Below are 54,919 nucleotides of genomic sequence, written 5' to 3'. Positions count from 1 at the left end.
ATGCTGGCCGCCTTCCAGCAGTACGGCATGCAGCCCGGCCCGCTGCTGTTCGAACGCAGCGGGGACCTGGTCTGGGCGCTGCTGGCTTCGCTGTTCATCGGCCTGGTGATGCTGCTGATCATCAACCTGCCGTTCGCCAGCGTGTGGGCCAAGCTGCTGAGCATTCCCCGGCACTACCTCTACGCCGGCATCACCGTGTTTTCGGTGCTGGGCGTCTACGCGGTGAGTTCCTCCCTGATCGACCTCTGGCTGCTCATCGGCATCGGCCTGGTCGGCTTCATGATGCGCCGCTACGGCATTCCGTTGGCACCGTTGCTAATCGCCGTCATCCTGGGTCCGATGGCGGAAACGGAACTGCGGCGCGCCCTGGCTGTATCCGAGGGGGACCTCGGCATCCTGGTGGGCAGTCCCATCACCGTCACGCTCTACCTGGTGCTGGTCGCGGCACTGGTAGTCAGCGCCCTGCAGCACCTGCGCCACCGCCGCAATGACCGTCGGGTTCCCGACGCCGAGCCGGAGCACGAAACGGTGTAGCGCCGGCACGAAAAGACGTCATCCGACCAGCCGGCTTCACCGGACAGGGCCGGCCGCGGAATCCACCCGCGGCCGGCCCTGTTGTGTGACTGGCGTCGCAAGATGGAACAATCACCTATGCGACTCATGGGGAGAAGCGACAAGGGGGTCACTTTGATGGACGCACGCGAGAACCAGGCGCTGGACGCGGTCAAGCTCTACTACGAAGCGGGGCTGTCCCAGAGCGAGGTGGCCGAGCGCCTGGGCCTGTCCAGGCCCACGGTGTCCAAGCTCATCCAGTACGGCAAGGACCGCGGATACGTCAGCATCCGCATCCACGACCCGCGGGAAGCGGAGTCCTCCCTCGCCGCAGAGCTGCGCGAGGTGTTCGGGCTCCGGGACGTCCGCCTCGCCGTCGTGCCCGAAAACGGAACGGACCTGGTGGGCCAGCTCGGGAAGGTGGGCGCCGCCGTGCTGGCCGAAAACGTGAACGACGGCGACACGGTGGGCGTGACTTGGGGGCAGACCATGTATTCGGTGGCCCGGAACCTCAGCCGGCAGGAGCGCAGCGGCGTGGAAATCATCCAGCTCAAGGGCGGGGTGTCCTACACCACCCGGGTGACCAACGACTTTGAAACCATCACGCTCTTCTGCAATGCCTTCGGTGCTTTTGCCCGTACCCTGCCGCTGCCGGTGATTTTCGACAGCGTGGAGGTCAAACGGCTGGTGGAGGCGGAGAAACACATTCAACGCGTCATCGAAATGGGCCGGGATGCCGACGTCGCCGTCTTCACCGTGGGCGCCATCCGCGCCGACGCCATGCTGTTCAACCTGGGCTACCTCAGCGAGACCGAGAAGGCCGGCATCGCAGCCCGCGCCGTTGGGGATATCTGCTCCCGGTTTATCGACGACGACGGCAACGCCTGCGTGCCGCAACTGGACGAGCGGACGGTCGGGATCACGCTGGGGGACCTGCGCGGAATCCGCACCCGGCTGCTGGTGGCCGGGGGAGAGGACAAGGTGGCCGCCATCGAGGCCGCGCTGCGGTCCGGCTACGCCACGCACCTGGTGATCGACGCCGCAACGGCAGGGCAGGTGCTGCGCGCCACCCGGCAACGGGCGGCTTCCTAGCGGACCGTTTCGACGGCTGCACACATGTAAAACAGCAATTTGACATGTGTTCCGAGCCACTTCTACAGTGAGTGAACACCCTCAATGAGGAGGCTCACATGTCGAAGATTTCGCAGCTCATCGATCACACCCTGCTTGCCCCGACGGCAACCGCAACGCAGATCGAAACCCTTGTCCAGGAAGCCGTTGAACACGAGTTCAAGACGGTGTGCGTCAACCCGGCATGGGTTGGCCTGGCCAGCCGCGCCGCCCAAGGCACACCGGTAGGCATCTGCACCGTGGTCGGTTTCCCGCTGGGGGCATCCACCACCGCCGTCAAGGTTTTCGAAACCACCGACGCCATCGCCAACGGCGCGGACGAAGTGGACATGGTCATCAACATCGGCTGGGCACTCGCCGGTGCCTGGGACGACGTCGAAGCGGAGATCCGCGCCGTCGTCGAGGCCGCACGGGGCAAGGCCCTGGTCAAGGTCATCCTGGAAACCTGCCTGCTCGACGCCGAGCAGACCGAGGAAGCATCCCGCTGCAGCGTTGCCGCGGGTGCAGACTTCGTGAAGACTTCCACCGGCTTCTCCAAGCACGGCGCCACCGTGGAAGCGGTCCGCATCATGCGCGAAACGGTTGGCCCGGACCTTGGCGTGAAGGCTTCCGGCGGCGTCCGCACCGCCGAGGACCTGGCCCGCATGGTGGAGGCTGGCGCCACCCGCATCGGTGCTTCCGCCGGCGCAAGCATCCTCGCAGGCAGCACCATCTGATGCTCTTCAAGACCTCCGCCGTCCAGCAGCCGGACGGCTACCTCAGCCGTATCCCGTGGTTCCAGTTCCTGCTCATTTCGCTCTGCTTTCCGATGTGGGGCGCCGCTGCCAGCCTGAACGACATCCTCATTACGCAGTTCAAGTCCGTGTTCACCCTCTCGGACCTGGCCACCGCGTTTGTCCAGTCGGCGTTCTACGGCGGCTACTTCATCATCGCCATTCCGGCCTCACGGATCATCCGCCGTTTCACCTACAAGACCGGCATCCTGATCGGCCTGGGCGTTTACATCCTGGGCTGCGCGGCGTTTTTCCCGGCCTCGCACATGGCCACCTACAGCATGTTCCTGGTGGCGCTGTTCGCCATTGCCATTGGCCTCAGCTTCCTGGAGACGGCCTGCAACACGTACTCCACCCTGCTTGGTCCCAAGCCCACCTCCACATGGCGCCTGAACGTCTCCCAGACCTTCACCCCCATCGGCTCCATCCTGGGCATCCTGCTGGGCAAGTACCTGGTCTTCACCGACGGGGACAAGCTGGAAAGCCAGATGGCCACCATGTCGGCGGACGAGAAGGTTGCCTTCAGCGCGGACATGCTGCAGCGCACCCTGATGCCGTACAAATACATCATCATGATCCTCGTGGTCGTGTTCATTGTGGTGGCCCTGACTAAGTTCCCGCACTGCAAGCCGCTGCGCGACAAGACCCATGAAGCAACCGCGCGGATCGGCGAGACGCTGGCCTACCTGGCCCGGAACAAGGAATTCCTGCGTGGCATCTTCGCCCAGTTCATGTACGTGGGCATGCAGACCGCCGTTTGGTCCTTCACCATCCGGCTGGCCCTGAACCTGGACGATTCGCTCAACGAACGCAGCGCGACCAACTACATGTTCTTCGCCTTCATCGCGTTCTTCCTGGGGAAGGTTGTTGCCAACTTCCTGATTACCCGCTTCGACGTCAATGCGGTCCTGATGGGCTTCGCCGTCCTCGGCAGCCTGGCCCTCGTCTACGTGATCCTGGTTCCGAACATCACCGCCGTCTGGGCCGCCATCCTGGTCTCCGGCCTCTTCGGACCCTGCTGGGCCACCATCTTCGGCCGCACCCTGGACACCATCACGGACAAACGGCACACCGAAACCGGCGGCGCCGTGCTGGTCATGGCCATTGTCGGCGGCGCGGTCATCCCCGTCGTCCAGGGCCTGGCCTCGGACCTGACCGACTCGCTGCAGATCTCCTTCGTGGTCTCCCTGGTCTGCTTCCTGGTGGTCTTTATGCACTTCCGCCACCTGCGCCGCAGCGAAGCCCGCACCGGCGTCGCCGGCACCCCGGAAAGGAATCCCGAGCATGTATCGCATTAACCTGGACCGGAGTTCCTTCTCCGCCGTCAAGGCAACCCTGGTGGAGTCCGCGGAGTTCACGGTCACCGCGTTCCGCTATCCCAGCGGCGTCGAATCCGTCACCGTGGCAAACTCCCGCGGCCGGGTCGAGGTCCTGCCGTTCCTGGGCCAGATGGTCTGGGACGCGGAGTTCGACGGCGTGAGCCTGCGGATGGACTCGCCCTTCCGGCAGCCCTATCCCGCCACGCTCGTCGAGGACACCTACGGCTGCTTCGCTTTCCACTCCGGACTGCTTGCCGCCGGCTGCCCCGCACCCGAAGACACCCACCCGCTGCACGGGGAGTTCCCATGCGCGGAGTTTGACGAAGCGTGGCTGGAAATCACCGGCGATTCCGTGGCCGTCTCCGGACACTACGAATACGTCAAGGGATTTGGTGACCATTACGAGGCCGTTCCCGCTGTCCGGCTGACCGCCGGTTCGGCCATGTTCGACATCGACCTGTCCGTGACCAACCTGTCCGCGGCCCGCACCATGCCGCTGCAGTACATGTGCCACATGAACTACGCCTACTCGGACGGGGCGCGCATGACGCAGTCCCTGCCCGACGGCGCGTTCCGGCTGCGGGAAACCGTCCCGGCACACGTATTCCCGACGCCGGAATGGACGGTCCTGAATGAGGCCATCCGCACCGGGAAGGTTCCCGCCGACGTGGTGGACGCTTCACAGGGCTACGACCCGGAAATCGTGTTCCTCGCGGATAACCTGCCCGGAGGGGATGAGCTGGAATTCCGGCTGGAGCGCACCGACGGCGTCACGTTCTGCACCCGGTTCTCCGGCGCCGAGTTCCCGGTGGCTACCCGCTGGCTGCTGCACAACCCGGACCAGAAAGTGGCCTCGTTTGTCCTGCCCGGCACCTCGCGGCCAGAAGGCTTCCTGGCAGCCAAGGCCGCAGGGACACTAATTGAACTGGCGCCCGGAGCCACCCGCTCCTTCCACGTCAGCACCGGCATCAAAGAGAAGGCATAGCCCCATGGATATTGCAGTAATCGGTTCCAACATGGTGGACCTGGTGTCCTACCTCAGCCGGATGCCGGACGAAGGGGAAACCGTTGAGGCCCGGGACTTCGCCATGGGTTGCGGCGGCAAGGGAGCCAACCAGGCGATGGCCGCCGCCCGCATGGGTTCCTCGGTGCTGATGCTGACCCGGGTGGGCAACGACGCCTTCGCCGAAACCACCCGGCGCAACTTCGAGGCCAACGGGATCGACACCACCTACGTGCTGGACACGGACGCCACCAGCGGCGTCGCGCCCATCTTCGTGGATGACAACTCCCGCAACTCGATTGTCATTGCCAAGGGCGCCAACGCCTTCCTGACGGCGGCGGACATTGAGGACGCCGCCGAGGCCATTGCGCAGTGCAAACTGATGGTGCTGCAGCTGGAAGTGAACCTGGAGACCGTCTACGCAGCCATCGACTTCGGGAACCGGCACGGCATCCCCGTGCTGCTCAACCCGGCACCGGCCAGCCCGGACCTGGACTTCGCCCAGGTAGCCCGGTGCGACTACTTCGTGCCGAATGAAACCGAACTGGCACTGCTCACCGGCATGCCGGTGCAGACGCTGGAAGAAGTGCAGGCTGCAGCGCAGACCATCCTGGACCGCGGGGTGAAGAACGTTATTGTCACCATGGGCTCGCGCGGAGTGCTGTGGCTCTCCGCCGCCGGTTCCACCTTGGTGGAAGGCCGCACCGTGGCCGCGTTGGACACCACGGGGGCAGGGGATGCGTTCATCGGCTGCTTCAGCCACTGCCTGGTGGAAACGGGAGACGTTCCGGGTTCCCTGTCCACAGCGAATGCCTACGCTGCGGATTCGGTCACCCGCCGCGGGACGCAGACTTCCTACGCCACGCGCGAGCAGTTCGAGCAGGGCCTGAAGCAGGGCCGGGCGGACACCGCGGCCTGAGCCGACCCAACAGCTTGGCCGCAGCGGTCCCCCCACCGCAGCGGTCCGGAAGAGGCTGCTGCGGGCCGGAACCGATCCCCTTCGGTGCCGGCCGCGGCAGCCTTTTGCGTAGGGGCTAAGAGCCTCAGGGGCGCCGGACGGTTCGAGAAGGCAAAAATTACCGCCGTGGCCCGCGAAAAGGCAAAATTTACCAATTTCCCGCCCAAAACCCGTAAATCTTGCCTTCTCGTTTGGCCCGGGCGGGGCCGCTGCCGCTCACCGCGACAAGCAGCGGCAGGCCGGGGAGCCGCGGCCACCAGTTCCGCCCTGACCGATGCTGAAGACTAACGGCGCCGAAGAGTAAGGGTGCCGGAGACTAAGGTCGAGGTGTGAACCGCACCGACCGTCTTTACGCCCTTGTCGAGGAACTGCGGGCCGTGGCGCCGCGGCCGAGAAGCGCGCGCTGGCTGGCAGAGAAATTCAGTGTCAGTTCCCGGACCATCGAACGGGACCTCTCGGCGCTGCAGCAAAGCGGGGTGCCCATCTGGGCTGAACCGGGCCGCACCGGAGGCTACTGCCTGGACCCGGTACACACTCTGGCGCCCCTGGGCCTCAACGTGGACGAGGCCCTGGCCGTGATGATTTCACTGGGAATGCTGGCCACCAGTCCGTTCCACGCTGCAGCGACGTCGGCCCTTCGCAAGGTGGTTGCCGTTATGGACGGCGGCACGCTGAGGGAATCTACGGACCTCGCCACCCGGATCCACCTGCTGAACGAGCGTCCCGTCGCCGGCCCGCCCAACAAGGCACCGGAATCGATTGCCGGCGTGCTGCGGACCGGAGAGGTCCTGCAGATTACCTACGTTGACCGCAACGGGACACCCACTGAGCGCGAGGTGGAACCCATGGGATGTGTCGGCAAAGGCAGCCACTGGTACCTGATCGGATGGTGCCGGCTACGCGACGGCCTTCGCGCCTTCCGCGGCGACCGCATCAGCGCAGCGGAGCCCACCGGGGAGCGGCCCCCGCGCCGGATTTTGCGTCCGGAGGACCTGGGCATTGTCTACGGGGAGCTCCGCACGGTGGGCCCGGACGGAAAACAGCCGTAAAAACCGACAGGACGGTGTCGCAAGGGAAGGGGACGCTGGATGCTTCGGGCCGGACGGCCCGGCTGAAAGGAAACCATGGACCTCGCATCAATCCGCATCATCACGCACGACGTCGACCGGCTCACCCGCTTCTACGAGAACGTGACGGGAACCTCCGCTGTCCGGCCGGCACCGGTCTTCGCCGAGCTCCGAACCGCCACAGGCACGCTGGCGATCGCAGGCACGGCCACCGTTGCCATGCTGGGCGGCAGCGCCCCGGTGCCGCGCAGCAACAACACCGCAATCATCGAGTTCCTCGTCACGGACGTGGATTGCCGAGTTCGCCCGGCTCCGGAGCACGCTGGAGGACGTTGTGCTTGAACCGGCCACTATGCCATGGGGGAACAGATCCACGCTGTTTCGCGACCCGGACGGGAATCTCGTCAACCTCTTCTCCCGCCCCACCCGCTAACCGGCGCCGTCGTGATTGCTGTCCCAAAGCCGGCAGGGGATTCGCCGCGCGCAGGGCCATGCTGACATACTGTTGGTAAATCTCAGCAGAAGGTGGATCCCGCATGACCCCCCGCAAACTTTTCCGGACCGTGGCGCTCGCCGAGGCCGTGACCTGGACACTGCTCCTGATCGGCATGTTCGCCAAATACGTCTTGGACTTTGAAGCCCTCACGCCCATCTTCGGCGGCCTGCACGGCTTCGTGTTCCTGTCCTACGGTGTGGTCACCCTGTTTGTCTGGGCTAACCAGAAGTGGCCGGTCCGCACCGGCATCCTCGGCCTGGTGACCACCGTGATTCCGTGGGCCACCATTCCGTTCGAGAAGTCGGTGGACCGGCGCGGCCTGCTGGACGGCGGCTGGCGGATGGCCCCGGGCGGCGAAGAACCCACCAACGCCGTGGACAAGGTGGCAGCCCTGGTGCTGCGCCGCCCGGTAGTGGGCGGCGTCGTCGCCCTGGTGGCAGTAGCCGCGGTCTTCACCGTGCTGCTCTACCTGGGCCCGCCCGTTCCCATGGGCTGATCCAGTCGCACCGCTGCCGTGCCGGGACCTAGGCGTTCATCCGGGCCGCTAGGACGCGGGCGGGATGGAAGCGCCCGCACTCACGGCAGCTCCGGGACGCAGCCGGCGCCGGTTCGGCCGGTTCGAGCCGCCCCCGCGGTAGGCCGTCGTCGCCGTGGCCAGAATGAGCACAATCAGCACGGCGCAGCCAATGATCACCGACACCATGGCCAGGGCGCTGCCGCCCAGGATGCCGACCAGCGGGCTGACAATGCCGGCCAGGCCCACCTGCAGGGCGCCGATCATGGCTGCGGCGCTGCCGGCCATGTGCCCGTAGTCGCTGAGGGCAAGGATCGAAGAGTTCGAAGCGATGAAGCCGTTCATGGCGAGCACCAGCCACAACCCTGCGGTAAGGCCCGCAGCCCCGCCGAATCCGGTCAGCACGATCACCGGCAGCAGTGCGGCCAGTCCCAGCAGCAGGATTACGGCCGCCCGCAGGATGCCCATGGGGGAGTAGCGGGTGACCAGCCAGGCATTAAGCTGCGCGGAAATGACCATGCCCACCCCGTTGATGGCGAACACCAGCGCGTACTGGCCCGGGCTCAGTCCGTAGCCCTCCTGGAAGACAAACGGTGAGCCCACCACGTAGCTCATGATGACGGCCATGCCCAGGCCGGGGATTGCGGCCAGGGCCAGGAACTGCCGGTCGCGCAGCAGGACCCGGAAACCGCTGAACGTACTGGCGCCGCCCTTGGTCCGGCGGCGTGCCGGCGGCAGCGTCTCGGGCATCCAGCGCAGCACAATGACACCGAGCACGACGCCGATCAGGGCCAGAGCGAGGAACACTGCCCGCCAGTTGAACAGCCCGGAAACAGCACCTCCGATGGAGGGCGCCAGCAGCGGGGCCAGGCCGATGATCAGCATCAGCCGGGACAGCATGGCCGCCGCGGTGGAACCGGTGAACCGGTCACGCACCACGGCAAGGGACACCACGCCTGCGGCGGCGTTAAAGAAGCCCTGCAGGAGGCGGAGCACAATCAGGGCGCCGATGTTCGGGGCCACAAAGCACAGCAGTGAAACCACCACGTGCATGCTGATGCCGATGATCAGCGGCAGCCGCCGTCCGAAGCGGTCCGAGAAGGGGCCGATAACGAGCTGGCCCACCGCTGCGCCCAGCAGTGTGCCGGAGAGGGTGAACTGGGCCGCCGCTGCGCTGGTGTGCAGGTCTTCGGCAACCTGCGGCAGCGCCGGCAGGTACATGTCCGTGGTCACTGCGGGCAGGGCGGCCAAGGCACCGAGCATCAGGATGTATTTGATGCTGGTGCGGGTACTGACGCGGGAACTGTTTCCGGAAACAGCGGGTGCCGGGCTTCCGGTTTTGGGCGGGGTATCGCTCATAGACACTCCTGGTGCGGTTGCGGTGGAACGAAAAAACTACGGGTGCCGGGTGCCCTCGCCTGCCAGGACCGCGCGGTAGCCGTCCCGAAAGGACGGGTAGGCGAAGTCGAATCCGGTGCTGCTCAGCAGCTCGCTGCTCAGCCTGCGGTTTCCTCCGCGGCTGCTGGAAGCCGGTGCCGCGGCGGGCAGCGCGTGGCCCAGCTCGTCGGCGAGGAAGTGCAGCACGTCGGACATTTCGACGGGCTCCTTATCCACTCCAACATAAATGGGCGCCGGATGTGAAACCCGGGTGGTGAGATGCACTATGGCCGCTGCCGCATCGTCCCGGTGGATGCGGTTGGTCAGCTGGCTGCCGGCGGGTACGACGGCGGTGCCGGCGGTGACGGCGTCGATCAGCCGCGTGCGTCCCGGCCCGTAGATCCCGGCGAGGCGCAGCACCACGGCATCCGGACGCCGGTCATGCAGCAGCTGCTCGGCCTCGAGGATCACGGCTCCGGTGGCCGAGCCGGGTGCGGGCGGGGTGTCCTCGTCCACTTGGCCGCCGTCGGCGTCGCCGTACACCGCGGTGGAGGATACAAACAGGATGCGGGCCGGGCGGACGCCGTCGCGCTCCAGTGCGTCCATTACATTTGCAGTCCCGTCCACATAGGCGGCGCGGTAGGCGGCTTCGGTGCGTTCCCCGGCTGCAACGGCAATCACGACGACGTCGGTGCCGGCGGGGATGCGCGGCAGTTCGCCCGTGAGGTCAGCAGCCTGGCCGGTGATGGCCGCCGGCAGCTTGCCGGGGGAACGGCGCCAGCCAAGCACGGAGAAGCCGGCCGCGGCGAACCGCAGGCCGGCTTCCGTGCCCAGATCGCCGCAGCCGGCGATCAGGACTCTCATATGGTTACTCGGCCAGGGCGGAGATGACGGCCTTGGCCACATCTTCGCTGGACTGGGGGTTCTGACCGGAGATGAGGTTGCGGTCGCGGACCACGTAGCTGGTCCAGGCCGGGCCGGTCTCCACTACGGCGCCCTTGTTGCGCAGCACGTCCTCCACGAACCAGGGGGTGTTCTCGCCGGTTCCGCCGTTCAGCTCTTCCTCGTCGGTGAAGACGGTGAGCTTGCGGCCGGAGAAAATGAAGCCGTCCTCGGTTTCGGCGGCCAGCAGGCCTGCCGGGCCGTGGCAGAACGGGGCAATGATCTTGCCGGCCGCGTCAGCTTCCCGAAGGATCCGGCCCATGTCCTTATCGAACGCGAGGTCTGCCATGGGGCCGTGACCGCCGGGCATCACCACGGCGTCGTATTCCGACACATCGGCGTCGGCGAGCACCAGCGGGGAGGACAGCTCCGCGTCGATGAAGGCGATGTACTGGGTGAACGCGGCAGCCTTTTCGGCGCTGCCTGCGGACTCGGGGGCCAGGGACACCTGGTCAACGGTGGGCTTAACGCCGCCCGGGGTGGCGATGCGGACGGTGTGTCCGGCTTCGCGCAGCACCCGGTGGGACTCGGCGAGCTCTTCGGCCCAGTAACCGGTGGGGTGTTCGCTGCCGTCCTTCATGGTGAGGGAATCGGCGGCGGATACGACCATCAGGATGTTAGCCATGCGTTGTTTCTCCTTTGCTTGGCGGAAATGTTGCTTGTGGGGGGATGCCGGAGGCTTACTTGGCCGGCGCTGCGGCAGCGCCGGCGGCGTCGAGTTCGGCGAACGTCGCGTCATCGAGTGAGATATTGGCGGCGCCCAGGTTGTCTTCGAGGTGTGCAATGGAGCCGGTGCCCGGGATCGGCATCATCACGGGGGAGCGGCGCAGCAGCCAGGCCAGGGCCACCTGGGAGGTGCTGGCGTTCAGGCGCTTGGCTGCCTCATCCACGGGACCGCCCTGCTTCGCCAGCTCGCCGGCGGAGATGGGTGCCCACGGGATGAAGCCGATGCCGTTGTCCTCGGAGTACTTCAGCACGTCCTCGGAGGAACGGTCGGTGAGGTTGTAGCGGTTCTGCACCGTGGACACGGTGAAGAACTTGGCGGCGGCTTCCAGGTCCTCAACGGAGACCTGGGACAGGCCGAGGGCCTTCACCTTGCCCTCCTGCTGGAGGTCGCGCAGCACGGCGAACTGCTCGTCGCGGTCCACCTTGGGGTCAATGCGGTGCAGCTGCAGCAGGTCCAGGGACTCGACCTTCAGTTTGCGCAGCGACAGTTCGGTCTGCTGGCGCAGGTACTCCGGGCGGCCCACCGGAACCCAGACGTCCGGGCCGGTGCGGACAAAGCCCACCTTGGTGGCAATCCGGACGCCGTCCGGGTAGGGGTAGAGTGCTTCGGCAATGATCTCTTCGCTGATGTTCGGACCGTAGGAGTCGGCCGTGTCGATGAAGTCGACGCCCAGCTCGACGGCGCGGCGCACCACGTCGACGGCGGTGCCGCGGCTCTCAGGTTCACCCCATACACCGGGTCCCACAATCCGCATGGCTCCGAAGCCCAGGCGGTGTACGGTGCCGAGGTTCTTGAGGTCGATGGTGGGGGACAGGGCGGGTGAATTTTCCGTCGTATCAGTCATGTAAGGCCCAACACGGCGCGCCCCCGGGTTTATTCCTCAGCAGCCTTATAAGGCACGCGGACACGTCCTGTCCGCAAGGAGGGTTCCGGTGCGGCACCGGCCGGTTTAGCTTTGCCCGATGGACTGGAAAATTGAGCTCGTGCCGGTACCCGTGTCCGACGTCGACGCCTCCAAGGCCTTCTACGTGGACCAGGTGGGTTTCACTCCCGACTTTGACGAACGGGTCGACGAAAGCCTGCGCTTTGTGCAGCTCACCCCGCCCGGTTCGGCCTGCTCAGTGGTGATTGGCCCTGGTACCACGGACATGGTCCCCGGTACCCAGCGGATCCAGGTGGTGGTGCCCAGTGCCGCCGACGCCCGCCAGCACCTGGTGGACCACGGCGTGGCAACCAGTGACATCACACCGCTGGACTGGGGCACGTTTGTGTACTTCAGCGATCCGGACGGCAATCAGTGGTCGCTGCAGGAACTGCCGGCCATTCCGCCCACCCTGCCGTCGGAGTCCTAGCTGGACCCGCTGGTACCGGACTACGCGGCCGGGAGGGCGGCAACAGTTCCTCGCTGCAGCTCAAGAGCAGTTCGTCCTATAGCTGGGCGGCTACCGCCTGCAGTACGTCGGTGACGTCGGACTTGCCCTGGCCGTAGTCGAGCAGTGTGGTGGGGACCTGCGGCGTGCTGGTGGCCAGGACCCGTGTGTTGCCGGCGTCCAGCGGTTCGAAGGTGAGCACAATGTTGGCCCCGAAGGACTTCCAGTTGGTTGCGGCGGACATTTCCGCGCGGTCGGCCCAGATTCCGGTGACGGTCATCCGCGGCAACTGGAAGGCGGCCCGTTCGACGGCGGGAGGCAGTGCGGCAGCTGGTGCGGCAACCACCATTTCACCGCGTGCCCGTGCCCGTTTGGAGGTCACGTTGAGACTGATCGTTTTTGAATTCCCCATATTCTTCATGCGAGAGAGAATAGCGCAAACATAAAAAGGGAGTTGTTCTAGTTGTAGTAGAATAACTTCATGCTGATGAAAGTGGACGCCTCCAGCGACCAGCCGCTCTTTGAGCAGCTGGCCGCCTCGATCCGTGCGGACGCTGCAGCCGGACGCCTGCAGCCGGGCGAACGGCTGCCCACCGCGCGGGACGTCGCGGAGTCGCTCGGCGTCAACGTGCACACCGTCCTGCACGCCTATCAGGAGCTGCGGGCGGAGGGCCTGATCGAGCTGCGCCGCGGGCGCGGCGCAGTGGTGACTGAAGCTGCCGCGCCGCTCGCCGCCCTGCACGCCGATGTCCTGGCCCTGGTGGCCAAAGCCCGGGATCTGGGCCTGTCGCCGGAAACCCTGTCCGCCTACGTAAAGGAAATTGCCCATGAACGCTAGTGCCTCTGCCCGACGCCGTTTCCTGCTGGTGGCCCTGGGAGTTCCCGCCGTCGTGGTGGTCATTGCCCTGGCCCTGCAGCTTGCAACCTTGCCGTCCCTGCCGGACCCCGTGGCTATCCACTGGGGCATGCAGGGGCCGGACGGTTTTGGCTCACCGTGGTCCACTGTGCTGTTCACCGTGCTGCTGGGAGCGGGTATTCCGGCCCTGATGGCAGGCACCAGCATGCCGGGCTATACGGACAACGGACCGAGCTACCGGTTCCTCGGCGCCGCGGTCCCTGCCATCACCACCATGCTCTGCACCCTGCTTACCTGGACCCAGCTGATGCAGGCCGGGCTCTCCGATGCCCGGCAGGCCCCGGGGGTGGGACTGCCGCTGCTGTACTCCGTGCTTGCCGGACTGGCCGTGGGAGCGGTCTGCTGGCTCGTGCAGCCCAAAGCACAGCAGCGGCCCGCCGCCAGCCCGTCCGAGCCACTGCCGCTGGCTGCCGGTGAACGCGCCGTGTGGTTCCGCGAGACCAGCCTGTCAAAGCCCGCCCTGCTGCTGATCCTGGGTGCGGTCACTGCGGCCGGCGCCGGGGCGGTCATCGGGTGGCTGTGGGCGGAGCCGGAGCTGGCCTGGACAATGACCGGCCTGACCGTAGTGCTCCTCGCCGCCGCGGCCACCGCCACAGCCTTCCGGGTGCGGGTGGACGGCAGCGGCCTCACAGCGGTCTCCGTGGCCGGTTTTCCCCGCTTCCATGTTCCGCTGGCGGAGATTCGGGATGCCGAGGCAGTTACCGTTTCCCCCGTTGCCGAGTTCGGCGGCTGGGGCCTGCGGTGGGTGCCCGGACGGTTTGGCGTGGTGCTGCGCAGTGGTCCGGCCCTGCAGGTGAACCGCGTCACCGGCCGCCAGTTTGTGGTCACGGTTGATGACGCCGGCACCGCCGCCGCGCTGCTGCAGGCCCTCACCGCCCGCACTTAACGCAGCAAGCAGGGCAGGGACTACCCGGTTTCGCGCACGACAAACAGGCGTGAAACCGGCGTCAGGCATACCAATGCGGGGGAGTATGTTTGAAGATGGGCAGAACGCGAAGGACCGGCTCGGCCGAAAGGCAACCAATGAAGATTGCACTCTTTGCCACCTGCATTGTGGACGCCATGTATCCGTCCACTGCCCGCGCCACGGTGTCCATCCTCGAGCGGCTCGGACACCAGGTGGTGTTCCCTGCAGGCCAGGGCTGCTGCGGGCAGATGCACCTGAACTCGGGGTACTTCCCCGAGGCGGTACCGGTCATCCGGAACCACGTGGAGGCGTTTGAGGCGGAGGACTACGACGTCGCCGTGGCACCTTCCGGTTCCTGCGTCGCCTCCGTGAAACACCAGCACGCCATGCTCGCCCGCGCTATCGGCGACAAGGACCTGGAAGCCCGCGCCACCGCCGTCGGCGCCCGCACCTATGAACTGTCCGCCCTGCTCACCGATGTCCTGGGCGTGACGGATGCGGCCGCGCAAATGGGGTCCTGGTATCCGCACCGGATCACCTACCACCCCAGCTGCCATGGAATGCGGCTGCTGCGGCTCGGTGACCGGCAGTCGAACCTGCTGCGCACCGTCGAAGGCCTGGAACTGGAACCCCTGCCGCAGGCGGACCAGTGCTGCGGCTTCGGCGGAACCTTTTCCCTCAAGAACGCCGATGTGTCCTCGGCCATGCTGGCGGACAAAGACGCGAATATCTCCGCCACCGGCGCGCAGCTGTGCACCGGCGGCGACGCATCCTGCCTGATGCACATCGGCGGCGGGCTATCCCGGGAGGGCAGCAGCATCGCCACCCTGCACTTCGCCGAGATCCTTGCCAGCACCCGCGAGGACCCGGCACCGGCACCGGACGCGCTCCGGAAGCCGGCCGGGAGCACCGCCGGCAGCATCGCGGAAAGGGCCCGGAGATGAGTTCCACCTATCTGGGCATGCCTGCCCTGCCGGCCTACGGGCAGGGCAACCTGCACGCCACGGAGGCGTTCCCGGCCGCGGCCCAACGGGAACTGGGCAACACCCAGCTGCGCGCCAACCTGGGCCACGCCACGCACACCATCCGGGACAAGCGGCTGCGTGTGGTGGCCGAACTGCCGGACTGGGAAGAACTGCGCAATGCCGGCGCCGCCACCAAGGCCTCGGTCATGGCGCGCCTGCCCGAACTGCTGGAGCAGTTCGAAGCGAACTTCACCGCGCGCGGCGGGACCATCCACTGGGCCCGGGACGCTGCCGAAGCCAACCGGATTGTGCGGGACCTGATCCGCGACGCCGGCGCCGACGAAGTGGTCAAGGTCAAGTCCATGGCCACCCAGGAAATCGGCCTGAACGAATACCTCGAAGAGCAGGGCATTGCAGCCTTCGAAACCGATCTGGCTGAACTGATTGTCCAGCTGGACCACGACAAGCCCAGCCACATCCTGGTGCCGGCCATCCACAAGAACCGCAGCCAGGTGCGTGATATTTTCCTGCGCGAGATGCCCGGCGTGGACCCGGACCTCACCGACAACCCGGCCCGGCTGGCAGAAGCCTCCCGTATGCACCTGCGCCGCAAGTTCCTCTCCGCCAAAGTGGCCATCTCCGGCGCGAACTTCGCCATAGCCGATTCGGGGACGCTCGGCGTCGTCGAATCCGAAGGCAACGGGCGGATGTGCCTGACGCTGCCCGAAACCCTGATCACCGTGATGGGGGTGGAAAAGCTGCTGCCGTCCTTCCAGGACCTGGAAGTGTTTATGCAGCTGCTGCCGCGATCCTCCACGGGGGAGCGGATGAACCCGTACACCTCGTTCTGGACCGGAGTCACCAAGGGGGACGGACCGCAGGACGTGCACCTGGTGCTGCTGGACAACGGCCGCAGCGCCGCGCTCGCCGATGAGATGGGGCGGTCTGCCCTGCACTGCATCCGCTGCAGCGCCTGCATGAACGTCTGCCCGGTTTACGAACGGACCGGCGGACACGCCTACGGGTCCACCTACCCGGGGCCCATCGGCGCCATCCTGTCTCCGCTGCTGACCGGCATCACCTCGGAGGAAAACGCTTCGCTTCCGTACGCGTCGTCCCTGTGCGGTGCCTGCTACGACGCGTGCCCGGTGAAGATCAACATTCCGGAGATCCTGGTCCACCTGCGGTCCGTGGACGTGGAGAGCCGCCGCGGGAAAGCGGCCGGGAAGAAGAAACTGCCCGGGCAGATGGACGTGGCCATGAAGGCCGCCTCCTGGGCCATGGGGTCCGGGCGCCGGATGGCACTGGTGGAAAAGGCGCTGCCGCTGGGACAACTGGCGGCGGGGCCGGACAAGAAGATCAAGAAACTTCCCGGCATTGCCGCCGGGTGGACACAGAGCAGGGACCTCCCGGCGCCGCCTGCCCGGTCCTTCCGGGACTGGTGGGCTAAGGAACGCGGGAACACATCGTCGAAAGAGAAGGCATGAGCGCCCGTACGGAGATTCTGGACCGGCTGCGGTCGGCCCTTCATGATGCGCCGGCAGCTGGGGACATCCCGCGGAACTACCGGCACGAGTCCGGTAAGGCTGAGGACGAACTCATTGAACTGCTCAGCGACCGGCTGGTTGACTACAAGGCGGGAGTCAGCGTGGTGGACGAGGCCGGGGTGCCCGTCCGTGTGGCGGAGCTGCTGGGGGGAGCTCCCTCCTACGTGGTTCCGGACGGGCTGGATGAACGCTGGACGGCGTTGGCGCCCGGGCGAATGGTGGACTCCGCGGAGGACCCGCTTTCCGTGGCGCAACTGGATGCTGCCGGTGCCGTGGTGACCGGTAGCGCCGCCGCCGTGGCGGAGACCGGCACCATCATCCTGGACGGCAGTCCGGACCAGGGCCGCCGTGCTATTTCCCTGATCCCGGACCACCACATCTGCCTGGTCCGGGCCCGGGACATCACCGGAGTGCTGCCCGAGGCATTGCGCCGGCTGGACGCCACCCACCCCCTGACCTGGATCAGCGGGCCCAGCGCCACGAGCGACATTGAGCTGGAACGGGTGGAAGGCGTACACGGGCCGCGGACCCTGGACGTGGTGATTATCCGCTGAGCGCCGCGGCAGCAGCCTAGGCGCTGATTTTCTCCCTCGCCGGCTGCCGGTATAGCCGGCTGGGGGACTGCGCCTGCGCCGTCGGCCGGGTGACGGTGTCCAGGAACCGGACCGTTTCCTGCAGCGTCTGGCGGGCCTCCGGCCGGTCCAGCCGGAACTGGTATTCGTGGCCCAGCGCCGGGCGGTAGTCCCTGGGCCAGAAGCGGCGGGTCACTGGGACCCCAAGTTCTTCCAGCCGGTCGGCCAGCGGCAGGGACTGGTTCTCGGTCAGCGGATCACTGTTGCCGGCGGCTATGTAGGCGGGCGGGAACTTCCCGTTGGCGTGCTCGAAGATGGACATGTGCCCTGCTGCCTCGGTGGCAGCCCAGTCCTTTGACCCGGTATAGGACCAGAGGGCCTTCTTCAGGCCCCACCCGAAAGTGCCGGTGAGCCGGGCCACGGATTTGAAGTCGTACAGGCCGCAGTTCAGCACGATCCCACGCAGGTGTTCCGGGGCGGCGGCGGGGACTATGCCAGTGAGTCGCGCGTAGTCCGGACTGGTGATGCCCAGGGCCAGCTGGGCTGCGAGCTGGGCTCCGGCTGAGTCGCCTGCCAGGACAATCCGGTCCGGGTCCAGGCCGTACTTCTGCGCATGTTCGCGCAAATAGCCGAGGGCGGAGTTCAGTTCCCGCACGGCTGTGGGATAACAGGCCTTGGGGGAAATGGTGTAGCCAAGCCCGACGACGGCGTACCCGTAGCCTGCCAGAACCCGCAGGTAGGGCTCCACGTCTTTCTTGGAACCGGAGATCCAGGCACCTCCGTGGACCCAGACCACTACGGGCAGCGGCGCGCTCGCCGACGCGGGCAGGAAAAGGTCCAGGGAGGGGTTCACGGCGGAGCCGAGGTACCGCAGTCCCATGTGGCTGGTGACGCTGCCCCGCGGAAGGTGCAGGACCGGCCGTGAGGGCTGCATTTTGCCGGCGCCGGAGAAGACTCCGCGGATCAGCATGGCAGAGGTTCGGGGATCCCAGTGCAGGGCAGCGGCGGCAGCTGTTCCAGCAGCGGCGGCCGCCCCGGCCAACACCACCGCTGCCTTCAGCGACAGGAACTTCACGCTTTTTAAGTTAGGACCTGCCGAAGTACCGTTTTTTCGAAGTTCGCCGCCAGCGATGGCTTCCAGCCGGGCAACGTGCCGGATCTCATACGAAGGTGTAGCCCCGGCCACGGGAAGGGGGAAGGCGGGCAGGGCTCAGCAGTGAAGAGCTCGCAGCAGTGAAGAGCCTAGGGCAGCATCCACTCCAGGACCGGCGTGGACTGGAGATAGACCAGGATGCACATGGCCAGGAGCAACAGTGCGCTCCACCCCACCACCTTGCGCAGCAGTACGGATTCCTGGCCGCTCATGTTCACCGCGGCGGCACCGATGGCAAGGTTCTGCGGACTGATCAGTTTGCCCATCACGCCGCCGCCAGTATTGGCGGCGACCAGCAGCTGGGGATTCAGGCCCGCTTCGATGCCTGCCGTCTGCTGCAGCTTGGCGAACAGGGCGTTGGCGGACGTGTCGGACCCGGTCACTGCCGTGCCGATCCAGCCCAGCACGGGGGACAGGAAGGCAAAGAAGGAACCGGTGGCCGCCAGCCAGGTGCCGATTGAGACGGTTTGGCCGGAAAAGTTCATCACGTAGGCCAGGGCCAGGACCGCCAGGATGGTCAGCGCGGCCGAACGCATCCGCACCGCTGTTGTGCCGATTTCCCGCAGGGCCGCCCCGATGGACAGCGGATACCGCCCGTCCTCGTTGAACCGCGAATAAACCAGGGTGACAATCAGCCCGGTGATCAGCAGGAGCGTGCCGGGGCTGATCAGCCACTCGAAGGAGTAGATGGTGGAGGACTGGCGCTGCCCGCTGCTGTCCAGCAGGGCGTCATGCAGCACCGGCCAGGGGATCTTGATGATGGTCTTCGCCAGGGCCTCGGGCACGTTGATGCCCCAGGTCCACAGGTTCACGAAGCCGAACACCACAATCACGGCAACGTATGGAAACAACGCCATCCAGGCGCGGGACGGGGTCAACCGGTCCGCTGCGGTGTCATGGGCCGAGGTCTGCACAGCGGCCGCCGCGCCGGACCCGGCCGCAGTCCAGCCGCTGGCCCGCGCCTCCTGAAGTTCCGCGTTCATCCGCCGGCCCGCCTCGGCACCGTTGCGGGGATGCCAAAAGCGCAGGAACCCCACCGCTGCGAGCATCGCCACCAGAGAAGACACAATGTCGGTGAGCTCGTAGGAGAAGTAGTTGGAGCACAGGAACTGGAAAATCGAGAACACGACGCCGGTAAACAGTGCCACCGGCCAGCAGTCCCGCAGGCCCCGCCGCCCGTCCAGGATAAAGAGCAGGATCAGCGGCACAAACAGGGCAAGGACAGGTGTCTGCCGTCCCACAATGGAGCCCAAATCTTCGCCGGTGTAGCCGGTCAGGTTCGCCGCCGTGGTGATGGGAATGGCCAGGGCGCCGAAAGCCACCGGCGCGGTGTTGGCCACCAGCACCGCCGACGCCGCCCGGATGGGGGCAATCCCCAGCGCCAGCAGCATGGTCACCGTGATGGCCACCGGAGCGCCGAAACCGGCCAGGGCCTCCAGCAAACCGCCGAAGCAGAACGCCACCAGGATGGCCTGGACCCGCAGGTCCCCGCCGCCTATCGCATCGAATACCCGCCGCAGGTCCTCGAAGCGGCCGCTGAGCACGGTCACCTGGTACAGCCACACGGCCATCACGATGATCCAGACCACCGGGAACAGGCCGAAGGCGGCGCCCTGCGTGGCCGAGAGCAGCGCCAGTCCCAGCGGCATGCCGAACCCGAACACTCCGACGGCGAGGGCCACCAGCAGCGCCCAGGCCCCGGCCACGTAGGCCCGGGTTTTGGCAAAGGCCAGGAGCAGGAAAAACGTCAGCAGGGGCAGCAAGGCCACAAGGGCTGAGAGGGCTACGCTGTTGGCTACCGGATCCGTGCTGGGAGTGAAGCTCTCCATGGACACCTCGCGTCAGTCCGCTGGGTGGAGAAAGCATGCAAGCGTCCATTAAGCGTACGGCGGTGCCTCCGGCAGGTAACCCCCGGGAAGGGTGCAGTAGTGCTCCCAGGCCGGAATGCGCCCACGCGTCCGGTGTCAGCCCGCAGGCAGTTCCTCGCCCGCGCCGCTGCGCTCGCGGTGGTGCCGAACGTAGCCGGCGGCTGCCACGCTGATGGAAATCAGCGCCGAGATGACCAGCCCCAGCCAGACGCCCACGTTCAGGGCCGCCGCTCCCGCCACGGCGCCCAGCATGATCAGCGCGATGGCCAGCATGCGACGGACCCAGTACTGGCTGTTGCCCCCGGCCAGCCGGGAATCGGAGGCGAGGCCCGTGATGGTGGACGTGACCACCACCGTGGTGATCTCGGCGACCTTCAGGCGCTTGGCCGTGGCGGCCTGGACGCCCATGGCGGCGGCGAGGGCCGACGTCGTAATGCTGCCCAGGACCCGGTCGCCCTGGACGTCGAATACCAGGGTAAAGACGGCGAGGACGGTAATGAAGCCGGCCACCACTACGAGCGAGACGGACGTACGGCGGGACCAGCCCTCCGGGCCCCCGCGCAGCATGCGCCCGGCCAGGGCGGCCCCGAGCATAAAGAACACCAGCGCCAGGGCCGGGCGCAGGATGGGCAGGTCCGCGCCCCCGGCGAAGGCCATGCCCAGCAGCACCACGTTGCCGGTCATGTTGCCGGTGAAAACCCGGTCCAGCCCCAGGTAGCCGACGGCGTCCACCACCCCGGTGGAGAACGTCAGGGCCAGCATCAGCCATAGGTGCACGCGTTCGGTGGGCACGTCGTTCAGGCGCTTCACTGGCGGGCTGTCTCCTTAGGCAGGGACCGGCACATAGACAGAACCGGGGGCTGAAACTCCGATTGTATTCAAAAGCCGGCGGTGCAAGGATGCCACTACCCATCCCCGGCTGAAAGTGACATCCGTGAGCTATACGGCGCCTGCATCCTTTACCACCCGTCCAACGCTGCGGGGCCGTTTTGGCATGAGCGCCTCCACGCACTGGCTGGCCACCGGTTCGGCGCAGGCCGTCCTGGAGCGCGGCGGCAACGCCTTTGACGCCGCGGTGGCGGCGGGGTTTGTGCTGCATGTTGTGGAGCCCCACCTCAATGGCCCCGGCGGTGACCTGACCGGTATTTTCGCGACTGCCGGGAATCCGGGCGAGCCGGTGGTGCTGATGGGGCAGGGGCCGGCCCCTGCGGCAGCCACCAGGGAGCACTACCTTGCCGAAGGCCTGGAACTGGTCCCGGGGGCAGGCGGGCTGGCCGCTGCGGTTCCGGCCGCCGTCGACGCCTGGCTGCTGCTGCTGCGTGACCACGGCACCTGGGAGCTGGCCGACGTCCTGGCATTCGCGGTGGATTACGCCCGCAACGGGCATCCTGTCCTGGGCCGGGTTGGGGCCACCATTGAGGCGGTGGCGGAGCTGTTCACCGACCATTGGCCTACCTCCGCCGCACAGTGGATGCCGGAAGGCCGGCCACCCCGGGAGGGGGAAACCATCCGCAACGAAACCTACGCAGCGGTGCTGGACCGGCTCGTGGCGGCCGGGTCCGGTAACGCCACCCGTGCGGGCAGGATTGACGCTGCCCGGAGGGAATGGCGCGAAGGCTTCGTGGCCCGCGCCGCCGCGGACTTCCTCTCAACACCGCACCGGCATTCCTCCGGAATCGACCACGCCGCGGTCATTACACCCGGGGACTTCGCCGCGTTCAGCGCCGGCTACGAACCTGCCGTCACCTTCGAATTCCGCGGCTGCACCATCGCCAAGACCGGCGCCTGGGGCCAGGGCCCGGCATTGCTGCAAACCCTGGCTATCCTGGCCGGCTTTGAGGATGAACGGCTGGACCCCTCAACCGAGCTGGGCGCCCACACCATCTTGGAAGCGCAGAAGCTGGCCATTGCGGACCGGGAAGCGTACTACGGGGATGTAGACGTTCCTTTGGATTTCCTCCTAAGCGAGGACTACGCAGCCGCGCGCCGGATCCTGATCACTGACACGGCTTCCGGCGAGTTCCGGCCGGGCACGGTGCCCGGGCACAGCCCCTTTGTCCCCCCGCTGCGTACTGAGTACCGTCCGCCGGCCGACGGCGGCCGGGAGTTCGCCGGCGTCGGCGAACCAACGGTGGCGCCCACCGGCGAGACGTGCGGGGATACCTGCCACATCGACGTCGCCGACCAGTGGGGGAACATGGTGTCCGTGACCCCGTCCGGCGGCTGGCTGCAGTCCTCACCCACCATCCCGGAGCTGGGGTTCTGCCTGGGCTCGCGGCTGCAGATGACGTGGCTGGAAGAAGGGGCGCCGTCCACCCTGACACCGGGCAAACGGCCGCGCACCACTCTGACCCCTACCCTGGTGCTACGGGACGGGCAGCCGGTGGCCGCCCTGGGATCCCCGGGCGGGGACCAGCAGGACCAGTGGCAGCTGCTGTACCTGCTGCGGACCATAGTGGGCGGTTACACGCCGCAGCAGGCCATTGACGCACCGGCCCTGCACACCACGTCCATTCCCGGTTCGTTCTGGCCGAGGACCTGGACTCCCGGCGGAGCGGTGGTGGAGGACCGCCTGGGCGAGGACGTCATTGCCGGGCTCGAAGCCCGCGGCCATGTGGTCACCCGGGCGGGGGACTGGGCGCTGGGACGGCTGTCCGCGGTGACCCGCGCCCCCGGAACCGGCCTGCTGCAGGCTGCGGCCAATCCGCGCGGAATGCAGGGATATGCAGCCGGGCGCTGACCTTGCCGTGCACGCCGTTCCGTTCGGCGGTGCGCCCGCCTAATGTGGGGGCATTCCTTCCTATTGTGAGCGAGGCGTGAGAATGGCAAACATCACCACCCGACCCGTCACAAAACTCGGCATTGTGGGTGCCGGAAGCGTGGGCACCTCCCTGGCCTACGCGGCGATCATCCGGGACACCGCTCGCGAGATCGCCATTTACGACATTGACGCAGCCAAGGCCGAAGCCGAAGCCCTGGACCTCGCCCACGGTACGCAGTTCACCGGAGCCAGTACCGTCACCGGCGGCGGCAACATCGAGGCCCTGGCCGGTGCCGACGTCATCGTTATTACTGCCGGAGCACGCCAGCAACCGGGCCAGAGCAGGCTGGACCTTGCCGGCACCAACGTCCGGATCCTGGAGAAACTGATCCCGCAGCTGATGGCCCAGGCCCCGGCCGCCGTCTACATCCAGGTGACCAACCCGGCCGACGTGCTGGCCGTCGCAGCACAGAAGATCGGCGGGCTGCCGCGCAACCGGATCTTCTCTTCCGGCACCGTGCTGGACACCTCGCGGCTGCGCCTGCTGCTGGCACGTGAGGCGCACGTGCTGATGACCAGCGTGCACGCCACCATCATCGGCGAGCACGGCGACTCGGAATTCCCGGTCTGGTCCAACGCGACCATCGGCCCGGTCCCCATCCGGGAATGGAAAGTCAGCGGACGGCAGGTCTTCACGGAGGAATTCCTGGCAGCCGCGACCAACGAGGTCGTCAACGCCGCCTACAAAGTGATCGAGGGCAAGGGCGCCACCAACTACGCCATCGGCCTGGCCGGCGTGCGGATTGTGGAAGCTGTGCTGAACGCCGAGAACGCCGTGCTGCCGGTGGCGGCCATGCTGGACGGGGAGTACGGAATTAGCGGCGTAGCGCTGTCCCTGCCGTCCGTCGTGGGCCACAACGGCGTTTACAAAATGCTGGAAATGCCGCTTGACGGAGCCGAAACCAAGAAACTGATGGACTCGGCAGAAACCCTGCGCAACACGCTGGCCTCGCTGGGCATCTAGCCCTCCGGCGTCCAAGGATGTCGGAAATCACATTTGGATGAGTTCGCGCAGCCGCCAGGCGTTGCGCACGGCGTGCCCCTCGCCGTCGTTGTTGAAGTAGGCATAAACATCCTTGCCCATGGCATCCCATTCCCGGATCCGCTCGGCCCACCACCGCAGGTCTGCCTCGGAGTAGGAACCGGCGTACAGGTGTTCCGGGTCGGGTCCGTGCAGGCGCACGTAAACGAAATCTGCGGTGGCGCGCAGGGTGCAGGGCAGGTGGGCTCCGCTCATCACCGTGTAGGCCGCTCCATGCCGCTCGAGTAGCCCGAAGACGTCCTCGGTGTTCCAGCTCTCGTGCCGGAACTCCACCGCCACCCGGATGTCCTGCGGCAGGTGGGCCAGGACGTAGTCCAGCCGCTCGTCGTCGCGCTCCATGTCGGGGGACAGCTGGAACAGCAGCACACCGGCACGGTTCCCCAGCGCCTGGAAGCAGCGGTCAATGCGTCCCAGCCATTCATCCGGATCCCGCAGCTTGCGGGCGTGGGTGAGTCCGCGCGGGGCCTTCACGGAAAACACGTAGCCCTCCGGCAGCCGGTCCCGGTAGGCAGCAAAGGCTTCTTCGCGCGGCCAGCGGTAGAAGCTGCCGTTCAGTTCCACGGTGTCGAATTCCTCCGCGTACTTTTCCAGCCAGACGCGTGCCGGTACGCCCTTCGGATACAGCACGTTCCGCCAGTGGTTGTAGGCCCAGCCCGAAGTTCCGATATGGATGCTCACATCATCCAACCTAACGGCTGGCTCCGGACCCCGGCGGGATTGTGCCCGCCGGGCCGGGGTTCCACACTGGAGGAAGACCCACTCGCGCCGCTTACCGTCCCCGTGCCGCTAGGAGCGCCCCATGGATGACGAGCTTCCCGACGACGGGGTGGACTTCCTGCACATGGTGCGGGATCTGCCTTCCGCCCCCGCTGCCATCTACTCAGCCTGGCTGGACCTTTCCCGGATTACGTCCTGGTGGGGAGCCGAGGGTTTTGTGGTTCCACCGAACCGTATCTCGGCCCAGCAGCGGGTGGGCGGCGATTACCAGGCCTGCATGGTCAATGCCGTCACCGGGGACGAGCTCTGGTGGAGCGGCCAGTACCGGATCCTGGATCCGCCGCACAGTTTGGAGGTCACCCAGCAGTGGCGGCAGCCGGACGGGGTGCCGGCCGGTCCCCTGCGGGTGATCAATGTTCAGCTGCAACCCCTGGCAGCAGGTGAGGACCATGCGCTTACCCGCATGACGTTCCGCGAAGGTCCCTTCGAGCCAGGCTCGGAGTTGGTCGGACACGAGAGCGCATGGAGTGAAGCCTTCCACCGGCTGGCCGGTTACCTGGCCCGGCAACAGGAACCAGCGGAATAGGCATCAGCCGGTGGTGGCAGCACGGACAGCCTCCACGGCGCCCGCTGTCATCTCATCGGCCAGCGAGAGTACGTCGAACATGCCGGTCCGTTGTTCATCCCGGCTCAAGGCATGGACCTGGGTTCCGGTGCCGTCCGGTCCGGGAACGGCGAACACCAGAACAACTGGCCGGAACTTCAGGTGCACGACGGCGTCCTGATGCCGCCATGCATGCCCGGTGGCCGGGCGGTACGCACGGCCCAGTTCCACCAGCACGCTCTCACCTATTCGGGAAGCCGTAGCGCCGGAGGAGGGGAAGGCCCGGACCACGGCGTCCAGCACCTGTTCCGGATGTTTGGGCGACGGCCAGCTTTCCTCCTGCCCGTAGCGTTCCCGGGCGAGGGCAAGCATATGCTGTTGCGGCAGAGCCAGCGGCCGGCGCAGCCGATTGGCGAGCACTACGGTCGCGAAGGTCCACGTGCCCCACCAGATCACGGACTGCAGCACCCTGACCGGATGCCATGGGTCATCTTCCGGAAGAAGGCCCAGCAGCAGCCAGGTGGCCGCCGCACCGAGAAAGCCGAGGGCCTTCCGCCTGAACGGTGTGAAGAACAACACCAGGCGGGACAGCAACGGCAGGTCCCGCACCGGTTTGGCCGGCCCGGCAGGGGACAGGGGGTGCTTCTGAGACTGGGACATGGCGGGAGTGTGCCACGGTTCACGGCGGCGGAGAACCGTGGTCCGTCCCGGATGAAATAAGCCGGAGGCCCGCGCGGTTGCATCTACCGTGCCCGGACAAACAGCCGGACACGCACGCAACTGAAAGGCAAGCCCCCATGACTGTCCCGCTCTCCATTCTCGATCTCGCCATCATCGATGAGGGCGAGAGCGCGCGTGATTCCTTCGCTTCCTCGCTGGCACTGGCCCGGGAAGCGGAAAAGCTGGGTTACACCCGCATCTGGTACGCCGAGCACCACAACATGCCCACTATCGCCTCGTCGGCCACCAGCGTGCTGATCGGCTACATCGCTGCGCACACCGAAAGCATCCGGCTCGGCGCCGGCGGCGTGATGCTGCCCAACCATGCGCCGCTGACCATCGCCGAGCAGTTCGGCACCCTGGAAACCCTGTTCCCGGGCCGCATCGACCTGGGTCTGGGCCGCGCCCCGGGCAGTGACCAGAAGACCATGCGCGCCCTGCGCCGGGACCCCATGTCTTCGGACAGCTTCCCGCAGGACGTCCAGGAACTGCAGGGGTACCTGACCGGCAACACCCTCATCCCGGGCATCCACGCCACGCCGGGCACCGGCACCAACGTGCCGCTGTACATCCTCGGGTCCTCCCTCTTCGGCGCCAAGCTGGCCGCCGCCCTGGGCCTGCCGTACTCCTTCGCCTCGCACTTCGCTCCGCAGGCGCTGCAGGACGCCGTCACCATTTACCGGCGCGACTTCAAGCCCTCGGCCCAGCTGGCCGAGCCGTACGTGATTGCCGGCGTGAACGTGGTGGCCGCGGAAACCAGCGAAGAAGCGCAGCAGATGTTTGCCGATTCCCAGCGCCGCCGGGTAACCCAGCTCTTCGGCCGCGACCGCACCTTCACCGATGAGGAAGCGGACGCCATCCTGCAGTCCCCGGGCGGACAGCAGGTCAAGCAGATGGGCCGTTACTCCGCCGTGGGCAACCCCGAAGAAGTACGGGATTACCTGGACTGGTTCACCGGGCACGCCCAGGCAGACGAGCTGATCGTCGCCACGCAGACCGCCACCCTGGAAAGCCGTCTGAGGTCCTTCCAGCTGTTGGCCGAAGCCGCGGCACTCCCCGTTAGCGCGTAGGCAGCGTAAGAAAGGCGGGCAGGTTCTTCCTGCCCGCCTTTCGCATGCCCGGCTGTTCGCATCCCCGTGCCCGGCTCGGCCGGGCGGGAGGCGGGCCCCGCTGTGCTAGAGATGTGGGATGAGCTCCAACTCCCACACCGCACCTGCCGCCATCCACTGCTCCGTTCCCATGCGATGGGGAGATATGGATGCCTACGGCCACATCAACAACGTGCAAATAGTGCGCATGCTCGAAGAGGCGCGTGTCCACGCTTTCGGTCCTCCCGGCGGCACAGGCGGGCCGGGCAACGCACCGGCCGTGCCGCTGTTCACGGATGTCCCGGCCGGCACGCAGTCGCTGGTGGTTGAACACCGCATCCGGTACGTAGCCGAGCTGACCTACCGGAACATCCCGGCCGACGTCGACGTCTGGATCAGCGCGCTCAAGGGCGCGAGCATCACTCTGGGCTACGTGATCTCCGATCCGGTGACGTCAAAGCCCTGTGTGCGGGCAGAGACAACACTGGCGTTTGTCGACGGTGCCACCGGCGCCCTGCAGCGGCTGACGCCTGCTCAGCGCGAGCTGGCTGCCGCGCATATGGGGGAACCGGTCTTTCGCTGACCGGCGGGTAGTCACGGAGCGCCTCGCCAATAGGGGGCTCCGGCGGTGTAAGGGCAGGTGCCGCCTTATATGCGGCACCGCCGCGGCGCTAGCATCTCAGGAACCGCTGCGGATACCGCGAATAAGGAGATGCGCCGTGTGGCATAGCCTCGGCATTACCCCCGTAGAAGCGCTTTGGGTTGTTCTGGGGGCCGTAGGTATCTACGCGGCCTTCTACCTTATGGTCCGGGCCTTCGGCCTGCGTGCGCTGGCAACCTGGTCAACGCTGGACAAGGCCGTGGTGATCGCCCTCGGCTCGTTGCTTGGCCGTGTAGTCCTGGGGTACACCACCACCCTTGCGGCCGGCGTTGTTGGCCTGGCCACCCTGTTCGCCATGCTGCGGCTGGAACGTTGGGTGCGGGAAAAGGACAGCGGGTTCCTGTCCAGCAACCCGATCCTGCTGATGGCCGGCAGCGAAGTGCTCCAGGACGGGCTGAAGAAAGCCCGCGTCGTGGAGGACGAGCTGTACTTCAAACTGCGGGCCGCGGGTGTTCGGAACCTCAACGAAGTGGCCGTCGCCATCTTGGAAACCACGGGCGACATAACCGTGCTTAGGCGGGGCCAGCGTATCGATCCTCTGCTGCTGCGGAGGGTGCCGAACCGTCACTTGATACCCGCGGACCTGATGCTGCCGGGCCAGTGATCAGGGCCCGGTTTGGACTTATCCCAAAGGTCGTGTAGGCTGAAACGCAGTTGTTGTGTTGCGCATTTTGTATTTCAAGCGGCGAAACCAAACGGTCTAGCTGCTTTTCTGTAAAAGCGGTAAAGGAACACCGCGACTGAAACCTCCCGAAAGTCGGGATGCGTTTCAATGCAGAAGGAATATTAAAATGGCTACAGGTACCGTGAAATGGTTCAACTCCGAAAAGGGCTTCGGCTTCATTGAGCCCGACGACGGCAGCGCCGACGTCTTCGCTCACTACTCCGCTATCAACTCCAACGGCTACAAGTCGCTGGACGAGAACCAGAAGGTTAGCTTCGACACCGAGCAGGGCCCCAAGGGCCCGCAGGCCTCGAACATCCAGGCCCTCTAATTTCTTAGAGACTTTGTAACGGCTTCACTGCCGTAACAGCCTAAAGCAGGACGGGTTCGCCCGTCCTGCTTTTGCGTTAACTACAGTCCCGCAGTGCGGGGCGACGCCGCGCTGACTGGTGCTGCAGTGCTACGGGCGGGCTGTCCGCGACTGGGGTGTGCCGCCATCGGGCTGCCGGCGGGAGCGGTGCACCGGAACCGCGGACCCTTTCCCCGGTGCCCGACGGCGGCACCCTGGTTCCCGTAGCCGCAGCGGGATTGTGCAGACGGTGGAGTGGAAACCGCTGATGGCCGCCCTCGGTGTCCACGCGCCGTCACCGGCCAGGACACCCACCTTTCCCGAGCCCGGAGGTTCTGCTGCCGGGTTGGGTTTTTCCTGACGGTTTTGGTTTCTGCTGCCGGTTTAAACGGGCAGCAGAACTTCAAAGGGTCAGCAGATTTACTAACCGGGCGATATTCCAGGCCGGGACTCCGCCCGGGTTCGTTGCCGTCGTCCCGGACACCGGAACCGCGCCCCTTCCCCCGGAGACCGGTACGACTCAGTCCCGGATCCGCACGGCAGCCTCGCGCAGGTACTGCTCCACCCGCGTGTACGCGTCCTGGGTCAGCGCCTTCCACAGGTTCATGCTCAGCACTGGGTCCTTCGCGGCCAGTTCTTCAATGGCCTCGGCAGTCAGCACCTTCAGTTTCAGTGGCCCCGCAGCTTTGACCGTAGTTTCCTGCCGCTTGTCCTCACCCATCGCCATTTCGCCGAAGGTCATTCCGGGGCCCAGCGTTGCCAGCTTCACGCGGCTGCCGTCGGGGCCGGGCATGGACGTGGTGATGTGCCCGGAGACAATGAAGAACACTCCGCCAAAACGCTGGCCTACCCGCCGGACCACGTCGCCGTCGTCGAACTCGCGGTCCTCCATCATGTCCTGCAGCATCCGGGCGTCATTCTCGTCCAGGGGGCTGAGCGCGGGGGAGTCCGCCGGTTCTATGCTGTCCGGCAGCACCAGTTCGGTGCCGTACCCTTCCAGCAGTTTGTTCTCACTCCATTCAATGGCGGCCGAGCGGGTGGTGAAGGAAGCTGTTTCCCGGCCCAGCTCCTCGAGCGCAGCGGTTACCGAGCCTTCGATGTCCACCAGGGCCAGTTCGCGTCCGTCCCGGCGCAGCATGTCTTCGGCCTCGGCAATCAGCCGGATGGCGACGTCGGACACCTCGTCTACGCTGCGCAGATCGGCGACCACCAGTTCGACGTCGTCGTTCAGTTCGCTCAGTGCCCGCACCATGGACTCGGCACCGGCAAAGAGCAGGTCCCCGTTGAGTTCAATCACCTGCACGCGGTGGCCGTGTCCGGCCAGGATCTCCGCGGCCTCGTCCGTGCGGCGGATGCCGGAGGGGGTGGCCGTGATGTCATACACAGCGCGGATGGCCGAACGGCCGGTGCGTGCAGCACGGACAAAGTGCAGGCCCAGGTCATGGGACAGCCGCTGGCTGACAGCCACGCCGCGGACGCTGTTGCCGTGGGCGTCCAGGGGCGGGGAGTAGACGGCCAGGCCCACCTGCCCCGGCAGGACCGCCAGGATGCCGCCGGCCACGCCGGACTTGGCCGGCATCCCCACGCTGCTGATCCAGGAGCCGGCGTCGTCGTACATGCCGCAAGTGGTCATCACCGACAGGACGCGTTCCACCGAGACGAGGTCCAGGACCTCTTCCCCGGAGAGCGGGTGCCGGCCGCTGTTGGCCAGGGTGGCAGCCATCAGGGCCAGATCGCGGGCGTTCACCATGACCGAGCACTGACGGAAGTAGTCCTTGATGATCGGTGCCGGGTCGGATTCGATGATGCCGAAGGAGCGCAGCAGGTAGCCCAGGGCGGTGTTGCGGTGACCGGTGCGCAGTTCGGACGTGTAGATGCGCTGGCTTACGGACAGCTCCCGGCCGGCGAAGGCGGAGTATGTGTCCAGGATCCGCTTGAAGCGGGTCCGGCCGCCGGAGCCTTTCACCAGCGAAGTGGCGGTGAGGGCGCCGGCATTGATCATGGCGTTGGCCGGCCTGCCGGTTCCTTCTGCCAGGGAAATTTCGTTGAATGAATCCCCGGAGGGTTCCACGTCCACTTTCTCGTCCACGGCGTCCATGCCCAGGTCCGAAAGGGCCAGACCGTAGGTGAAGGGCTTGGAAATGGACTGGATGCTGAATTCCTCGCGGGTGTCACCCACTTCGTAGACATAGCCGTCCGCGGTGGCCAGTGCAATCCCGAAGCTGTTCGGGTTCACCTTGGCCATGGCGGGTATGCCGCTGTACGGGGCGCCGTCCTTCAGCCCGGCCAGTTCAGCGTGGATCCTGCGGAGGTAGTGCTCAATGGGGGAGTCCATACTTCCACCCTAGGGGCTTCCGGAGGGGTGACTCAGCAGGGGCCCCGTTGTATACTTTTACCAGTTGCGGTGTTGCGCAATATGTAAGTTCAAGCGGCGAAACCCAGATCCAGGGCCAGCCGCTTTTTCTGTAATTTGCCACCACGGACACCGCAGCATGAAACTCCCCGACGGTCGGGGCTGGTTTCGTTTAGAAGGATGATTAAAAATGGCAACAGGTACCGTGAAATGGTTCAACGCTGAAAAGGGCTTTGGCTTCATCGAACCCGATGATGGCAGCGCCGATGTTTTCGCCCACTACTCCGCTATTAACGCCAGTGGCTACCGGTCTCTCGAAGAGAACCAGAAGGTTAGCTTCGACACCGAGCAGGGCCCCAAGGGTCCGCAGGCCGTCAACATCCAGCCTGTCTAACTAGACTTACGGGTCCGTTTCACGGGCCGGCGTGAATCGAAAGCAGGGCGGGAGAAATCCCGCCCTGCTTTTTACGTTCCTGCACGGTTAAGGGTGCGGATTTTCCTCAGTACTTATCCATCCCGGTCCGGTCAGCCGCACCGGGACCAGCAGTTCCAGCGAGAGCAATCTCACTCCGTGGGCTGGGCGCCCGGGCCGGAATCGGGGACCACGGCTACGCCGAACGGTGCAGGGCGCTTTCGAGCAGCTCCAAGTCAATCCGGGCGTGTTCGCGTCCGAGCCGCTCGGCATCGGAGGAGCGCTGATCCGTAATCGCGGACACGAGGAGCTCGTGGTCGCGGAGCGCCCGTTCTTCCATGTGCCGCATGCCCGCAGCATCGCCCCACACGTGGGACGGAGCAGCAATGCTGACGCGTGCCTCCACCTCCTGGAGCACGGACTGCAGGGTGGCATTGTGGGCTGCGGCACTGACCGCCAGATGCAGCAGCCCGTCCGCCCGCTGGGACTCCAGGCCCGAGGCGGCTGCACGGAACGCGGTCAGGCTCTCGTTCAGCACAGCGATATCCTCAGCCGTCCGGTTTTCCGCTGCTGCCCGGCAGATGGTTCCCTGCAGCAGGGACACCGCTTCGCAGGTATCCCGCAGTGCTTCCCACCGGCCGGAAAGGATCCGGCGGACGGCCGGGCCGGAGGAAGCATCCGGGCCTTCGTCCCGGACAAAGGATCCGCCGTTCCGGCCGCGCTGGGTCCGCAGCAGCCCCTGCTCCACAAGCCGGGCGATGGCCGCGCGCACCGTCATCCGGCCAACCTGCAGCGAGGACGCCAGTTCCCGTTCAGCCGGCAGCTTGGAACCGGGAAGGTACTCGCCGATGGCGATGGCGGTGATCAGGCGGTCCACAATTTCGTCCACCCGGGACGAGCTCTCAAGCGGCGTGTCCAGACCGCTGACGGTACCGGTCATTGCAGTCCTCCTGGTCAGCCGCTACAGCCTTCGGACGAAGCGGCGTCGGCGCGTAACAAACATCCTAATGGGCTGATTGGTCTTGTCTCGATACCTTTCCTCGGCAATGATGATTTTCGCCGGACCCGACCGCCGCTATTTCCGTCGGGCTCCCCGCCGGCCCCCACCGAGTCCGAAAGTCCGATGCAATGAACCGTTCTGCACCCTCTCCGGAGCGCGATGCCCAGCAGGAGCTAGAGTCCCTGGGTTACAAGCAGGAGCTCCGCCGTTCCATTTCCACGGCCGACCTTCTCATTTACGGCCTGATTTTTATGCTCCCCATCGCGCCGTGGGCCATTTTCGGCACGGTCTACAATGCGTCCGGCGGCATGGTCCCGCTCGTTTACCTCATCGGACTCATTGCGATGATCTTCACGGCACTGGCCTACGCGCAGATGGCGAAGTCGATCCCGCTGGCCGGCTCGGTCTTCTCCTACGTGGGCCGCGGAATCCACCCCACCGCCGGGTTCTTCGCGGGGTGGGCCATCCTGCTTGATTACCTGCTGGTACCCACTCTGCTCTACGTTTTTGCGGCCGAATCAATGGTCGGCATCTTCCCGGACACCCCCCGCTGGATCTGGGCAGTGGTGTTCGTCCTCATCAATACCGCCATCAATCTTGCCGGTGTCAGCTCGATCAAGCTGATGAACCGGGTCTTCCTGGCTGTTGAACTCCTGTTCATCGTCATTTTCGTGGTCATTGCGGTCACGGCACTGAACGGCGGAACGGTCCCCGGAGCGGAACTCACGTGGGCCCCAATGTGGAATCCGGAAACTGTGTCGGGCCCGCTGATTGCCTCAGCCCTGTCGATTGCCGTGCTCAGTTTCCTCGGGTTTGACGGCATCTCCACCATGGCGGAAGAGTCCACCGGCAGCCGCAACAGCGCGGGCAAGGCCATGATCGCGGCGCTGATCATCGTGGCGTCCTGCTTCATCCTGCAGACCTGGCTGGCCAGCGCACTGGCCGGCGGCCGGGAGACCTTCGGGGATGACGAAGCCGGAAACGCCTTCTTCACCATTGTCGAGGCCGCCGCAAACAGCGGATGGGCTACCGCCTTCCTCGCCGTCAACGTGGTGGGGGTGGGCATCGCTAACGCCATGGCTGCCCAGGCAGCCACTTCCCGGCTCCTCTACTCGATGAGCCGCGACCGTCAGCTGCCGGCCATGTTGAGCCGCATTAACTCGCGGCAGGTGCCGCAGAACGCCATCCTGCTCGTCTCGGGTATCTCAGCAGTCCTGGTCCTGTTCTTCGTAGGCCAGATCGACCTGATTTCTTCGCTGGTGAACTTCGGGGCATTGTTCGGCTTTATGCTCCTGCATCTGGCGGTGATCGTGTTTTACCTCATCCGGAAGAAGTCCCGTAACTTCCTGCTGCACCTGGCCGTACCCGTGGTTGGTTTCCTCATCATCGGCTACGTATTGGTCAACGCGAACATCGAAGCCAAGGTCGGCGGGCTTGTGTGGCTCCTCATCGGCGCCGGCGTGTTCCTCTATTACCGCGCCACGGGCCGGAAAACCGAAATTTCCAGCGACGACGACTCCGTACCCGCGGCAACCGCTCCGGGCACGGGAAAGGCATAAACCCATGGACCACTTTCTGGATAAGACACACGGCCGGTTCGGGTTTTCCGCCTCCGGCAGCCCGGCGCTGAAAATCACTCCGGGCACCGGCGAGACTATCGGATTCGAGACCAGCGACGAGGTGTATGCCCAGCTCCATGAATTCCATGACATGGAGAAACTGACGGTGGGGATCAACCCCGTCACCGGGCCCGTCTATGTGGAGGGCGCCCGGCCCGGCGATGCCCTGGCCGTCACCATCCACGACATCCGCTTGAAGGACCGCGGCTGGTCGGTCAGCCTGCCGGGCTCAGGAGCCCTGCAGTACGTGATGGGCGAGGAGATGTTCACCCGGCGTGTCCCGATCGATGACGACGGGGTGCACGTCACGGACCGGCACACCTTCGAGCCGCTGCCCATGATCGGCTGCATTGGCACGGCACCGGCGGAGGGCAGCAATTCCACCATCATGCCCTCCACCCCGCAGGGCGGAAACATGGATTTGGTGCAGTGCCGGCCGGGGTCGACGGTCTACCTCCCCGTGATGGTGGAGGGTGCCTACCTGTCCATCGGTGATATCCACGCCATCATGGCCGAAGGGGAGTCCTCCTTCGTGGCGATTGAGGCGGAAGGTATCGCCGTCGTGAGTGTGGACGTGGTCCGGGACCTGAACCTGCGTGCTCCCCGGGTGGAGACCGCCGATGAATGGATCTTCGTGGGACTCGGCGATCCGGTGCAGGAGAGCATTAGGCGCGGCTATGAGGATATGTTCCACTTCCTGGTCTCTGACCACGGATGGGACCGCGGCGATGCGTATGCCGTCATGAGCGCCGTGGGCCATTCCCAGCTGGGCGGCCCCACCGGTTCCGCTGAACCGGATCCGCTGCACCCCTTCTCCGCGGTCGGTGCTGTCACCATCCACCGCCTCCCGAAGTCCGTCCTGGCCGGTCCCGCCGCCGGGACGACCTGATCGGGACTCCGCTGGCCCGCCGCCGCTTCATTGGTGGCGGGCCAGTTTAGCGCAGCAACCGGGGTTGCACGAGGGGTAAAACTGAGTAGAAAAAAAGTCGCTACGGGCCATCTACGCCGTGAATCTGCTCCGCTACGCTATATGGAGGGCGAGAGAAGGTTGCAGCATGGAAACCAATGCAACGGGTGGCCTGGGCAGGCTCATTGCAGGCAGATACCGACTCATCGAACCTATCGGCCACGGCGGCATGGCCACCGTCTACCGGGGCCTGGACGAAGCGCTCGGCCGCGACATTGCGGTGAAGCTCTTCCGGGCCAGCGCCGTCGCTGCAGATGACGTCGGCCGCCAGGACAACGAGATGCGGCTGCTCGCCTCCTTATCCCACCCGGGGCTTGTGACCCTGTTCGACGCCGGTAAGGACGACGCCGGGCGTGATGACGGTGAAGCCGGCGAGCCGCGCACTTATCTGGTGATGGAACTGGTGGAGGGTTCGGACCTGCGCAAGCGGTTGCGGGAAACCGATATCCGCCACCAAGACGTCGGCTACATCGGCGCCGAACTTGCCGGTGCGCTGGCCTACATCCACAGCCGGGGCGTGGTGCACCGCGACGTCAAACCGGCTAACGTCCTGCTTCCGCCGGCCATCCCCGGGACCGCGCTACGGGCTAAGCTAACCGATTTCGGTATTGCCCGGATTATCGACGGCGCCCGCATCACCGCGGCCGGGGCCACCCTGGGAACTGCGAACTACCTGAGCCCGGAACAGGCATCCGGCGTAGCGGCCGAGGCTCCCAGCGATATTTACTCGCTGGGCCTGGTCCTGCTGGAATGCGTCACCGGCCGGGTGGAATTCAGCGGCAGCGCCATTGAATCCGCCGTCGCCCGCCTGAGCCGGGACCCGGAGGTTCCCGCGTCCCTGGACAGTCACTGGCGGGGACTGCTGGCTGCCATGACCACCCGGGACCCGGACCTGCGGCCAACGGCGGCGGAAGTCTCCGCGGCACTGCTGGATCACCGCTGGGCGGAAGGGGCGGCGCGGACGCAGTCCGAGCGCTCCGGCCCGTCGCCCATTTCCGAAGAACTCTGGAACGGTCCCGCTACCGTCGAGGCCCGCACATTCCCACCCGGGCGCAGCGCCGAGGCCCTGCCGGCATCCGGCGGTCCAGTGTCCGGTCCCGGTCCCGTGCCCGTGCCCGGTCCCGCCCCCGCAGCCCGGCAGCGATCGAGTCCGGCATCGGAGCCCGTATCGTCCGACCCGGTACCGGCCTTGGACCAGGCTCCGGGCTCCGATCGGGTACCGGCAGCCGCCGCGGGGGAACAGCACCCCTCCGCGCCGCTGCCTGTGACCTCTCCGCCCGCCGTGCCGCCAACTGTCGGTATCCCAGCTGCCCCCGCAGTGTCCGCGGTTCGGATGCCGCAGGTACAGGTGATGGCGGACCAACGGCCGTCAGCCGCAGCCCGGGCACTGCTTGCCGTTGTCGTGATGGCGGTCTTGACCGCAGCGGTGGTCCTGATGCTCGGGCGCGTGGGTGCCCTGCCGGACGGCGGAACCATTCCCGGTGAGATCGGCCAGAACCTGCAGCGGCTGCAGGACGCCTTCGGCCGCTAGGGCGCAGTCGCCGGGCGCCCGCGCCCCCCCCGCCGGCGTATCCCCGCAGCGCCCCCGCCGTCGTATCCCCGCCGTCGTATCCCCGCCGTCGTATCCCCGCCGTCCGCGCGATACTGGAGGGGTGAGTATCCATACACCCGTCACCGCCGAATCCCGCTGCCCCTGCTTGAGCGGCGAAACCTATGGAAACTGCTGCGGCCGCTTCCACTCCGGCTCCGCAACCGCCCCCACCGCCGAAGCCCTGATGCGTTCGCGCTACAGTGCCTTCGCCGTCGGCAACGTGCCCTACCTGCTGGCGACCTGGCACCCGGACCACCGTCCGGCCCATCTGGAACTGGACCCGGAGCTGGAATGGCGGCGCCTGGACATCCTTGCGGTTTCCGGCGGCGGGCCCCTGGACTCCGAGGGCACCGTGGAGTTTGCGGCGCACTACCGGCAGGCCGGAGAACGCGGCACGCAGCAGGAGCTCAGCCGCTTTGTCCGCGAGGGCGGGCAATGGCTGTATGTTGACGGCGTATAGCTCCCCGCTTCTTCCACCCCCGCCCACGCAGGACCTACGCTGGAAGACATCCGACGGCGGTCTGCCGCACGGCAGGCACGCTCCGGGAAGCTCCCGAAGTGCAGGCGCATTCCAGGCACTGCACAGGGTCGGATGAGCGGCAGGCGAGGACATTATGAAAGCACTCGTTTACGAAGGCCCCGGACAGAAGTCCTGGAAGGACGTTCCCGATCCGCAGATCCAGGAGACGCGGGACGCAATCGTCAAGATTGATGCCACCACCATCTGCGGCACCGACCTGCACATCCTCAAGGGCGATGTACCGGCCGTGACGCCCGGCCGGATCCTGGGCCATGAAGGGGTGGGAACGGTTACTGAAATTGGCAGCGGCGTCACCAACTTCAAGGTGGGGGACAAAGTCATCCTCTCCTGCGTGTCCGCTGACGGTTCCTGTTCCTTCTGCCGCGACGGCCTGTATTCGCACTGCCTGGGCGAGGAAGGCTCCGTCGGGATCGGTTGGATCTTTGGTCACCTGATCGACGGCACCCAGGCCGAATACGTGCGGGCCCCGTATGCGGACACCTCGCTCTACCACCTGCCGGAGAATGTCTCCCAGGAGCATGGGGTGCTGCTCAGCGACATTTTCCCCACCGGCTTCGAAATGGGGGTGCAATACGGGCAGACCAAACCCGGTGATGTGGTGGCTGTGGTGGGGGCCGGGCCGGTGGGCCTGGCGGTCATATCCACTGCCCGGCTCTACGGGGCGGCCAAGGTCATTGCGGTGGACCTGGACGCCAACCGGGTGGAGCAGGCCCGTAAGTTCGGCGCTACGCACGGGGTCAACTCGGGGGACGCGGATTGGCGCGAGCAGGTCATGGCCCAAACGGACGGATGGGGCGTGGACGTTGCCGTGGAGGCCGTGGGCATCCCCACCACGTTCGAGATGTGCACCAACATTGTCCGGCCCGGCGGGAACGTGGCCAACGTGGGTGTGCACGGGAAACCGGTCAGCCTGGACCTGGAACGGCTGTGGATCGAGAACATCGACATCAGCATGGGCCTGGTGAACACCAACACCTTGCCTATGCTGCTGAAACTGGTGGCCGAGGGGAAACTGCCGGCTGAGGAATTCATCAGCCACCGGTATCCGCTGCACGACATCATGCAGGCGTATGACACCTTCTCCCGGGCTGCGGAGACGGGCGCTCTGAAAGTGATCCTGCAGGCGTAGCCGGGCCTTCCACGGAAGGCAGCGGAAAACGGGCGGGCGGTGGCCGGACAGGCTACCGCCCGCACCTTTTTGCGCATTTGTTACGCGGGCAGATAATGGGAACCGCGGCGTGCATCTGCCGCCGCAGTTTCCGCGTAAAAGAGGTTTTCCATGTCCAACGGCACTTCTACCGGCACCATGATTGCCGGACGTCTCAATGTTGAAACGGGCACTTTCGCCATGCAGGAAGTTCCGATCCCGGAGCCCGGCCCCGGTTTTGTCCGCATCAAGGTGGGGGCGGCCGGCGTCTGCCTCTCCGACGTCCACCTGATCCAGGGCCTGCTGCGTCCGCAGTTCCTCAAGGGCAGCGAAGTGACGCTCGGGCATGAGGTGGCCGGCACGGTGGACCTGCCCGGTGCGGGCGTCACGTCCGTGGCGCCTGGTGACCGCGTAGTGGTCCAGGCCGGGTACGAATATAACGGCGTCACGCTCACCATGGGCGTGGATTACGACGGCGGCTGGGCCGAGTACCTGGTTGTCCCCGCCGGTGTGCTGGTTCCGCTGGGCGATGACATCCCGTTCGACCAGGCCTCCATCATTCCCGATGCCGTCTCCACTCCCTGGGGCGCCATTGCCTCCACGGCAGATGTCCGCGCCGGTGAAGCCGTAGGTGTGTGGGGCATCGGCGGGCTCGGCGCCCACGGCGTCCAGTTGCTGCGCCTGGTTGGCGCGGCGCCCATCATTGCCGTTGATCCCCTTCCCGAGGCCCGGGAACGCGCCCTGGAATTCGGTGCGGACATCGCCCTGGACCCCATGGCGGAAGACTTCGCCGAGTCCATGAAGGCCGCCACGGGCGGCAAGGGCCTGGATGTAGCCCTGGACTTCGCCGGCGTGGATGCCGTGCGCGCCCAGGCCATCAACTGCCTGGGCCGGGACGGACGCCTGGTGCTGGTGGGCCTGTCCGGCAAGCCGATGACCATCAATGACAGCACCGGGTTCTCCTATGCCCGCAAGCAGGTCCGCGGCCACTACGGCTCCGAGGCGCACCACGTCCCGCAGCTGGTGTCCCTGGCCCGCCTTGGCCGGCTGGACTTTGCCAAGTCCGTCAGCGGCCGCATTCCGCTGGCCGACGCCGAGAAGGCCGTTCAGGCCCTCGACGCCAAGGAAGGCAACCCGATCCGCCTGGTGCTGATCCCGTAGCCGTTCTTTAAAGAAGGAAGCCTCCCGCCGGTACCGGCGGGAGGCTTCCTTGTTATCGGGCTGAGCGGGCCGGCAGGGGGTGCCGGGGCGCGTCCGTCTGCGTTAGGGCATATCCGCGCAGCGGACGGCCTCGGCCAGCGCCTTTTCCAAGCCCGGGACGTCCAGCGCCGCAACGTAGGCCGGGGTGTCCCGCTGCCAGCGCCAGCCTTCGGACAGCGGGCCGGCGTTGACGACGTCGAAACCGAACTCGTTGATCAGCGAGGTGACCAGCTTCTTGGACTGGGCGTCGTTGCCGGCAATGGGCAGCGCGCGGCGGTTGGGCGTTCCGGGCAACGTCCCCTGGCTGGTGAGGTGGTCCGCAGTGATGTTGTTGAAGGCCTTGACCACGTGTGAATCGGGCAGGTGGTTCTGCAGCAGCTCACTGGTGGTGGTGGACTCGTTGTCCAGCTCGGCGATGTTCCCGTCCCGCTGCGGGTAGTAGTTCATGGTGTCGATAACCGTCTTGCCGCGCAGCTCCTCCACGGGCACGTCCGGGTAGCTCTTCAGCGGGATGGTGACCACCACAAGTTCGCCCGCGGCAGCGGCTTCGGCCGGCGTGGCCGCGCGGGCATGGTCACCCAGTTCCATAAGGAGCGGTTGCAGCTTTTCGGGGCCGCTCGCGTTGCTCAGGACGACGTCGTAACCCTGCTTGACCGCCAAGCGCGCCAACTGCGAACCGATGTTCCCGCTGCCGATGAAGCCGATGGTCCGAATCCGAGGGGTGCTCTCCAATGTGCTCATGAACACTTCAACGGCCGGATCCGCGAAATATTCCAAGGCAGCGGGGGAGGGCGGCCTGCCCGGGCCGGATCACAGCCGGCGCAGGTACCGTTCCGGGGCGTCCAGGAAACTCTTCCAGCCACTGACCAGGTCCAGGTCCTCCCAGTCCTTCTCCCGGTATCCCCACGGCCCCAGCTCCAGGATCCGGGCGCCCGGAAGTGCCGCGAGCACAGGCGAGTGGGTTGAGAGCAGCACTTGGGAGCGTCCATCGGCAACCAGGTCCTTGAGGATGCCCAGCAGGGCCAGGCATCCAGAGAAGGAGAGCGCAGACTCGGGCTCGTCGAGAATCCACAAGCCGGGACCCCGGAACCGGTCCACGGCCAGTGAGAGGAATGATTCCCCGTGGGAGAGGGAATGGAACTCAACGTCTGCCTGCGATGTGGAGGGATTCTGCTCCAGATAGGTGAAAAGGCCGTGCATGGTTTCGGCCCGCAGGAAATAACCGCGTTTGGTGCCGCCGGGGTTGCGCACCAGCTGCAGATGCCCGCTGAGGGCGGACTCCGTGGGCCTGGTGGTGTGCATGGCACCGGTAGACCCGCCTTCCGGGGACAGGCCGTAGGCCAGGGCAATGGCTTCAACCAGCGTGGATTTCCCGCTGCCGTTGTCACCGACCAGCACGGTGGCCGCGGCCAGGTCCAATCCCGACTGCAGCAACTGGGCCACCGGCGGCAGCGTGGCCGGCCAGGTCTTCCGGTCCAGTGGCTCCAACGGATGTTCCCGGACCTGCCGGATGGGATAGCGGTCGCTGAGCATATCCAAATTCTGCCACTACGCTTGCCCGCTCCCGCTGCGTTCCTTACTTTGCCCCTCATGTCTTGGAGATGGAAACAGGGATGGCTGGTGCCCGCGGTGCTGGTTGCCGCTGCGGTGGTTGGTTACCTTGTGGGCCTGCTCATCCGCCAGTGGGACGCGGACAGCAGTCCGTGGACGGTAGCTGGACAAGTGACTGCCGCAGCCTTGGTAGCCATTGCGGCCGTCCGGAGAAACACCCGCCAGGTCCAGTTACTGAAAGCTGATCCGCAGGGGTATGTGCAGGACCGCCGGCTTGCGGAGGACAACCGGTTGCTGCCGGGATGGCTGTTGGCCGGCAACCTCCTGATCGCGGGGATGTTTGCAGCTGTGCTCCTCCTGAAACCCAAACAGGGGGACGGATACGCGCTTGAGGGCATTTTACTGCTGGCCGAAGTGGTGCTCTGGGGTGTCCTCCTCTGGTGCTGGCTGGCCGTACGGCGGCAGGTGGAAAGCACGGGCCGCCACAGCACTGCGGCCGGCCGCGGCCGGGTGGCCCGGAGCCGGGTGCTGCTGGACCGGCCGTACTCCGAAGCCCGCCAGCTTCTGGAGCTGGCGCTCGCCGACCACCGCGTGTACCGGCTGCTGGCCGAAACCGGCCGGACCCTTTGGTTGGGGACCGGGCAGAAGAACACGATCACGCTGGTCCTGCAGGTGGAGCTGGTTTCCACTGGGCAGGGGACCGAACTGCACGCGGTGTCCTTTCCCCTGGACCGGTTCGCCAACAACGCGGCCGGGCGAGGGGGACATGCGCTGGTGGTGCTGCTGGACGCCGTGGCGGACCGCGCAGCGGCGTTACCCGGCCCGCCCGTCCGCCATTCGCCGCCGGCTACCGGGTGAGCGCGATGTTGTGGTCCGCGGCAGAGGGAAGAGGCATCTTCTTTATTCGCCAAAGGCTGATGCCCATCATGATGGCGCCTGCCCCCACGATGCCGCCGGCTACCGCGGAGCCGTCCAGCATTGTGGCATCCCAGCCGAGGATCACTGCCTTCGCAGGGTCTTCGGGATCGTAATAGACGGTTTGCTTGGAATCCTCGAGTGTAGGTTCGAAGCCGGCTGTTTTCATCCGGTGGGAACCTTCCACGGTCCATTCCCCGCCCTCGGATTTATAGGTCACCGTCACGTGTTCATGCCGACCGTTTTTGCTGCGGCTCTCCCTGATATCGGTGACGGTTCCCTGCACCTTGGTACCGGTGTCGATCAGGTGCTGGTCGGTATAACCGTCGACGAGACTGCTGATACCCAGGGGCGTCCCCACCAGCACAAACAGGAAGCCTGCGACGAGGAGCCCCGCAGGGTTGTATTGCCGTTTTCGCCGGTCGTCCGCCGTATTTGGCAGTGAATGTTTGCCGACATACTTTTGCGTCATCTGTTCCCCCCAGGATTGATGACACTAACGTACCGCCAACCCGGCGGTGATCCTGGCCATGAGGGAGGCCACGCCGGTGCCGTGAAACGGAGTACTTCGAAAACGGGCTACTTCTTGCCGGCGTGATCCTTGGCTGCCTTGCCTGCCTTGCGGTCCTTGGCTGCCTTGCCTGCCTTGGCCACGGCCTTGGCGGTCACGCCCGCCTTGGCAGCCTTTTTCGCAGCCTTCGCGGCCTTGCCGGCGCCCTGAGCTCCGGCAATCACGGCGGCCCCCTTTACCGGAGTGGGAACCTTGACGGTCTTGACCTTGGGCTTCTTGCGGTCCAGGACCAGGGCTGCGGCAATGCCGGCCATCCAGATGTCCTTGGCCAAGGCCGTTCCGTCGGCTGTGGGACGGATGCCGTCCTCTCCCGTCATTCCGGGGGTCTTGAGGTACATCCGGACCATGCCGCCGGAGAATGCGCCCAGGACCAAGCCGGCCAGTCGGCTGGGGACAAACGGGAGGAGGAGGGTGAGTCCCACGCAGATCTCGGCGTTGCTCAGCAGCTTGCCGAACTTCACCGGCTCCATGTCCTCCACTTGCGGAAAGGCGTTGGCCGCCATGTGCTGCAGTCCTGCAGCGCTTTCGGCGTCCAGCCCGCGTTTGCTCAGGCCGGAATTAAGGATGTACGCGCCGGTGACGAGCCGCAGGGGAATATGGCTGAGTTTCATGGGAGTCCCTTCACAGAACGGTCACAGAACGGTGCAAACCTGCATCGAGCCTACGGCCGCCTCCGCCCGGGCGCCAGAGCAGCCGGGCGAAGAACAACCAACTCGGCCCGGAGTAAAAGGACGCGAAACACGCCCGAGGTGCTTACCCCCCGGTCGCCATGTCTGCTTTTATGGAGGAGATACGCCGCAGCAAGCTGCCGACACAGAAGGTTCTGATGGATTTCCTCCGGGCTGAGCATCCCCGCCCCCGCCATTTCATCCTCCATCTCAGTGACACGCATCTGCTGGCCGGGGAGCGCCGGCTCTACGGAGCCGTGGACAGCCTCACCAATCTGAAAAGGCTCTTTGCACGGCTTGAGGAAAGCGGCCAGCAGCCTGAAGCAATCGTTTTCACCGGAGACCTGGCCGACCGAGGCGAGGCGGGAGCCTATGCCCGGCTGCGCGACGTCGTCGTCCCGGCTGCCGAACGCATGGGTGCCCGGGTCATTTGGGCCATGGGCAACCACGATGACCGGGCGGCCTTCCGGCAGGTTCTGTTGAACGGAGCCCCGGAGATGACCCCGGTGGATCAGGTACACCACCTGGACGGACTGCGGGTCATCACCCTGGACACTTCCGTGCCCGGCTACCACCACGGGGAGCTGGCAGCGGAGCAGCTGGCCTGGCTGCGCCGGGAACTGCATACCCCCGCGCCGGACGGCACCATTTTGGCCATGCACCACCCGCCGGTGCCCAGCGTGCAGGACCTGTCCGTGCTGGTGGAGCTGCGCAACCAGCAGGAGCTGGCCGCGGTAATCGCCGGCAGTGACGTACGCGCGGTGATCGCAGGACACCTGCACTACTCGACCTTCAGCACGTTCGCCGGGATCCCGGTGTCCGTGGCTTCGGCCACCTGTTACGCGCAGGACCTGGTGACGCCGGGAACGCGCGGCCAGGATGCCGGGCAGTCCTTCAACATGGTGCACCTGTACGAGGACTCGGTGGTCCATTCCGTGGTGCCGCTGGAGCAGGCCGGCACGGTGGGGGAGCAGGTGGGCCCGCAGGAGACGGCGGACCGGCTGGCGGCCGCCGGCGTACGGATCCCGGACGCCCGCACGCTGGCTTCGGCGTAGGGGATCAGCCCCGGTCCGGCTCCGGGCCCAGGTTGAAGAACCGGCCGGTCACGGAGACCGGAGTGATTTCCACATAACGGTATTTCTCCGTGCGCACCCAGGGCTGCAGCGGCAGCTGATCCGCGGCAGTGATCTCTTCGGAAGTTTCCAGTTCCCGGATGGTTCCCCTGACGACGACGGACCAGGCCTGGTCGCTGGTGATGCCGTCCGCTTCCAGCGCCACACGGGAATTCACCGTAAGTTCGGCGAGCTTGGTGCCCGGAGCCGTGCGGATGGTGATCACGCCGTCGTGCGCGAAGTAGTTGATCGGGAAAATGTCGGGCTCGTTGAGCACGCTCAGGGCCAACCGGCCGTGCTGCGTGTGCTCAAGGTACTTCCAACTCTGCTCGGGACTGAGTTCAACAACCGGGGGCCGCTCTTCACTAGTCATGAGCACAGTGTGCCAATCCCGGCCCTCCCGCCGCTACTATCAGGCTGCTTATCAACTTGACTCAGGCTCCGGTTTTCATGAGAGTTGAAAGGGTAGATATTGTCAGCCAGCTATGGACCTCACACTCAGAGAGCACGTGATGACAGACGCAGAAACGCAGAATTCCGGCAACGGCCAGAACAACGCCGAAGCCCCCAAGACGCTGACCACCCGGCAGGGACACCCGGTCTACGACAACCAGAACACCCGCACCGTGGGTGCCCGCGGCCCGGCCACGCTGGAAAATTACCAGCTTCTGGAGAAGATCAGCCACTTCGACCGGGAACGCATCCCGGAGCGTGTTGTACACGCCCGCGGCTTCGTGGCCTACGGCGAATTCGAGGCTTCCGGCAAGTGGGGCGACGAGCCCATTGCCAAGTACACCCGCGCCAAGCTTTTCTCCGAGCCGGGCAAGAAGACCGACGTCGCCATCCGGTTCTCCTCGGTGATCGGCGGCCGTGACTCCTCCGAGGCCGCCCGTGACCCGCGCGGCTTCGCGATCAAGTTCTACACCGAAGACGGCAACTGGGACCTGGTGGGCAACAACCTGGGCGTCTTCTTCATCCGCGACGCCATCAAGTTCCCGGACGTGATCCACTCCCTGAAGCCGGACCCCATCACCTTCCGCCAGGAATCCGCCCGCATCTTCGACTTCATGTCGCAGACCCCCGAGGCCATGCACATGCTGGTGAACCTCTTCAGCCCGCGCGGCATCCCCGCAGATTACCGCCATATGCAGGGCTTTGGCGTGAACACCTACCGCTGGGTCAACGCACAGGGCGAGTCCAAGCTGGTCAAGTACCACTGGCTGCCGCAGCAGGGCGTGAAGTCCCTGACCGAGGAAGACGCCGCGAACATCCAGGCCAACGACCTCGGCCACGCGTCCAAGGACCTCTACGAGGCCATTGAGCGCGGCGACTACCCCAAGTGGGACCTGTACGTGCAGCTGATGGATGACAACGATCATCCGGAACTGGACTTCGACCCGCTGGATGACACCAAGACCTGGCCGGAGCAGGAGTTCGAGCCCAAGTACGTGGGCACCATGACCCTGAACCGCAACGTCACGGACCACCACAACGAAAACGAGCAGATCGCTTTCGGCACCGGTGTGCTGGTGGACGGCCTGGAGTTCTCCGATGACAAGATGCTGGTGGGCCGCACCTTCAGCTACTCGGATACCCAGCGCTACCGCGTGGGACCGAACTACCTGCAGCTTCCGGTGAACTCCGCGAAGAACGCCCGGGTGGCCACCAACCAGCGCGGCGGGCAGATGTCCTTCGGCACTGACCTTGCGCCGGGCCAGAACCCGCACGTGAACTACGAGCCGAACATCACCGGCGGCCTGCAGGAAGCACCCAAGCCGGCGCAGTCCGAACTCGGTCCGGAGCTGGAAGGCCGCCTCATCCGCGCCCGCCTGCCCCGCACCAACGACTACATGCAGGCCGGCCAGCGCTACCAGCTGATGGAGCAGTGGGAGAAGGACGACCTGGTGAAGAACTTCGTCGACAACATCTCCCAGGCTGTCCGGGAAGTTCAGGAGCGGATGCTCTGGCACTTCTACATGGCCGACGACGAGCTGGGCGCCCGCGTGGGCGAGGGTCTCGGCATCAGCCTGGACGAGATCAAGGATCTCGGCCCGCTGGCCACCCAGACGCTCAACGAGGAAGAAACCGAGCGGATGAAGAACCTGGGCCACAACGGCCCCCGCAACGTTGAAGGCCTCACCATGACGCACTGCGTACCCAACGAGCACGTGGTCGTCACCCGGTAGGGCAGCACAAAACTACCGCAGCGAACGACGGCGGCGGCGCACCTGGGGCGCCGCCGCCGTCGTTCTGTGTCCCTGGCCTGTTCCCGGGCCAGGTTCCCGGGCCAGGTTCCCGGGGTCAGTGCTCCCAGGGGGCCTTGACCGGGAAGTACTTCTCCAGGAAGTCCGTGACCCGCTCCGCGCGTTCGGCGGCCGGCACCTCGGGGAAGCTGCCGTCATTGAGGCAGAACATGTCCATGTTCCGTTTGGCGAGCAGGCGCTCCAGGGCTGACAGGCCCGCGTAGGACGTGGTGTCCACGTACTTGGTCTTGGCGGTTTCCTGGGTGACCGCACGCCCGGTGAGCAGGGCGTAGTAGTGGTAGAGCGAGTTGGTGACGGAGATGTTGTCCTTGGCGCGGAAGGTACTGGCGGCGGTGGCGGCGAACTCTGCGGGGAACGCTGCTTCCATTTCCAGCAGCACGCTGCGGCGCAGCGGAGCGGCCGCGTGTTCCAAGTGGCGGGTGGTGATCCGGCCGAAGCGTTCCCACAGCAGCCGCCGGTTTACCCGGGCCGCGTTCTCGAAGCCGCTGCGCTCGGCGTCGTTGGAGCCCAGTCCTATCCGGGTGCTGGCTTCGATGAACTTGGTGATCCCGCCGGGGGAGAAGAACATATCGGGGGCCACCGGGCGGCCGAAGAACATGTCGTCGTTGGAGTAGAGGAAGTGTTCCGCCAGCCCGGGGATGTGCTGCAGCTGCGCTTCCACCGCCTGCGAGTTGTGCGTGGGCAGCACTGACGGGTCCTTGAAGTGCTCCGCCGCGGGCACAAAGGTGACCGAGGGGTGCTCCGCCAGCCAGTGGGGCCGCGGGGAGTCCGAGGCGATGAAAATCCGCCGGATCCAGGGTGCGAACATGTGCACCGAGCGCAGGGCGTACTTCAGTTCGTTGATCTGCCGGAAGCGGGCCTCGTGGTCATCGCCCTCGCCCACCACGGCACCCTGCATCCGGGCCGCGCGGGCGGCCTGGAATTCCGGGGAGCTGCCGTCCACCCAGGAGAACACCAGATCGATGTCGAAGCGGATGTCCGTGGCGTGGTCAGCGAACATGTTCTCGATGGTCGGCCAGGTCAGGCCGTGCTTGTCCACGGTGCCGCGGACTGCCTCCGAGGCCGGCAGGGTGCGGCGGGTCAGGGAGTTCTCCACCGGCAGGGTGATGTTTTCCCCGTCCAGGTCCCACAGTTCAATCTGCACCCCGGCCGCAGCGGAGAACACCAGGTTGGTGCCGGTGAAGGCGCGCGGCCGGTAGACCCGGATGATCCGGGTCTTGTCGCCGGGGGCCAGGCTGCCGTCGGCAATGAGCAGGGTGCGGCTCTTTTTGGTGTCCACGCTGCGCGCGTAGAACGGCTCCTCGCGGCAGGCTTCCACCATTGCCTTGCGCAGCAGGTCACGTTCGCGCAGGTTGACGGCGATCACCGGCCGCTGGTCATTGCCGCGCACCAGCAGGTAGGTGATGCCGGCGTCGTCGAGCACCCTGCGGACAAACAGCAGGTCTTCCACCATGGCCTCGTGCGGGGTGAGGCCGGTGTCCATCAGAGCCAGGCGGCCCTTGAACATGGCCACCTCGGGGCGTTCCTCCACGCGGCGGAGTACGGCGGGGGCAGCTGTCTGGAGGTTTTCGGGTTCGAAGTCCGGCTCCGGGGCTCCGAAGTAGACATCGTGTTCGGCGGCTGTATCGGTAATGGGAACCTCCTAGGGATGGTCGGCGCCCGCACATGCAGGCGCTGGTTGGGTGCAGCGCTGCACGGGGAACTGCTGCCGGGATACCCGGGTGTTGCACTTGTTGCGCGGTGCCGGTCTTGGCCGGTGCGTATTGGGCCGAACCGCGGGCCGCCCGCGGACGGGGTGGGCGCGGGGACGGAGCACGGGTCGGCCGGGAGCCACTGAGGAAACCGTAACACCGCGCTGGAACATCCTTCTTCCGAGCCCTGTCCGTTTTCCGGCCGGGGCCGTAGTTCTCTTGGCCAGTATCTCATCCTGCGCCGCGCTGCTGCGAGGCGACGGCATAGGCTGCCGGCTTCACGGGGGCCGCGAGCTTCGCCGGGTTTGTGGTGCCCGTGACTTGTGGATAACCGGTTGTGGTGTGGGGGCGGTGGCTATTATGGCCGGACTGACAGTGTCGCGGCTTGCCCAACTTGGGGGTTTCGGATGACCAGAACCATTCTGCGCCGTTCTCGTGTTTGGAGCTTCCCAGCGGTTTTCGCCGCGGTTGTCCTGGCCGGGTGCACGGGCGCTTCCGGGGATTCAGGGACCGGTGCTGCCTCCCCGTCTCCGTCACAGTCGTCCGCCTCAGCGACGCCAACTCCCACGCCCACACTGTCAGCTGTTTACAAGCCGGCCTCTGCCGAGGGGCCGGCGGAAAATGTTCCGTTGCCGGTGATGCCGGAGGAGGCGAAGGTCGAGTCCAAGGAAGGGCTGGAGGCGTTTGCTCGGTATTGGTACGAACTGGTGAACTACGGCTACGAGACCGGCGATACAGGACCGGTGAAATCGGTTAGCAGCACTGATTGCCTCGCTTGCCAGAACTATTACAAGGTTGTAGATGACGGGTATGCGAATAATGACTGGATAGCCGCGGGTGAAATTGAAGTCAAAGACGCGGCATCCGAATACATCCTGACTCGAGAAGGGCGTTATCAGGCACTAGCCGTTATCCAGCAGGCGGGTATGGCTTTTTATGGTCCAGAGGGTCTCCAGGGCACGGACGACGGCGATGACGGGCCGGCCGTGCAATTATTCGAAGCTGTCTACGCTGACGGGCAGTGGAACCTGGTTTTTCTCGACACAATGAAGACGCAATCGCCGTGAAATCTTTGGAACCTGGTGCCGTAAAGAACATGCTTGCGACCGCTCTGGTCCTCGCTCTCGCGTCGCATGCTCCCTTAGATTCTCGTGGTGAAGGCTCCTTCAGCGGGGGGAGCAACGTAAGCGGTTCTGCAGTTTACGCCCAAGATCCCGCGACTGGCGCGTGGACGACTATGCCGGTAGGGCTTCCTGATGATCCTTTCGGATTCCGGTTTGAGCTTGTTTGCTTCGATAACCTCTCTGGTGACGTTGACTGCCTCGCAGCGAACCAGGCCGCGTGTACGGCGGGCGAAAACGGTCGGCTAGTTTATTGGTTCCGCGGGTTGAAGATCAGTGATCCGAGTGGATGGGAAAAGGTCAGCGACACCCCGTCGTGCATCTACTCCGAGGAGCCGGTGGACATCGGCCAGCAGATCCAGGCGCAGATCCTCACTGCGTTCCAGGAGCGGCCGATCGCAGCCGGGAGGCTGGTGGTGCAACCCAGTCCGCACACGCTGATCGGGATGGAGACCAATGTTTACGTTGAAGCCGCCGAGCAGGTCTTCGAGATGGTCCTGCTGGACCAGACGGTCCGCATAGTTGCGACGCCCACCGAATACGAAATCAACTACGGCGACGGAACGGTCTACGGTCCCACGTCCGCCGCCGGTGCACCGCTGCCGCAGGGTCGGTGGGGAGAGCAGACCCGCACGAGCCACAGGTACGCCGCCGCAGGGGACTACCAAATGGGTGCAACCGTGCATTTCTCCGGAACCTATTCGGTGAACGGCGGGCCCATGATTCCCATTGACGGGAGGGCCGCCGTCGCTTCGCAGGCGCAAACAATCCGGGTGTGGCGGGCCGAAACCCGCAGCGTCGCGGACAACTGCCTCATCAACCCGAACGGCATCGGCTGCTAAAGCCCTTTCGGCTTCGGCACCGCAAACAGTGTCCGGGGATCCTGCAGCACCGCCGGATACGCGAACGCTGAACGCGGAATGCTGCCGGACAGCGACACCGGCCGCACAGCGGTGTCATTGGTCAGTTCCACCGGACCGGCATGACCCAACAGCAGTTGCGAGCGGTCCGCCGGCGAGATCACCGCCACCGGATCGCCGTCGTCCATGTCCTCCAGCAACCGCACCAGCTGCCGGCCGCGCTTGCCGGTAATCGGCGTCCCCTTCACCGAAAGCATGGGCAGGACAATGGCGGCAGCATCGCCGTCGGGCACCGCCCGGGCAACCCACAGCGCCTCGCCCGGCGGCGGATCCGCAGGGTCCGAAACGTCTGCGGGGGAGGGCCACACATAGGGCAGGCCCGCGTCGGTGTCCGGAAACAACGGCCCGTACACCTCGGGGGACTTCTCAATCAGGTTCGAGCGGTGGCTGCGGTGCAGCTGCTCGTCGCCCAGCCACGGCGGAAGCTCGACGTCGGAGCTCGCCGCTTCCGGAGCGAACTCCAGGATCTGCTCGCGCACGGTGTCGGCGTGCCCGCGGGCGATCCACTCGTCCGTCATTGCCAGCCCGTACGCCGTTAGCGCCGGCACGAAGCCCTTCCACATCAGCAGGGCAGGATGGCGCTGCCAGCCGTAATCCGGCACCACCAGACCGCGCAGCAGCTGCAGGGTCTCCACCCGCTGCTTGCCCAGCCGCGCCTGATCCAGGACCCGGGCACTGCGGGCAAAGCTCTCATACGGGAGGAAGGTCTGCACGGGCCCAGTCTGTCACTGTTCCCCGCGGCCGGCCCCGTCACCGGCCCCGTCACCGGCCTCCGCCCCGGTGCCGGTGAGCAGCCGGACCATGATCAGGTCCCGGAAAGTATGCGCACCAACTTGGAAGGACCGGCGGCCGGACGTCTGGAACCCGGACTTGCGGTAAAAGGACTGCGCGCGGACGTTGCCGTTGTTCACACCCAGCCACATGGACCGTGCACCTACGGACGCCGCCGCTCCGGCGGCAGCATCAATGAGCTGCCCGGCAATGCCCCTGCCGTGGGCATCCGGGTGGACGTAGAACTTGCTCAGCTCCGCCGAGGGCCGCAGCGCCCGGCCCTGGTCCAGGGCATCGAGCACTTCGGGATCGGTTGGCGCTTCGAGGACCAGCAGGCAGTACCCCACCAGCCGGCCGTCCTGGCGGGCCGCGAGCACCAAACGCTTCTCATCCGCGAGGAACTGCGTGAAATTCCCGGCGGAGAGATTCGCGGCAACGAAGGCCGCGCTGTCTTCCGGTGTGACTTCGGGCGGGCAGGCCAAAGGAAAAGTGAGGGAAGCTAATTCGACGAGCCCGGGAATGTCTTCAGCCGTTGCATGTGAAATGGAAGCTTGCACCCTTCCAGCATAGGCACTGACTCCGTGTTGCCCGCCCGGCGCCGCGGCCGGACGGGCATCGGCCGTCTTAGTACTTCACGTACAGTTCGCCCACCGGCAGCGCGGTGTCCACGGTGTTCGCCGGGCCGGGCAGCGGGCAGGCCCACGCCTCGTCATAGGCGCAGGAGGGGTTGTAGAGGTAATTGAAATCCAGCACCAAGCTGCCGGGTTCACTGCCCGGTCCCAGGCTGGCGCCCTTGATCGTGTCCAGCAGGTAGCGCCCGCCGCCGTAGCTGCCGCCGTCGGCGCCGGAACTGGCATCGCGGACCGGCACAAAAATTCCGCCGCCGTACGTGTCCAGGTTCCATACCGCCAGGCTGCCGACCCCGTCCACGTTCACCGTCCCGAGCCGGGTGAACGGCACCGTCCCGTCCGTTCCGGTGGCCACCTCCATCGACTCGCCGGCACCGGCGCCGTCAATAACGGCCTCGAACCGGAACGCCGGATCGTAGCGGGCGGTGCGCAAACCGCGGAACCGGCGGCGGACATCTTCCGGGAGGGGCGAGGCCGGGTGCGTGCCGAAGAGCCGATCCCGGCCGGTGGCCCAGAGGGCATGGGCGTGCGACGCCGAGATCCCCTCGGCAGCGCGACGCGCCTGCTCATAAAGGGCGAAAGTGTTACGGCGCCAATCGGCGGTGGCAAGGGCTGTGACGGGAGAGAGCATTTGTCCAGCGTAGTGTGTTCGGGTGACTACCGGACTTCTTATTGTGGTGCTCGTCGCCATCTTTATCGGCGCGATAGCCCAGCGGATCGCCGGTCTAGGCTTTGCGCTGCTCATTTCTCCGTTCCTCGTGATCATCCTCGGTTCCCACGGCGGCGTGCTGATGGTGAACATCTGCGGCCTCGTGTCCTCGCTGCTGATCATGAGCCGGGTTTGGCGGGACATCGACTGGTCCATGTACCGGTGGCTGGCCATCCCGGCGGTCTGCGCCAGCGTACCGGCCTCGGCGGCCGCCGTGTACCTGCCCGCGGCCCCACTGGCAGTCACCGTGGGCGCCGTCGTACTGGTGGCCCTGAGTATCTCCCTGTTCCTGCAGCGCACCTCTATCCAGCTGACCGGCAATACCCCCAAGGCCGTGGCCGGTTTCACCTCGGGCATCACCAATGCCATGGCCGGCGTCGGCGGCCCCGCCGTCAGTGTGTACGCCTTGCTGGCCCGCTGGCCGCAGCGCCCGTTCGCCGCTACCCTGCAGCCGTTCTTCGTGACCACCGCCGCCGTCACCCTGACCTCCAAGCTGATCCTGGACCCCGGCCAGATGCCTCCGTTCCAGCCCTGGGCCTGGGTGCTGGTGGGGGTCATGATTGTGGGCGGCATCTACGCGGGGGAGAAGCTGCAGCGGTTCATCCGCGACGACCAGGCCCGGCTGGCAGTAGTAGTCATCGCGTTCATTGGTGCAGCCACGGCACTGGTGAAGGGCCTGTACGACCTCTGACCGGCATCGGCACCGCTGACACCACGGCCGTGCCCGCCGCAGTTACCCGACTCACGCAGGCACCTCATCGGGCTGCACCGGACCGGATGGCACGATAGAAGCGATGAAGATTTTATTGCGGCCGAAGAAGCCGGGTGTGCCGCCCATGCCACTCTGGCTGCAGGGAACGTTTGAACTGGGCCAGGCTGCCGTGCTTTCCGCGCTGCTGGTGCTGCTGCCGCTGGTGGGCGTGTGGCTGGCCAACGGCTTCACCGATATCGACTTCACATCCCTGGCGCGCCTCGGCGGCCAGGCCTGGCTGCTCATCCACGGCGTGCCGCTGCAGCTGAGCTTCGCCGCCGGAGAACTCGGAACGGGTCCGGCCTCCGGTTTGCTCTCCTTCTTCCCGCTCGGGCTGACGCTGATCCCGTTCTTCCTGTCCTGGCGTGCCGGCCGCCGTCTGGCCCGGGCCTCCTACACGGACCAGCTCTGGCAGGCACTGCTTGGCGCCCTGGGCGCCTATGCGCTGCTGGGCGCGGCAGCCGCCTACTTCAGCAGCACCGACGGGGTGCGGATTTCGGTGGCCGCCGGTGCGCTGCTGCCCCTCATCGCGGCAGGCGCCGGCCTGATTGTGGGGGCCCGGATCGAAGCCGGATCCTGGGTGCGGCTGATCGGCATGGACCTGACCGCCTGGATTGCCCGGACCAGCCAGCATTCCCGCTGGGCCGGCTCCTACATGTGGGCCGCCCTGCGTGCCGCGGTGGTGGGGATCGTGGCCGCACTGGGCCTGTCCTCATTGCTGCTCGTGGTGACGCTGGTGATGAGTTGGGCCGAAATGGTCTCCGTGTATGAACGGCTCGGCGCCGGTGTGCTGGGCGGAACGGTGCTGACCGTCGTCGAGCTGGGCCTGATGCCCAACTTTGTGGTGTGGACCCTGGGCTGGGCCTCGGGCGCCGGATTCTCCCTGGGCACCGGAAGCATCATCAGTCCGCTGGAAACCACGGTGGGTCCGCTGCCCGCGCTGCCCATCCTCGCCGCCCTGCCTACGGGGAGCATGGAATACGGATACGCGGCGCTGCTGATACCGGTGGTGGCCGGGATCCTGGCCGGCTGGTGGTTCCTGCGCGAGGGCGAAAACCACTTCGACGAGTGGCTTTCCATCAAGATCCGCGCCCGCTGGTTCACGGCACCAGTGTCCACGCTGGTCCTCGGCGCGATCGTCGGACTGGTCTCGGGACTGCTGGCGGCCGGGGCCGCCTGGCTGTCCGTCGGGTCGCTGGGGATCGGGCGCTTTGTGCAGCTCGGCCCGGATCCGCTGTGGCTGGGACTGTGGGTAGCTGCCGAAGTGGGGGCCGGCGTCGTCATCGGTTACGCCATGGGTCCCTGGCTGGAACGTGAGCCCAAACCCGAGAAACAGCGGGCCGCGGTCTAGCGCATCTGCTGGAAGGGCAGGTACTCGGCCTGGCAGGCCTCCGCGCCGTCCAAGGTCAGCGCCGAACGCATGCATGTTTCATAGGTTACGGTCTGGTCCCAGATGGCCACCATGAAGCCCAGCCCCAGGGTGGTCAGGAAGGTGATGACCAGGCCCAGCGACACCAGGACGGGCAGCAGGGCACCCATCCGCCGGCGGGCCAGCTTGACCAGGGCGATGATTCCCACCACGAAGGCGACAAG

59 protein-coding genes (2 of these 59 only partly in view) are annotated in these 54,919 nt (G+C 66.0%); 37 read left to right on the top strand and 22 right to left on the bottom strand.

Annotated elements, in window-relative coordinates; genetic code table 11:
* From LOC57_RS11420 to LOC57_RS11380, 10 genes are all read left to right on the top strand, one after another.
* A protein-coding gene (locus LOC57_RS11420) for a tripartite tricarboxylate transporter permease (protein ID WP_227914358.1) crosses the window boundary here: on the top strand, positions 1-534 show its 3' end. It extends 1,008 nt beyond the left edge of the window; only the last 534 of its 1,542 coding nucleotides appear in the window; the start codon falls outside the window, past its left edge; the stop codon is at positions 532-534.
* Positions 535-690: 156 nt separating this feature from the next.
* Positions 691-1,644, top strand: a complete 954-nt coding sequence (locus LOC57_RS11415; RefSeq protein WP_227914356.1) for a sugar-binding transcriptional regulator — start codon at positions 691-693, stop codon at positions 1,642-1,644.
* 98 nt (positions 1,645-1,742) lie between these two features.
* A complete protein-coding gene (gene deoC / locus LOC57_RS11410; protein ID WP_227914353.1) occupies positions 1,743-2,399 on the top strand; it encodes a deoxyribose-phosphate aldolase in 657 nt (218 codons plus the stop codon).
* A complete protein-coding gene (gene fucP / locus LOC57_RS11405) occupies positions 2,399-3,754 on the top strand; it encodes an L-fucose:H+ symporter permease (RefSeq protein ID WP_227926861.1) in 1,356 nt (451 codons plus the stop codon). Before deoC ends, fucP begins: the two co-directional genes overlap by 1 nt.
* A complete protein-coding gene (locus LOC57_RS11400) occupies positions 3,741-4,760 on the top strand; it encodes an aldose 1-epimerase family protein (RefSeq protein ID WP_229959781.1) in 1,020 nt (339 codons plus the stop codon). Before fucP ends, LOC57_RS11400 begins: the two co-directional genes overlap by 14 nt.
* A gap of 4 nt (positions 4,761-4,764) precedes the next feature.
* Positions 4,765-5,697 carry a ribokinase gene (gene rbsK, locus LOC57_RS11395; RefSeq protein ID WP_227914350.1) on the top strand — a complete coding sequence of 311 codons (933 nt, stop codon included), beginning with the start codon at positions 4,765-4,767 and terminating at the stop codon, positions 5,695-5,697.
* Between the two features lie 368 nt (positions 5,698-6,065).
* Positions 6,066-6,785 carry a helix-turn-helix transcriptional regulator gene (locus LOC57_RS11390; RefSeq protein ID WP_229959779.1) on the top strand — a complete coding sequence of 240 codons (720 nt, stop codon included), beginning with the start codon at positions 6,066-6,068 and terminating at the stop codon, positions 6,783-6,785.
* A gap of 75 nt (positions 6,786-6,860) precedes the next feature.
* Positions 6,861-7,145 (top strand): hypothetical protein, encoded by a 285-nt coding sequence (locus LOC57_RS11385; RefSeq protein ID WP_229959777.1) that lies wholly within the window; start codon positions 6,861-6,863, stop codon positions 7,143-7,145.
* On the top strand, positions 7,138-7,236 hold the full coding sequence (locus LOC57_RS16515; RefSeq protein WP_331460662.1) for a VOC family protein: 99 nt from the start codon (positions 7,138-7,140) through the stop codon (positions 7,234-7,236). Before LOC57_RS11385 ends, LOC57_RS16515 begins: the two co-directional genes overlap by 8 nt.
* Before the next feature lie 103 nt (positions 7,237-7,339).
* Positions 7,340-7,795: a DUF3817 domain-containing protein gene (locus tag LOC57_RS11380; RefSeq protein WP_229959775.1), complete on the top strand. Its 456-nt coding sequence runs from the start codon at positions 7,340-7,342 to the stop codon at positions 7,793-7,795.
* A 48-nt stretch (positions 7,796-7,843) separates the two neighbouring features.
* On the opposite strand, the gene LOC57_RS11375 is transcribed toward LOC57_RS11380, so the two are convergent.
* The 4 genes from LOC57_RS11375 to LOC57_RS11360 are packed head-to-tail and all read right to left on the bottom strand — an operon-like array spanning position 7,844 to position 11,703.
* A complete protein-coding gene (locus tag LOC57_RS11375; RefSeq protein ID WP_229959773.1) occupies positions 7,844-9,172 on the bottom strand; it encodes a multidrug effflux MFS transporter in 1,329 nt (442 codons plus the stop codon).
* Between the two features lie 36 nt (positions 9,173-9,208).
* Complete coding sequence (locus tag LOC57_RS11370) at positions 9,209-10,054, bottom strand: SDR family oxidoreductase (RefSeq protein ID WP_229959771.1); 846 nt, start codon at positions 10,052-10,054, stop codon at positions 9,209-9,211.
* 4 nt (positions 10,055-10,058) lie between these two features.
* Positions 10,059-10,757 carry a type 1 glutamine amidotransferase domain-containing protein gene (locus LOC57_RS11365; protein ID WP_229959769.1) on the bottom strand — a complete coding sequence of 233 codons (699 nt, stop codon included), beginning with the start codon at positions 10,755-10,757 and terminating at the stop codon, positions 10,059-10,061.
* Between the two features lie 55 nt (positions 10,758-10,812).
* A complete protein-coding gene (locus LOC57_RS11360) occupies positions 10,813-11,703 on the bottom strand; it encodes an aldo/keto reductase (RefSeq protein ID WP_229959767.1) in 891 nt (296 codons plus the stop codon).
* A 118-nt stretch (positions 11,704-11,821) separates the two neighbouring features.
* Here LOC57_RS11360 and LOC57_RS11355 point away from each other — a divergent pair, with 118 nt between their 5' ends.
* On the top strand, positions 11,822-12,211 hold the full coding sequence (locus tag LOC57_RS11355) for a VOC family protein (protein ID WP_227914329.1): 390 nt from the start codon (positions 11,822-11,824) through the stop codon (positions 12,209-12,211).
* A gap of 76 nt (positions 12,212-12,287) precedes the next feature.
* Here the strand turns inward: LOC57_RS11355 and LOC57_RS11350 are convergent, their stop codons facing one another.
* Positions 12,288-12,650: a hypothetical protein gene (locus LOC57_RS11350; RefSeq protein WP_229959765.1), complete on the bottom strand. Its 363-nt coding sequence runs from the start codon at positions 12,648-12,650 to the stop codon at positions 12,288-12,290.
* A 60-nt stretch (positions 12,651-12,710) separates the two neighbouring features.
* Here LOC57_RS11350 and LOC57_RS11345 point away from each other — a divergent pair, with 60 nt between their 5' ends.
* The 5 genes from LOC57_RS11345 to LOC57_RS11325 all read left to right on the top strand — a co-directional run bounded on the left by LOC57_RS11345 (position 12,711) and on the right by LOC57_RS11325 (position 17,118).
* Positions 12,711-13,067 carry a GntR family transcriptional regulator gene (locus tag LOC57_RS11345; RefSeq protein WP_229959763.1) on the top strand — a complete coding sequence of 119 codons (357 nt, stop codon included), beginning with the start codon at positions 12,711-12,713 and terminating at the stop codon, positions 13,065-13,067.
* On the top strand, positions 13,057-14,031 hold the full coding sequence (locus tag LOC57_RS11340; protein WP_229959761.1) for a DUF1648 domain-containing protein: 975 nt from the start codon (positions 13,057-13,059) through the stop codon (positions 14,029-14,031). The genes LOC57_RS11345 and LOC57_RS11340 overlap by 11 nt, the downstream gene beginning before the upstream one ends.
* Before the next feature lie 137 nt (positions 14,032-14,168).
* Positions 14,169-14,996: a (Fe-S)-binding protein gene (locus tag LOC57_RS11335; RefSeq protein ID WP_227914321.1), complete on the top strand. Its 828-nt coding sequence runs from the start codon at positions 14,169-14,171 to the stop codon at positions 14,994-14,996.
* The gene (locus LOC57_RS11330; protein ID WP_229959759.1) at positions 14,993-16,504 is read left to right on the top strand and encodes a LutB/LldF family L-lactate oxidation iron-sulfur protein; all 1,512 of its coding nucleotides are present in this window, start codon (positions 14,993-14,995) and stop codon (positions 16,502-16,504) included. The genes LOC57_RS11335 and LOC57_RS11330 overlap by 4 nt, the downstream gene beginning before the upstream one ends.
* A complete protein-coding gene (locus LOC57_RS11325; RefSeq protein WP_229959758.1) occupies positions 16,501-17,118 on the top strand; it encodes a LutC/YkgG family protein in 618 nt (205 codons plus the stop codon). Before LOC57_RS11330 ends, LOC57_RS11325 begins: the two co-directional genes overlap by 4 nt.
* A 16-nt stretch (positions 17,119-17,134) precedes the next feature.
* On the opposite strand, the gene LOC57_RS11320 is transcribed toward LOC57_RS11325, so the two are convergent.
* From LOC57_RS11320 to LOC57_RS11310, 3 genes are all read right to left on the bottom strand, one after another.
* Positions 17,135-18,211, bottom strand: a complete 1,077-nt coding sequence (locus tag LOC57_RS11320) for an alpha/beta hydrolase (RefSeq protein WP_229959756.1) — start codon at positions 18,209-18,211, stop codon at positions 17,135-17,137.
* 167 nt (positions 18,212-18,378) lie between these two features.
* Positions 18,379-20,118, bottom strand: coding sequence for an L-lactate permease (locus LOC57_RS11315; protein WP_229959754.1), 1,740 nt, complete (start codon positions 20,116-20,118; stop codon positions 18,379-18,381).
* Between the two features lie 135 nt (positions 20,119-20,253).
* Complete coding sequence (locus tag LOC57_RS11310; protein ID WP_227926879.1) at positions 20,254-20,967, bottom strand: YoaK family protein; 714 nt, start codon at positions 20,965-20,967, stop codon at positions 20,254-20,256.
* A gap of 184 nt (positions 20,968-21,151) precedes the next feature.
* Between LOC57_RS11310 and LOC57_RS11305 the strand changes: the two genes are divergently transcribed.
* Both LOC57_RS11305 and LOC57_RS11300 read left to right on the top strand, forming a co-directional pair.
* Positions 21,152-22,897, top strand: coding sequence for a gamma-glutamyltransferase (locus LOC57_RS11305; RefSeq protein WP_231700762.1), 1,746 nt, complete (start codon positions 21,152-21,154; stop codon positions 22,895-22,897).
* An 82-nt stretch (positions 22,898-22,979) separates the two neighbouring features.
* Complete coding sequence (locus LOC57_RS11300; RefSeq protein WP_229959750.1) at positions 22,980-23,942, top strand: L-lactate dehydrogenase; 963 nt, start codon at positions 22,980-22,982, stop codon at positions 23,940-23,942.
* A 27-nt stretch (positions 23,943-23,969) separates the two neighbouring features.
* Here the strand turns inward: LOC57_RS11300 and LOC57_RS11295 are convergent, their stop codons facing one another.
* On the bottom strand, positions 23,970-24,698 hold the full coding sequence (locus LOC57_RS11295; protein ID WP_227926881.1) for a DUF72 domain-containing protein: 729 nt from the start codon (positions 24,696-24,698) through the stop codon (positions 23,970-23,972).
* Between the two features lie 121 nt (positions 24,699-24,819).
* On the opposite strand from LOC57_RS11295, the gene LOC57_RS11290 reads away from it, so the two are divergent.
* The gene (locus tag LOC57_RS11290; protein WP_227926882.1) at positions 24,820-25,323 is read left to right on the top strand and encodes an SRPBCC family protein; all 504 of its coding nucleotides are present in this window, start codon (positions 24,820-24,822) and stop codon (positions 25,321-25,323) included.
* A gap of 3 nt (positions 25,324-25,326) precedes the next feature.
* Here the strand turns inward: LOC57_RS11290 and LOC57_RS11285 are convergent, their stop codons facing one another.
* Positions 25,327-26,001 (bottom strand): hypothetical protein, encoded by a 675-nt coding sequence (locus tag LOC57_RS11285; protein WP_229959748.1) that lies wholly within the window; start codon positions 25,999-26,001, stop codon positions 25,327-25,329.
* A gap of 137 nt (positions 26,002-26,138) precedes the next feature.
* On the opposite strand from LOC57_RS11285, the gene LOC57_RS11280 reads away from it, so the two are divergent.
* The 4 genes from LOC57_RS11280 to LOC57_RS11265 all read left to right on the top strand — a co-directional run bounded on the left by LOC57_RS11280 (position 26,139) and on the right by LOC57_RS11265 (position 28,805).
* On the top strand, positions 26,139-27,131 hold the full coding sequence (locus LOC57_RS11280) for an LLM class flavin-dependent oxidoreductase (RefSeq protein WP_227914296.1): 993 nt from the start codon (positions 26,139-26,141) through the stop codon (positions 27,129-27,131).
* 118 nt (positions 27,132-27,249) lie between these two features.
* Positions 27,250-27,732, top strand: a complete 483-nt coding sequence (locus tag LOC57_RS11275; RefSeq protein ID WP_229959746.1) for an acyl-CoA thioesterase — start codon at positions 27,250-27,252, stop codon at positions 27,730-27,732.
* 136 nt (positions 27,733-27,868) lie between these two features.
* On the top strand, positions 27,869-28,414 hold the full coding sequence (locus LOC57_RS11270; protein WP_229959744.1) for a DUF421 domain-containing protein: 546 nt from the start codon (positions 27,869-27,871) through the stop codon (positions 28,412-28,414).
* A gap of 187 nt (positions 28,415-28,601) precedes the next feature.
* On the top strand, positions 28,602-28,805 hold the full coding sequence (locus LOC57_RS11265; RefSeq protein ID WP_146362594.1) for a cold-shock protein: 204 nt from the start codon (positions 28,602-28,604) through the stop codon (positions 28,803-28,805).
* A gap of 538 nt (positions 28,806-29,343) precedes the next feature.
* Here the strand turns inward: LOC57_RS11265 and glsA are convergent.
* The gene (glsA, locus tag LOC57_RS11260) at positions 29,344-31,158 is read right to left on the bottom strand and encodes a glutaminase A (protein ID WP_227914291.1); all 1,815 of its coding nucleotides are present in this window, start codon (positions 31,156-31,158) and stop codon (positions 29,344-29,346) included.
* A 208-nt stretch (positions 31,159-31,366) separates the two neighbouring features.
* On the opposite strand from glsA, the gene LOC57_RS11255 reads away from it, so the two are divergent.
* Positions 31,367-31,570, top strand: coding sequence for a cold-shock protein (locus LOC57_RS11255; protein ID WP_191809052.1), 204 nt, complete (start codon positions 31,367-31,369; stop codon positions 31,568-31,570).
* Between the two features lie 214 nt (positions 31,571-31,784).
* On the opposite strand, the gene LOC57_RS11250 is transcribed toward LOC57_RS11255, so the two are convergent.
* Positions 31,785-32,528, bottom strand: coding sequence for a FadR/GntR family transcriptional regulator (locus LOC57_RS11250; protein ID WP_229959741.1), 744 nt, complete (start codon positions 32,526-32,528; stop codon positions 31,785-31,787).
* A gap of 188 nt (positions 32,529-32,716) precedes the next feature.
* On the opposite strand from LOC57_RS11250, the gene LOC57_RS11245 reads away from it, so the two are divergent.
* The 6 genes from LOC57_RS11245 (at position 32,717) to LOC57_RS11220 (ending at position 39,614) form a co-directional block, all read left to right on the top strand.
* The gene (locus LOC57_RS11245) at positions 32,717-34,147 is read left to right on the top strand and encodes an APC family permease (RefSeq protein WP_227914288.1); all 1,431 of its coding nucleotides are present in this window, start codon (positions 32,717-32,719) and stop codon (positions 34,145-34,147) included.
* Positions 34,148-34,151: 4 nt separating this feature from the next.
* Positions 34,152-35,096 carry an acetamidase/formamidase family protein gene (locus LOC57_RS11240; protein WP_227914287.1) on the top strand — a complete coding sequence of 315 codons (945 nt, stop codon included), beginning with the start codon at positions 34,152-34,154 and terminating at the stop codon, positions 35,094-35,096.
* 166 nt (positions 35,097-35,262) lie between these two features.
* On the top strand, positions 35,263-36,705 hold the full coding sequence (locus LOC57_RS11235; RefSeq protein WP_227914286.1) for a serine/threonine-protein kinase: 1,443 nt from the start codon (positions 35,263-35,265) through the stop codon (positions 36,703-36,705).
* A 121-nt stretch (positions 36,706-36,826) separates the two neighbouring features.
* Positions 36,827-37,225 carry a YchJ family protein gene (locus LOC57_RS11230; protein WP_227914285.1) on the top strand — a complete coding sequence of 133 codons (399 nt, stop codon included), beginning with the start codon at positions 36,827-36,829 and terminating at the stop codon, positions 37,223-37,225.
* 154 nt (positions 37,226-37,379) lie between these two features.
* Positions 37,380-38,435 (top strand): zinc-dependent alcohol dehydrogenase family protein, encoded by a 1,056-nt coding sequence (locus tag LOC57_RS11225; RefSeq protein WP_227914284.1) that lies wholly within the window; start codon positions 37,380-37,382, stop codon positions 38,433-38,435.
* A 150-nt stretch (positions 38,436-38,585) separates the two neighbouring features.
* On the top strand, positions 38,586-39,614 hold the full coding sequence (locus tag LOC57_RS11220) for a zinc-binding dehydrogenase (RefSeq protein WP_227914283.1): 1,029 nt from the start codon (positions 38,586-38,588) through the stop codon (positions 39,612-39,614).
* Positions 39,615-39,716: 102 nt separating this feature from the next.
* Here the strand turns inward: LOC57_RS11220 and LOC57_RS11215 are convergent, their stop codons facing one another.
* A complete protein-coding gene (locus tag LOC57_RS11215; protein WP_229960067.1) occupies positions 39,717-40,367 on the bottom strand; it encodes an NADPH-dependent F420 reductase in 651 nt (216 codons plus the stop codon).
* Positions 40,368-40,463: 96 nt separating this feature from the next.
* Positions 40,464-41,186 (bottom strand): AAA family ATPase, encoded by a 723-nt coding sequence (locus LOC57_RS11210; protein ID WP_227914282.1) that lies wholly within the window; start codon positions 41,184-41,186, stop codon positions 40,464-40,466.
* A gap of 57 nt (positions 41,187-41,243) precedes the next feature.
* Here LOC57_RS11210 and LOC57_RS11205 point away from each other — a divergent pair, with 57 nt between their 5' ends.
* A complete protein-coding gene (locus LOC57_RS11205; RefSeq protein WP_229959734.1) occupies positions 41,244-42,062 on the top strand; it encodes a hypothetical protein in 819 nt (272 codons plus the stop codon).
* On the opposite strand, the gene LOC57_RS11200 is transcribed toward LOC57_RS11205, so the two are convergent.
* Positions 42,052-42,591 carry a DUF3592 domain-containing protein gene (locus LOC57_RS11200; RefSeq protein ID WP_229959732.1) on the bottom strand — a complete coding sequence of 180 codons (540 nt, stop codon included), beginning with the start codon at positions 42,589-42,591 and terminating at the stop codon, positions 42,052-42,054. The genes LOC57_RS11205 and LOC57_RS11200 overlap by 11 nt on opposite strands.
* 107 nt (positions 42,592-42,698) lie before the next feature.
* A complete protein-coding gene (locus LOC57_RS11195; RefSeq protein ID WP_331460661.1) occupies positions 42,699-43,301 on the bottom strand; it encodes a hypothetical protein in 603 nt (200 codons plus the stop codon).
* 215 nt (positions 43,302-43,516) lie between these two features.
* On the opposite strand from LOC57_RS11195, the gene LOC57_RS11190 reads away from it, so the two are divergent.
* Positions 43,517-44,413 carry a phosphodiesterase gene (locus LOC57_RS11190; protein ID WP_229959730.1) on the top strand — a complete coding sequence of 299 codons (897 nt, stop codon included), beginning with the start codon at positions 43,517-43,519 and terminating at the stop codon, positions 44,411-44,413.
* 4 nt (positions 44,414-44,417) lie between these two features.
* Here the strand turns inward: LOC57_RS11190 and LOC57_RS11185 are convergent, their stop codons facing one another.
* Positions 44,418-44,843, bottom strand: a complete 426-nt coding sequence (locus LOC57_RS11185) for a pyridoxamine 5'-phosphate oxidase family protein (protein WP_229959728.1) — start codon at positions 44,841-44,843, stop codon at positions 44,418-44,420.
* Between the two features lie 139 nt (positions 44,844-44,982).
* Between LOC57_RS11185 and LOC57_RS11180 the strand changes: the two genes are divergently transcribed.
* Positions 44,983-46,656 carry a catalase gene (locus tag LOC57_RS11180; RefSeq protein WP_229959726.1) on the top strand — a complete coding sequence of 558 codons (1,674 nt, stop codon included), beginning with the start codon at positions 44,983-44,985 and terminating at the stop codon, positions 46,654-46,656.
* Between the two features lie 115 nt (positions 46,657-46,771).
* On the opposite strand, the gene LOC57_RS11175 is transcribed toward LOC57_RS11180, so the two are convergent.
* On the bottom strand, positions 46,772-48,241 hold the full coding sequence (locus LOC57_RS11175) for a stealth family protein (protein WP_227914388.1): 1,470 nt from the start codon (positions 48,239-48,241) through the stop codon (positions 46,772-46,774).
* A 591-nt stretch (positions 48,242-48,832) separates the two neighbouring features.
* Here LOC57_RS11175 and LOC57_RS11170 point away from each other — a divergent pair.
* Both LOC57_RS11170 and LOC57_RS11165 read left to right on the top strand, forming a co-directional pair.
* Entirely contained in the window at positions 48,833-49,492 is a 660-nt protein-coding gene (locus tag LOC57_RS11170) for a DUF6318 family protein (protein ID WP_269440280.1), read from the top strand.
* 320 nt (positions 49,493-49,812) lie between these two features.
* Complete coding sequence (locus LOC57_RS11165; RefSeq protein ID WP_229959724.1) at positions 49,813-50,388, top strand: hypothetical protein; 576 nt, start codon at positions 49,813-49,815, stop codon at positions 50,386-50,388.
* On the opposite strand, the gene LOC57_RS11160 is transcribed toward LOC57_RS11165, so the two are convergent.
* The 3 genes from LOC57_RS11160 to LOC57_RS11150 all read right to left on the bottom strand — a co-directional run bounded on the left by LOC57_RS11160 (position 50,385) and on the right by LOC57_RS11150 (position 52,497).
* A complete protein-coding gene (locus tag LOC57_RS11160) occupies positions 50,385-51,179 on the bottom strand; it encodes an MSMEG_6728 family protein (RefSeq protein ID WP_229959722.1) in 795 nt (264 codons plus the stop codon). The genes LOC57_RS11165 and LOC57_RS11160 overlap by 4 nt on opposite strands.
* 12 nt (positions 51,180-51,191) lie before the next feature.
* Positions 51,192-51,794 (bottom strand): GNAT family N-acetyltransferase, encoded by a 603-nt coding sequence (locus tag LOC57_RS11155; RefSeq protein WP_229959720.1) that lies wholly within the window; start codon positions 51,792-51,794, stop codon positions 51,192-51,194.
* 67 nt (positions 51,795-51,861) lie between these two features.
* Positions 51,862-52,497 carry a DUF1684 domain-containing protein gene (locus LOC57_RS11150; RefSeq protein ID WP_229959718.1) on the bottom strand — a complete coding sequence of 212 codons (636 nt, stop codon included), beginning with the start codon at positions 52,495-52,497 and terminating at the stop codon, positions 51,862-51,864.
* A 22-nt stretch (positions 52,498-52,519) separates the two neighbouring features.
* On the opposite strand from LOC57_RS11150, the gene LOC57_RS11145 reads away from it, so the two are divergent.
* Both LOC57_RS11145 and LOC57_RS11140 read left to right on the top strand, forming a co-directional pair.
* Positions 52,520-53,266 carry a sulfite exporter TauE/SafE family protein gene (locus tag LOC57_RS11145; protein WP_227914260.1) on the top strand — a complete coding sequence of 249 codons (747 nt, stop codon included), beginning with the start codon at positions 52,520-52,522 and terminating at the stop codon, positions 53,264-53,266.
* A gap of 145 nt (positions 53,267-53,411) precedes the next feature.
* Entirely contained in the window at positions 53,412-54,677 is a 1,266-nt protein-coding gene (locus tag LOC57_RS11140) for a cell division protein PerM (protein WP_229960063.1), read from the top strand.
* Here the strand turns inward: LOC57_RS11140 and LOC57_RS11135 are convergent.
* Positions 54,674-54,919 carry the 3' portion of a hypothetical protein gene (locus tag LOC57_RS11135; protein WP_227914257.1) on the bottom strand. 186 nt of this gene lie beyond the right edge of the window, so 246 of the gene's 432 nt are visible here — the last part of the coding sequence; its start codon lies beyond the right edge, outside the window; the stop codon is at positions 54,674-54,676. The genes LOC57_RS11140 and LOC57_RS11135 overlap by 4 nt on opposite strands.

Origin of the sequence: Arthrobacter sp. zg-Y750 (assembly GCF_020907365.1) — a bacterium.
GTDB lineage: Bacteria > Actinomycetota > Actinomycetes > Actinomycetales > Micrococcaceae > Arthrobacter_B.
The sequence above is the reverse complement of the archived record's forward strand: the minus strand, read 5'-3'. Positions and strand labels throughout refer to the sequence as shown.

Excerpts from the sequence above, each read along its gene's own strand:
- LOC57_RS11280 (WP_227914296.1), top strand. The coding sequence starts at position 26,139 with ATGACTGTCCCGCTCTCCATTCTCGATCTCGCCATCATCGATGAGGGC.
- LOC57_RS11220 (WP_227914283.1), top strand. The coding sequence starts at position 38,586 with ATGTCCAACGGCACTTCTACCGGCACCATGATTGCCGGACGTCTCAAT.
- LOC57_RS11290 (WP_227926882.1), top strand. The coding sequence starts at position 24,820 with ATGGATGACGAGCTTCCCGACGACGGGGTGGACTTCCTGCACATGGTG.
- LOC57_RS11245 (WP_227914288.1), top strand. The coding sequence starts at position 32,717 with ATGAACCGTTCTGCACCCTCTCCGGAGCGCGATGCCCAGCAGGAGCTA.
- LOC57_RS11210 (WP_227914282.1), bottom strand. The coding sequence starts at position 41,186 with ATGCTCAGCGACCGCTATCCCATCCGGCAGGTCCGGGAACATCCGTTG.
- LOC57_RS11305 (WP_231700762.1), top strand. The coding sequence starts at position 21,152 with ATGAGCGCCTCCACGCACTGGCTGGCCACCGGTTCGGCGCAGGCCGTC.
- LOC57_RS11140 (WP_229960063.1), top strand. The coding sequence starts at position 53,412 with ATGCCACTCTGGCTGCAGGGAACGTTTGAACTGGGCCAGGCTGCCGTG.
- LOC57_RS11255 (WP_191809052.1), top strand. The coding sequence starts at position 31,367 with ATGGCAACAGGTACCGTGAAATGGTTCAACGCTGAAAAGGGCTTTGGC.
- LOC57_RS11250 (WP_229959741.1), bottom strand. The coding sequence starts at position 32,528 with ATGACCGGTACCGTCAGCGGTCTGGACACGCCGCTTGAGAGCTCGTCC.
- glsA (WP_227914291.1), bottom strand. The coding sequence starts at position 31,158 with ATGGACTCCCCCATTGAGCACTACCTCCGCAGGATCCACGCTGAACTG.
- LOC57_RS11285 (WP_229959748.1), bottom strand. The coding sequence starts at position 26,001 with ATGTCCCAGTCTCAGAAGCACCCCCTGTCCCCTGCCGGGCCGGCCAAA.
- LOC57_RS11385 (WP_229959777.1), top strand. The coding sequence starts at position 6,861 with ATGGACCTCGCATCAATCCGCATCATCACGCACGACGTCGACCGGCTC.
- LOC57_RS11235 (WP_227914286.1), top strand. The coding sequence starts at position 35,263 with ATGGAAACCAATGCAACGGGTGGCCTGGGCAGGCTCATTGCAGGCAGA.
- deoC (WP_227914353.1), top strand. The coding sequence starts at position 1,743 with ATGTCGAAGATTTCGCAGCTCATCGATCACACCCTGCTTGCCCCGACG.
- fucP (WP_227926861.1), top strand. The coding sequence starts at position 2,399 with ATGCTCTTCAAGACCTCCGCCGTCCAGCAGCCGGACGGCTACCTCAGC.
- LOC57_RS11365 (WP_229959769.1), bottom strand. The coding sequence starts at position 10,757 with ATGGCTAACATCCTGATGGTCGTATCCGCCGCCGATTCCCTCACCATG.
- LOC57_RS11335 (WP_227914321.1), top strand. The coding sequence starts at position 14,169 with ATGAAGATTGCACTCTTTGCCACCTGCATTGTGGACGCCATGTATCCG.
- LOC57_RS11360 (WP_229959767.1), bottom strand. The coding sequence starts at position 11,703 with ATGACTGATACGACGGAAAATTCACCCGCCCTGTCCCCCACCATCGAC.
- LOC57_RS11150 (WP_229959718.1), bottom strand. The coding sequence starts at position 52,497 with ATGCTCTCTCCCGTCACAGCCCTTGCCACCGCCGATTGGCGCCGTAAC.
- LOC57_RS11190 (WP_229959730.1), top strand. The coding sequence starts at position 43,517 with ATGGATTTCCTCCGGGCTGAGCATCCCCGCCCCCGCCATTTCATCCTC.
- LOC57_RS11350 (WP_229959765.1), bottom strand. The coding sequence starts at position 12,650 with ATGAAGAATATGGGGAATTCAAAAACGATCAGTCTCAACGTGACCTCC.
- LOC57_RS11205 (WP_229959734.1), top strand. The coding sequence starts at position 41,244 with ATGTCTTGGAGATGGAAACAGGGATGGCTGGTGCCCGCGGTGCTGGTT.
- LOC57_RS11345 (WP_229959763.1), top strand. The coding sequence starts at position 12,711 with ATGCTGATGAAAGTGGACGCCTCCAGCGACCAGCCGCTCTTTGAGCAG.
- LOC57_RS11330 (WP_229959759.1), top strand. The coding sequence starts at position 14,993 with ATGAGTTCCACCTATCTGGGCATGCCTGCCCTGCCGGCCTACGGGCAG.
- LOC57_RS11200 (WP_229959732.1), bottom strand. The coding sequence starts at position 42,591 with ATGACGCAAAAGTATGTCGGCAAACATTCACTGCCAAATACGGCGGAC.
- LOC57_RS11275 (WP_229959746.1), top strand. The coding sequence starts at position 27,250 with ATGAGCTCCAACTCCCACACCGCACCTGCCGCCATCCACTGCTCCGTT.
- LOC57_RS11325 (WP_229959758.1), top strand. The coding sequence starts at position 16,501 with ATGAGCGCCCGTACGGAGATTCTGGACCGGCTGCGGTCGGCCCTTCAT.
- rbsK (WP_227914350.1), top strand. The coding sequence starts at position 4,765 with ATGGATATTGCAGTAATCGGTTCCAACATGGTGGACCTGGTGTCCTAC.
- LOC57_RS11170 (WP_269440280.1), top strand. The coding sequence starts at position 48,833 with ATGACCAGAACCATTCTGCGCCGTTCTCGTGTTTGGAGCTTCCCAGCG.
- LOC57_RS11370 (WP_229959771.1), bottom strand. The coding sequence starts at position 10,054 with ATGAGAGTCCTGATCGCCGGCTGCGGCGATCTGGGCACGGAAGCCGGC.
- LOC57_RS11185 (WP_229959728.1), bottom strand. The coding sequence starts at position 44,843 with ATGACTAGTGAAGAGCGGCCCCCGGTTGTTGAACTCAGTCCCGAGCAG.
- LOC57_RS11380 (WP_229959775.1), top strand. The coding sequence starts at position 7,340 with ATGACCCCCCGCAAACTTTTCCGGACCGTGGCGCTCGCCGAGGCCGTG.
- LOC57_RS11225 (WP_227914284.1), top strand. The coding sequence starts at position 37,380 with ATGAAAGCACTCGTTTACGAAGGCCCCGGACAGAAGTCCTGGAAGGAC.
- LOC57_RS11315 (WP_229959754.1), bottom strand. The coding sequence starts at position 20,118 with ATGGAGAGCTTCACTCCCAGCACGGATCCGGTAGCCAACAGCGTAGCC.
- LOC57_RS11355 (WP_227914329.1), top strand. The coding sequence starts at position 11,822 with ATGGACTGGAAAATTGAGCTCGTGCCGGTACCCGTGTCCGACGTCGAC.
- LOC57_RS11175 (WP_227914388.1), bottom strand. The coding sequence starts at position 48,241 with ATGTTCAAGGGCCGCCTGGCTCTGATGGACACCGGCCTCACCCCGCAC.
- LOC57_RS11300 (WP_229959750.1), top strand. The coding sequence starts at position 22,980 with ATGGCAAACATCACCACCCGACCCGTCACAAAACTCGGCATTGTGGGT.
- LOC57_RS11180 (WP_229959726.1), top strand. The coding sequence starts at position 44,983 with ATGACAGACGCAGAAACGCAGAATTCCGGCAACGGCCAGAACAACGCC.
- LOC57_RS11265 (WP_146362594.1), top strand. The coding sequence starts at position 28,602 with ATGGCTACAGGTACCGTGAAATGGTTCAACTCCGAAAAGGGCTTCGGC.
- LOC57_RS11340 (WP_229959761.1), top strand. The coding sequence starts at position 13,057 with ATGAACGCTAGTGCCTCTGCCCGACGCCGTTTCCTGCTGGTGGCCCTG.
- LOC57_RS11240 (WP_227914287.1), top strand. The coding sequence starts at position 34,152 with ATGGACCACTTTCTGGATAAGACACACGGCCGGTTCGGGTTTTCCGCC.
- LOC57_RS11195 (WP_331460661.1), bottom strand. The coding sequence starts at position 43,301 with ATGAAACTCAGCCATATTCCCCTGCGGCTCGTCACCGGCGCGTACATC.
- LOC57_RS11375 (WP_229959773.1), bottom strand. The coding sequence starts at position 9,172 with ATGAGCGATACCCCGCCCAAAACCGGAAGCCCGGCACCCGCTGTTTCC.
- LOC57_RS11400 (WP_229959781.1), top strand. The coding sequence starts at position 3,741 with ATGTATCGCATTAACCTGGACCGGAGTTCCTTCTCCGCCGTCAAGGCA.
- LOC57_RS11415 (WP_227914356.1), top strand. The coding sequence starts at position 691 with ATGGACGCACGCGAGAACCAGGCGCTGGACGCGGTCAAGCTCTACTAC.